The sequence below is a fragment of the Bacillus sp. DE0042 genome, assembly GCF_007680225.1.
Classification (GTDB): Bacteria; Bacillota; Bacilli; order Bacillales; family Bacillaceae_G; genus Bacillus_A; species Bacillus_A wiedmannii.
Genome location: NZ_VEJP01000009.1, coordinates 1 through 57,671 on the forward strand (window position 1 = coordinate 1; position 57,671 = coordinate 57,671).

The following is a 57,671-nucleotide window of genomic DNA, read 5'->3' on the forward strand; positions in this document are numbered from 1 at the left end:
ATAGGTTCGAGGTGGAAGCATGGTGACATGTGGAGCTGACGAATACTAATAGATCGAGGACTTAACCATATAATATGAAGCAAATGTTATCTAGTTTTGAAGGAATATGCCTTCATAGTTTGGTGATGATGGCAGAGAGGTCACACCCGTTCCCATACCGAACACGGAAGTTAAGCTCTCTAGCGCCGATGGTAGTTGGGACCTTGTCCCTGTGAGAGTAGGACGTCGCCAAGCAAAAACCTAAGTCGATTCGACTTAGGTTTTTTTTGTTTATTTTTATGTACCAAATGTCATAATCCATAAATTTAATAACCCTAAAGAAGAAAAAAGAATGAAAATGAAGCAATTTAAAGTAATAGTAATGATTTTTTGTTTTTCAGGTTTTCCGAGTACTCCTAAAGTAATCTCTATGATAGGAAACGTTATTTCTACCACAAGTATATATTTTAAATAATTACAGCAATGACTGCGATAAAAAGGAATAAATACGAAAAAAGTGTAGTTCGTTTTTTCATTATTGTCTTCCTTATAAATAAAATGAATATAAATGATATGCTTTATATTAAAGCATACGGAATAAGTATACAAACTGTTATGTGTACAATAGATCTCTAGAAATATATATTCTAATTTCTTATCCTCCTTGCATATAGTTACAATTATTCTTTTGAATATAACTAAAACACGAACGTTATTGGTGAGTAATAAAAAAACATTCGATTATTTATTGACATTGTTTATGAAATATTGTTAATATAGCCATAGAAACAATAATATATAAGACCTCATATAATCGCGGGGATATGGCCTGCAAGTCTCTACCTAACGACCGTTATTCGTTAGACTATGAGGGAAAGTCACTCGGTATTTTTCTATTCACAAGGGATACGTATGCCTGAGTAGAGCGCTTTCTCTCATAGTAAAAGAGAAACTGTTCTATTTCAGGCTTTTTTTATTTGAATCGGGGGGATTCTAATATGAAATCACTAGTTGGAGTCATAATGGGAAGCACGTCAGACTGGGAAACAATGAAATATGCTTGTGACATTTTAGATGAATTAAATATACCGTATGAGAAAAAAGTTGTATCTGCTCATCGGACTCCGGATTATATGTTTGAATATGCAGAGACGGCTCGTGAACGTGGGTTGAAAGTTATTATTGCTGGAGCTGGTGGAGCAGCGCATTTACCAGGGATGGTTGCAGCGAAGACGAATCTTCCTGTAATCGGAGTTCCAGTTCAATCAAAAGCGTTAAACGGCTTAGATTCATTATTATCCATCGTCCAAATGCCAGGAGGGGTTCCAGTTGCAACTGTTGCAATTGGTAAGGCTGGTTCAACAAATGCTGGTTTACTTGCTGCACAAATACTTGGATCATTCCATGATGATATACATGATGCATTAGAATTGAGAAGAGAAGCAATTAAAAAAGATGTGCGCGAAGGTAGTGAGCTAGTATGACGAGAATCATTTTACCTGGAAAAACAATCGGCATTATTGGAGGCGGCCAGCTAGGAAGAATGATGGCATTGGCAGCTAAGGAGATGGGATATAAAATTGCTGTTTTAGATCCTACAAAAAATTCACCATGTGCACAAGTTGCTGATATTGAAATTGTTGCACCATATGACGATTTAAAAGCAATTCAGCATTTAGCGGAGATTAGTGATGTTGTCACATATGAATTTGAGAATATTGATTATAGATGTTTACAATGGCTTGAAAAACATGCTTACTTACCGCAAGGCAGTCAGTTGTTAAGTAAAACACAAAATCGTTTTACAGAAAAGAATGCGATTGAGAAAGCTGGGCTACCAGTAGCAACGTATAGATTAGTTCAAAATCAAGATCAGCTTACTGAAGCAATCACTGAGTTATCATATCCTTCCGTCTTGAAAACGACGACAGGCGGATATGATGGGAAAGGTCAAGTTGTTTTAAGAAGTGAGGCTGACGTTGATAAAGCACGAGAGCTTGCGAATGCAGCAGAGTGTATTTTAGAGAAATGGGTGCCTTTTGAAAAAGAAGTATCAGTTATTGTGAGTCGTAGTGTAAGTGGTGAAACGAAAGTATTTCCGGTAGCGGAAAATATTCATGTAAATAACATTTTGCATGAATCTATCGTTCCAGCTCGCATTACAGAAGAACTTTCTCAAAAAGCAATTGCTTATGCAAAAGTGCTCGCGGATGAACTAGAACTTGTGGGAACACTAGCGGTAGAGATGTTTGCTACAGCTGATGGTGAGATTTATATTAATGAATTAGCACCAAGACCTCACAATTCAGGACACTATACACAGGATGCATGTGAAACGAGTCAATTCGGTCAACATATTCGAGCAATCTGTAATTTACCTCTTGGAGAAACAAATTTGTTAAAACCAGTTGTCATGGTAAACATTTTAGGCGAACATATAGAAGGGGTCCTAAGACAAGTGAATAGATTAACCGGGTGCTATTTACACTTGTATGGAAAAGAAGAAGCAAAAGCGCAGCGAAAAATGGGGCATGTTAATATTTTAAATGATAATATTGAAGTCGCTCTAGAAAAAGCGAAGAGTTTGCATATTTGGGACCATCAAGAACAACTGTTGGAGGGAAAAAGATGATTAGTCGTTATACACGCCCAGAAATGGGTGCAATTTGGACGGAAGAGAACAAATTTAAAGCGTGGTTAGAAGTTGAGATTTTAGCTTGTGAAGCATGGGCTGAGCTTGGCGATATTCCAAAAGAAGATGTTAAAAAAATTCGTGAGCATGCATCATTTGATATTGATCGTATTTATGAAATTGAAAAAGAGACACGTCATGACGTAGTTGCATTCACTCGTGCTGTATCAGAAACACCAACATTAGGTGAGGAACGTAAATGGGTTCATTACGGTTTAACATCTACAGACGTAGTAGATACAGCGTTATCTTACATCTTAAAACAAGCGAATGAAATCATATTAAAAGACTTAGAAAACTTTGTAAGCATTTTAGCTAACAAAGCGAAAGAGCATAAATACACGATCATGATGGGAAGAACACACGGTGTTCATGCAGAACCAACAACATTTGGTTTAAAAATTGGTCTTTGGTATGAAGAAATGAAACGTAACGTAGAGCGTTTCAAACAAGCTGCTGATACAGTTCGCGTTGGTAAATTATCTGGTGCGGTTGGTACATACGCAAATATCGATCCATTCGTAGAAAAGTATGTTTGTGAAAACTTAGGATTAGAAGCAGCACCGATTTCAACACAAACATTGCAACGTGATCGCCATGCTCATTACATGTCAACACTTGCACTAATCGCAACATCTATCGAAAAGATGGCAGTTGAGATTCGTGGTTTACAAAAGAGTGAAACACGTGAAGTTGAAGAAGCTTTCGCAAAAGGCCAAAAAGGTTCTTCTGCAATGCCACATAAACGTAATCCAATTGGATCAGAAAATATGACTGGTTTAGCTCGTGTTATCCGTGGTTATATGATGACAGCTTATGAGAATGTTCCATTATGGCATGAGCGTGATATTTCTCACTCTTCGGCAGAACGCGTAATTTTACCAGATGCTACAATCGCATTAAATTACATGTTAAATCGCTTTGGTAATATCGTTAAAAACTTAACTGTATACCCAGAGAATATGAAACGCAATATGACAAGAACATACGGCTTAATTTATTCTCAACGTGTAATGCTTACATTAATCGATAAAGGTATGGTACGTGAAGAAGCTTATGATATCGTACAGCCTAAAGCGATGGAAGCTTGGGAAACACAAGTACAATTTAAAGAGCTTGTAGAAGCTGATGAGCGTATTACGAGCAAGTTATCACAAGAAGAAATTAATGAATGCTTCAACTATGAGCATCATATGCAACACGTTGATACAATCTTTGAACGCCTTGGGTTAAACGAAGCGTAAAATTTCATATGGCACAGAATAGAGTCATTCTGTGCCATTCTTTATAAAAACATTATTCACATTTTTCAAACTACAGGGGGCTTGCGAAATGCAAAAGCTAGAATTGCTGTATGAAGGTAAGGCAAAAAGAATTTATCGTACAGAATCAGCAGATATGGTTTGGGTAGAGTACAAAGATAGTGCGACTGCTTTCAATGGGGAGAAAAAAGAGACGATTACAGGAAAAGGTCGTTTGAACAATGAGATTACAACTTTATTGTTCAGAAAGTTACAAGAAGTAGGAATAAAAACACATTTTGTAGAGAAGTTATCTGAAACAGAGCAACTTGTTAAAAAAGTGAGTATTATTCCTCTAGAAGTTGTCACAAGAAATGTAATTGCAGGAAGTCTTTCAAAACGATTAGGAATGGAAGAGGGAACTGTACTTGCAGAACCAATCGTAGAATTTTACTTCAAAGATGATGATTTAGGAGATCCGCTTGTAACGGAAGATCATATTCGTGTATTAAACGTTGCATCACCAGAGCAAGTAAGCGTATTACGAGATATGGCTCTACAAATCAATCAAGTGTTGATTGATCATTTCGCAAGCTGTCGTGTAAGACTAGTAGATTTCAAATTAGAGTTTGGTGTAACAGATGAAGGAGAAATCATTTTAGCAGATGAAATTTCACCAGATACTTGCCGTTTATGGGATGAAACGAGCAATGAAAAATTTGATAAAGACGTATTCCGTCGTGACCTTGGAAATTTAACAGAAGCTTATGAAGAGATTTTAAAACGTTTAGGGGGAATTTCACATGTATAAAGTTAAGGTATATGTAACGTTAAGAGAAAGCGTATTAGATCCACAAGGAACAGCAGTAAAAGGGGCACTTCATAGTCTTTCGTTCACAGAAGTACAAGACGTTCGAATCGGAAAATATATGGAATTAACAATTGATAAATCAGTATCTGACCTTGACGCAAAGGTAAAAGAAATGTGTGAAAAACTATTAACAAACGTTGTAATGGAAGACTTCCGTTATGAAGTTGAGGAGGTTGTCGCACAGTGAAATTTGCAGTCATAGTATTCCCAGGTTCGAACTGTGATGTCGATATGTTCCATGCAATTAAAGATGAGCTTGGTGAAGAAGTAGATTACGTTTGGCACGATAGAGAGAATTTAGATGAATATGATGCAATTTTACTACCTGGTGGATTCTCTTACGGTGACTATTTACGTTGTGGTGCTATTTCTCGCTTCGCGAATGCAATGAAAGCAGTGCAAAAAGCTGCTGAGCAAGGAAAGCCGATTTTAGGTGTATGTAATGGATTCCAGATTCTTGTTGAATCAGGATTACTACCAGGAGCGTTAATGAGAAACGAAAACTTAAAATTTATGTGCCGAACAGTTCAGCTGCGTGTTGAAAACAATGAAACGATGTTTACATCACAATATGAAAAAGATGAAGTAATCAATATTCCAATCGCGCATGGTGAGGGGAATTACTATTGTGATGAAGAGACTCTTAAACAATTAGAAGAGAATAATCAAATCGCATTCCGTTACGTAGAAAATCCGAATGGAAGCGTTTCAGATATTGCTGGTATTGTAAATGAAAAAGGAAATGTACTTGGTATGATGCCACACCCAGAGCGTGCTGTAGATGAATTACTTGGCGGTGCTGAAGGGTTAAAGGTCTTTCAATCTATCTTAAAACAGTGGAGGGAAACATATGTCGTTAATGCTTGAACCAAATCCAACACAAATTAAAGAAGAGCGCATATATGCGGAAATGGGGCTAACAGACGAAGAGTTTGCCATGGTTGAAAAGATTTTAGGCCGTCTGCCAAATTATACAGAAACAGGATTATTCTCTGTTATGTGGTCTGAACATTGCAGTTATAAAAATTCAAAACCAGTACTTCGAAAATTCCCAACAACAGGTGAGCGCGTTCTGCAAGGACCTGGAGAAGGTGCTGGAATTGTAGATATCGGTGGTAATCAAGCGGTTGTATTTAAAATGGAAAGTCATAACCATCCTTCTGCTATTGAACCATATCAAGGAGCAGCAACAGGCGTTGGTGGTATTATCCGTGACGTATTCTCTATGGGAGCACGCCCGGTAGCTCTATTAAATTCACTTCGCTTCGGTGAATTACAGTCACCACGTGTGAAATATTTATTCGAAGAAGTAGTAGCAGGGATTGCAGGATACGGTAACTGTATCGGTATTCCGACTGTTGGCGGCGAAGTACAGTTTGATCCATGTTATGAAGGAAATCCACTTGTAAATGCAATGTGCGTAGGCTTAATTAATCATGAAGATATTAAAAAGGGGCAAGCACACGGCGCTGGAAATACAGTAATGTACGTAGGAGCATCAACTGGTCGTGACGGTATTCACGGTGCAACATTCGCATCTGAAGAGTTATCTGAAAGCTCAGAAGCGAAGCGTCCAGCAGTTCAAGTAGGAGATCCATTTATGGAGAAACTTCTTATTGAAGCTTGCTTAGAACTTATTCAGTCGGATGCACTTGTTGGAATTCAAGATATGGGTGCAGCTGGTTTAACATCATCTTCTGCAGAAATGGCAAGTAAAGCAGGTATGGGTATTGAAATGTACTTAGATGATGTGCCACAGCGCGAAACAGGAATGACACCATATGAAATGATGCTATCTGAATCACAAGAACGTATGCTAATCGTTGTGAAAAAGGGTAGAGAGCAAGAAATAGTAGATTTATTTGAGAAGTATGGTCTTGCAGCCGTTACGATGGGGAAAGTAACGGAAGACAAAATGCTTCGCTTATTCCATAAAGGTGAAAAGGTAGCTGAAGTACCAGCAGATGCTCTTGCAGAAGAAGCACCAATTTATCATAAGCCATCAAAAGAAGCAGCATACTTTGCTGAATTCCAGGCAATGAAAATGGAAACACCAAAAGTAGAAAATTATAAAGAAACGTTATTCGCTCTATTACAACAACCGACGATTGCAAGTAAAGAGTGGGTTTATGATCAATATGATTATCAAGTTCGCACAAGCACAGTTGTTACACCAGGTTCAGATGCAGCAGTTGTACGTGTACGTGGTACAGAAAAAGGATTAGCAATGACGACAGATTGTAACTCTCGCTACATTTATTTAGATCCAGAAGTGGGCGGTAAAATTGCAGTAGCAGAGGCAGCACGTAATATCGTATGTTCTGGGGGAGAGCCACTTGCAATTACAGATTGCTTAAACTTCGGTAATCCAGAAAAACCAGAAATCTTCTGGCAAATTGAGAAATCAGTAGATGGTATGAGTGAAGCTTGTCGCACATTACAAACGCCAGTTATCGGCGGAAACGTATCAATGTATAACGAACGTAGTGGTGAAGCTGTATATCCAACACCGACAGTTGGGATGGTTGGACTTGTACACGATTTAAAACATGTAACAACACAAGAGTTTAAACAAGCTGGCGATTTAGTTTATGTAATTGGAGAGACGAAAGCTGAGTTTGGTGGAAGTGAATTACAGAAAATGATTCACGGCAAAATTTTCGGTCAATCACCAAGCATCGATCTAGATGTAGAATTAAAGCGCCAAAAACAAGTATTAGCAGCAATTCAAGCTGGCCTTGTTCAATCTGCTCATGATGTTGCAGAAGGTGGTTTAGCAGTTGCAATTACTGAGAGTGCAATTGGTGCAAATGGTTTAGGTGCTACTGTGAAACTAGACGGAGAAGCAACAGCGGCATTATTTGCTGAATCACAATCTCGCTTCGTTATAACTGTAAAACGTGAAAATAAAGAAGCGTTCGAGACGGCGGTAGAAGCAATTCAAGTTGGAGAAGTGACAAATACAAATGAAGTAACAATTCATAATGAAGAAAATGAAGTATTACTTACAGCAAATGTAGATGAAATGAGAAAGGCTTGGAAAGGGGCAATCCCATGCTTGCTGAAATAAAGGGGTTAAATGAAGAATGTGGCGTTTTCGGAATTTGGGGGCATGAAAATGCAGCACAAGTTTCGTACTACGGATTGCATAGTTTACAGCACCGTGGACAAGAAGGCGCAGGCATCGTCGTAAATAATGGTGAGAAAATCGTCGGTCACAAGGGGTTAGGTTTAATATCGGAAGTATTTTCAAGAGGTGAACTAGAAGGCTTAAACGGAAAATCAGCAATTGGACACGTACGATATGCGACAGCTGGTGGAAGTGAAGTTGCTAACGTTCAACCATTATTATTCCGTTTTTCTGATCATAGTATGGCGTTAGCTCATAACGGAAATTTAATTAACGCAAAGATGCTTCGTCGTGAATTAGAGGCAGAGGGAAGTATTTTCCAAACAAGTTCAGATACAGAGGTACTTTTACATCTCATTAAACGTAGTACGAAAGATACTTTAATTGAAAGTGTAAAAGAGGCCCTAAATAAAGTGAAAGGTGCGTTTGCATATCTTTTACTAACTGGAAATGAAATGATTGTTGCGCTAGATCCGAATGGATTCCGTCCTCTTTCAATTGGAAAGATGGGAGATGCTTACGTTGTAGCATCAGAAACATGTGCTTTCGATGTAGTAGGTGCAACATACATTCGTGATGTAGAACCAGGTGAATTACTGATCATCAATGATGAAGGAATTCACGTAGATCGTTTTACAAATGAAGTAGATCATGCAATTTGTAGTATGGAGTACATTTACTTTGCACGTCCGGATTCTAATATTGCAGGTATTAACGTCCATGCAGCACGTAAAAACATGGGAAAACGTTTGGCGGCAGAAGCTCCTATTGAAGCTGATGTTGTTACTGGTGTACCAGACTCTAGTATTTCAGCGGCAATTGGTTATGCGGAGGCGACAGGAATTCCGTATGAGTTAGGATTAATTAAAAATCGTTACGTTGGACGTACGTTCATTCAACCTTCTCAAGAACTGCGTGAGCAAGGGGTTAAGATGAAGCTTTCAGCAGTAAGAGGCGTAGTTGAAGGAAAACGAGTTGTGATGATTGATGATTCTATCGTAAGAGGAACGACGAGTAAACGAATTGTTCGTATGCTTCGCGAGGCTGGAGCGACAGAAGTCCATGTAAGAATTGCTTCACCACCTCTTAAGTATCCATGTTTCTATGGCATTGATATTCAAACGAGAAAAGAATTAATCGCAGCAAATAATTCAATAGAAGAAATCCGTCAAATCATCGGAGCAGATTCTTTAACATTTTTAAGTGAAGATGGATTAGTAGATGCAATTGGACGTCCATATGAAGGGAAATACGGCGGTCTATGTATGGCGTACTTCAATGGAGATTATCCAACAGCTCTTTATGATTATGAGCAAGAGCTTTTAGAAAGTATGAAATAAGAAGAAAAAAGCTTCTACTTCTTTTGATGTAGAAGCTAGCTTCTTTCTTAAAACAGCCCGCCCTGAATAGGGAGAAATTAAAAGACGAGGTGTAGATAACGATGGCGAATGCATATAAGCAAGCAGGAGTAGATATTGAAGCTGGATATGAAGCGGTATCTCGCATGAAAAAACACGTACAAACAACAATGAGAAAAGAAGTACTAGGCGGTCTAGGCGGTTTTGGAGGTATGTTTGATTTATCAAAATTTGCATTAGAAGAACCTGTATTAGTATCTGGAACAGATGGCGTGGGGACAAAATTGATGCTCGCTTTTATGGCAGATAAACATGACACAATTGGTATTGATGCAGTAGCAATGTGTGTAAATGATATTGTTGTCCAAGGAGCAGAGCCGCTTTTCTTCCTTGATTATATTGCTTGTGGTAAAGCTGAACCTAGTAAAATTGAAAACATCGTCAAAGGTATATCAGAGGGCTGTCGCCAAGCTGGTTGTGCATTAATTGGTGGAGAAACAGCTGAAATGCCAGGAATGTATTCTACGGAAGAATACGATTTAGCTGGTTTTACAGTTGGAATTGTTGATAAAAAGAAAATTGTAACAGGTGAAAAAATTGAAGCTGGTCAAGTGTTAATTGGCTTAGCATCTAGCGGTATTCATAGTAATGGTTATTCTTTAGTACGAAAAGTATTACTAGAAGATGGAGAACTATCTTTAGCTCGCATTTACGGACGCTTAGAACTACCTCTTGGTGAAGAATTATTAAAACCAACGAAAATTTATGTCAAACCTATTTTAGAACTATTGGAGAAATATGAAGTATACGGTATGGCGCATATTACAGGTGGCGGATTCATTGAAAATATTCCACGTATGTTACCAGAAGGAATCGGTGCAGAAATTGAATTAGGATCTTGGGAAATTCAACCAATCTTCAGTTTACTTCAAGAAGTGGGAAAACTAGAAGAGAAAGAAATGTTCAATATTTTTAACATGGGTATTGGTATGGTAGTAGCAGTGAAGGAAGAAGAGGCAAAAGATATTGTTCGTCTTCTTGAAGAGCAAGGAGAAACAGCTCGTATTATTGGACGTACTGTACAAGGGACTGGCGTTACCTTCAATGGGGGCACAGCACTATGAGTAGATTAGCAGTTTTTGCTTCTGGAAGCGGCTCTAACTTTCAATCTCTCATCAATGCGGTAGAAGAAAAAAGATTAGATGCAGATATTAGTTTATTAGTATGTGATAAACCAGAAGCACGCGCTGTTGGACGGGCACATTATCATCATATTCCATGTTTCGCTTTTTCAGCGAAAGCATATGGATCAAAAGAAGCGTTTGAAAAAGAAATATTAAAGAAGCTAGAAGAGTATGAAATTGATTATGTTATTTTAGCTGGATATATGCGTTTAATTGGGCCGACATTACTAGAAGCTTACGGCGGAAGGATTATTAATATTCATCCATCACTATTACCGAGTTTTCCAGGGAAAGATGCTGTTGGTCAAGCGTTAGAAGCAGGTGTGAAAGTAACTGGAGTAACGATTCATTATGTAGATGCAGGTATGGATACAGGACCAATTATTGCGCAAGAAGCAGTAGTTGTTTCTGAAGGGGATACGAGAGAAAGCTTACAAAAGAAAATTCAACAAGTTGAACATAAATTATACGTAAATACAGTGAATCAAATTGTTCAATCTGTGAAAGAACCAACTGTTAACTAACATACAACCAGGGGTGAAGGATAGATGAAAAAGCGTGCATTAGTAAGCGTTTCAGATAAAACAGGAGTAGTGGAATTTGTTAAAGGTTTACTAGAACAAGGGATCGAAGTTATCTCAACAGGTGGTACGAAAAAATTACTAGAAGAAAACGGCTTACAAGTAATCGGTATTTCTGAAGTAACTGGGTTCCCGGAAATTATGGATGGTCGTGTAAAAACATTACATCCAAATATTCATGGTGGTCTATTAGCAGTTCGCGATAATGAAACGCATGTAGCGCAAATGAATGAGTTAGGTATGCAGCCAATTGATTTTGTTGTTGTTAACTTATACCCATTCAAAGAAACAATCGCTAAGCCTGATGTAACATTTGCTGATGCAATTGAAAATATTGATATCGGTGGTCCAACAATGATTCGCTCTGCTGCGAAAAATCATAAATTTGTATCGGTAATTGTAGATCCAGTAGATTACGATGTTGTATTAGCAGAACTGAAAGAGAACGGTGAAGTAAAAGAAGAAACGAAACGTAAATTAGCAGCGAAAGTATTCCGTCATACAGCGGCATATGATGCGTTAATCTCTAACTACTTAACAGAGCAAATGGGTGAAGAAAGCCCAGAAACATTAACAGTGACATTTGAGAAAAAACAAGATTTACGCTATGGAGAAAATCCACATCAAAAAGCAACATTCTATAAAGCACCATTCGCTGTAACTTCTTCTGTTGCATACGCAGAACAATTACACGGTAAAGAATTATCTTACAACAATATTAACGATGCAGATGCAGCACTTAGTATTGTAAAAGAATTTACAGAGCCAGCAGTAGTAGCAGTAAAACATATGAATCCATGTGGTGTTGGAGTGGGTACTGATATTCATGAAGCATACACACGCGCTTATGAAGCAGATCCAGTATCAATCTTTGGTGGTATTATTGCAGCAAATCGTGAAATTGATAAAGCTACAGCAGAAAAGTTACACGAAATTTTCTTAGAAATCATTATTGCACCTTCTTTCTCAAAAGAAGCTTTAGAAGTATTGCAAAGTAAGAAAAACTTACGTCTACTAACTGTAAATATTGAAAAAGCGACAAGTGCAAGCAAAAAACTAACTTCTGTACAAGGTGGTCTTCTCGTTCAAGAGGAAGATACGTTATCATTAGATGAAAGTACAATTTCAATTCCGACAAAACGTGAACCATCAGAGCAAGAGTGGAAAGATTTAAAACTAGCTTGGAAAGTTGTAAAACATGTGAAATCAAACGCAATTGTTTTAGCGAATGATAACATGACAGTTGGTGTAGGCGCGGGACAGATGAACCGTGTAGGTTCTGCAAAAATCGCAATTACACAAGCTGGCGAAAAAGCACAAGGTAGCGCACTTGCATCTGATGCTTTCTTCCCAATGCCAGATACAGTAGAAGAAGCAGCAAAAGCAGGGATTACAGCAATCATTCAACCAGGCGGATCAATCCGTGACGAAGATTCTATCAAAGTGGCGGATAAGTATGGGATTACGATGGTGTTCACTGGCGTACGTCATTTCAAACACTAGTAGAGGATGTTTAAAAGGTCCGGTCAAGATAACTGTCGCATGTCGTCGTTGCATTGCCAGTGCGGTACTCATGTAGGAAAGCTACATTCCGTGTCCTCCTGTCAAATGTGCCTCGACCTGCTCGGTTCTCTCGATCCTCCCTTTTAAACTTCTATTGATATGGATGTTTAAAAGGTCCGGTCAAGATAACTGTCGCATGTCGTCGTTGCATTGCCAGTGCGGTACTCATGTAGGAAAGCTACATTCCGTGTCCTCCTGTCAAATGTGCCTCGACCTGCTCGGTTCTCTCGATCCTTCCTTTTAAACTTCTATTGATATGGATGTTTAAAAGGTCCGGTCAAGATAACTGTCGCATGTCGTCGTTGCATTGCCAGTGCGGTACTCATGTAGGAAAGCTACATTCCGTGTCCTCCTGTCAAATGCGCCTCGACCTGCTCGGTTCCCTTGATCCTCCTTTTTAAACCTTTATTGATATGAAAACAAACTAGGAGCAGAGCTTCTAGTTTGTACTTATTTAAGTATTGGGGGATGAAATATGAATGTTTTAGTAATTGGCCGCGGTGGGCGTGAGCATGCTTTAGCTTGGAAGTTTGCGCAATCTGAAAAGGTGGAAAATGTATATGTAGCACCGGGTAATGAAGGTATGCGCGATGTTGCAACACCAGTTGATATTGATGAAAATGATTTTGACGCATTAGTTTTATTTGCTAAAGAGAATAAGGTTGAATTAACTTTCGTTGGACCAGAAATTCCGCTTATGAATGGAATTGTTGATCGCTTTAAAGAAGAGGGACTTCGTGTGTTTGGCCCAAATAAAGCGGCTGCTGTTATTGAAGGTAGTAAGGCTTTCACGAAAGAATTGATGAAAAAATATGATATTCCAACTGCAGCATATGAAACTTTTACAGACTATGAAGAAGCAGTACAGTATATTCAAAAAGTTGGTGCGCCAATCGTTATTAAAGCTGACGGCCTAGCTGCTGGTAAAGGTGTAACGGTAGCAATGACGCTTGAAGAGGCATTACAAGCTGTGAAAGAGATGCTACAAGATGTGAAGTTTGGCGAAGCGAGCAAGAAGGTCGTTATTGAAGAGTTTTTAGATGGACAAGAATTTTCATTAATGGCATTTGTAAATGGAACAACTGTGCATCCGATGGTAATTGCGCAAGATCATAAACGAGCTTTTGATGGTGATAAAGGTCCAAATACAGGCGGAATGGGTGCGTATTCTCCAGTACCACAAATTCCAGAATCAGCAGTTCAAGAGGCAATAAAAATGGTATTACATCCAACTGCCAAGGCAATGATTGCAGAAAACCGTTCGTTTACAGGAATTTTATATGCGGGACTTATTTTAACAAATGATGGCCCAAAGGTAATTGAATTTAATGCACGCTTTGGTGATCCTGAAACGGAAGTAGTATTACCTCGCTTAGAAAATGATTTAGTTGATGTATGTAACGCTGTATTAGATGAAAGTGAATTAACGTTACAGTGGTCAGAGGAAGCGGTAATTGGTGTTGTACTTGCTTCAAAAGGATATCCGGAAGCATATAAAAAAGGTGATATTATTAAAGGATTAGATGCACTGAAAGATGTAATTGTTTTCCATTCAGGTACAGCGATGAAGCATGGTGACTTTGTAACAAATGGCGGCCGTGTACTATTTGTCGCTTGTAAGGCGGACAGTTTACAAGCAGCGAAAGATAAGGTGTATAAAGAAATCGGCAAAATTGAGAGTGATGGTCTATTTTACCGAAGTGATATAGGATATCGTGCAATTGGTTATGAGATGACGAGAAGCTAATATGTAAAAATCCCGCTGATTTCTCAGCGGGATTTTTTATGCATCTTTATCTTTTTTCAATTTTCCTTTTTGCTTTGCCATTTCTCGAAGTAAATACTCGATGTGTGCATTGACGCTACGAAACTCATCATTCGCCCATTTTTCGATGACTGCGTGTAATTCAGGATCAATACGTAATGGAAAGCTTTTCTTTTTAGCCATAATGATTTACAACCCTTTAGTATAGGCTTCCTGTATTAATAACTGGTTGCGCACCTTTATCTGAAACGATGGCAACTAATAAGTTGTTCACCATATTTGCTTTACGCTCGTCATCTAATTCAAGTACGCCTTCCTCATCTAACATATGGATTGAATCTTTCGCCATCTTCACAGCACCTTCAACAATCTCTTTTCTAGCAGCTAATACTGCTTTTGCTTGTTGACGTTGTAGCATTGCATGGGCAATTTCTGTTGCGTAAGCTAAATGTGTTAAACGAGTTTCTAATACTTCTACGCCAGCGATTTCAAGGCGCGCTTCTAACTCACGTTTTAATTCTTCAGAGATTTCTTCAGTATTTCCGCGTAACGTGATGCAAGTTTCATCTTGGAAATTGTCATAAGGATATTTTGTTGCGACGTGGCGGATTGCTGTTTCACTTTGAATTTCTACAAATCGATCGTAATGTTCAACACCGAACATTGCTTTTGCAGAATCAACTACTTTATATACGATAACGGCTGCAATTTCAATTGGATTTCCCTCAATATCGTTTACTTTTAACTTCTTACTATTAAAGTTTTCAACACGTAACGATACAGTTTGACGGAATGCGAATGGAATTGTTAAAAATAAACCGTTTTGACGAATTGTTCCTAAATAATTACCGAAAAACGTAATAACTTTTGCTTGGTTTGGTTGAACAATACCAATACCTGTAGCAAGAACGGCGGCTAAAATAATAGTTAATGCCGCTCCTATGAAAATTTCTTGTACAAGGAAAAATACACCGATAGCGGCTAAAATTAAAATCCCGATAATACCGAGAAAACCATTTACATAAAAAACTTGTTTTTCTTTCATATGATCGCCTCCTGATATATAAATGATATCACTTTTATATCATTTTATGCAAGGGCTTTACACTTAATTTTCTGAAATTATTGATTAGGTATCTCTTATGTATATTTTGAGGTTTGAAACAAGAATGTACGTTCTGTTTTATGGTAAAATAAAGAAGACTTAACCGCCCACTGCAGCAGCTAAGTCCCTTTGAGAGCATCTTGCATCGTGACAAATGATTCAAAGCGGTTTTGCCAGGATTATATCTTCAATCGCTGACTCAATCTCTTTGTCAGAAGCGTCAAAACTTCCATTTGACTGTGGTTTGTCGTGATTGGAAGTTTGATTCACTTCTTCTTTAGCATGTCCCTTTTCAGTAAAATTCATGCTAGGCATTTTAAATGCCCCCATATTCATGTATTTTCCGAATTTCCACATTTCAACAACGGGGCAGAAACGAACAATTCCCTCTGCGATTTTCATTGCACCAATCCATAGCAAGACGTTAGACCAAGTGCACCACGGCTTGCGTACAAGTTTAGCACTACTACAGCCGAAGAGGATAAGTCCGAGTGTAATTCGAATTAGGGCATTTATTGTACCGATGTTTTGCTTCATTAGAAAAACACTCCTTTTTATGAAAGTTGAAATAGATAATACTATTTCTCTTATTAGTATCCCGTGTGATTTTGGGGATATGTAATCCAACATTTGACGTTGAAAAAGATGTTGGAATGTGCGTGTGTGTAAGTAGCTTTTTTTGTTATAATGAAAGAATGCACAAAAGGAAATTCAAAATTAAATCCTCTCGTTTGAAAAACTATGGAAGAGGGAATTCCAAACTTAATTCTCCGTTTTAAACAAATATTTAAGATGAAGTTAAAAAAATCCTGATGAAAATAAACTGTTATTTTGACCAGAAATATATAACTAGAGAAAAGAAAGGGTGTTTTCATGTACGATATTTCCGGGTGGAAACATGTATTTAAGCTTGATCCGAATAAGGAGTTAAGTGACGAACATTTAGAAATGATTTGTGAGTCTGGAACAGATGCTGTTATTGTAGGCGGAAGTGATGGAGTGACAATTGATAATGTACTACACATGCTAGTTAGCATTCGTAGATATGCGGTTCCTTGTGTGTTAGAGGTTTCTGATGTGGAAGCAATTACACCAGGATTTGATTTTTATTATATCCCAAGCGTTTTAAATAGCCGAAAAGTAGAATGGGTAACAGGCGTTCATCATGAGGCTTTGAAAGAATTTGGGGATATTATGGATTGGGACGAAATTTTCATGGAAGGGTATTGTGTTTTAAATCCTGAAGCGAAAGTAGCCCAACTTACAGATGCGAAATGTGATGTAACAGAAGATGATGTGATTGCATACGCGCGTTTAGCAGACAAGTTATTGCGCTTACCAATATTTTACTTAGAATATAGCGGTACGTATGGAGACAGTGAACTTGTTAAAAATGTAAAAGCAGAATTAAAACAAGCGAAGTTATATTATGGCGGCGGTATTTCTAATGCTGAACAAGCGAAGGAAATGGCACAATACGCTGATACAGTAGTTGTTGGAAATATTATTTATGATGATATAAAAGCAGCGTTAAAAACAGTTAAAGCAGTAAAAGGAGAGTAGGTGCAGGCGTATATGAGTAAGACAGATAGGTTATTAAATGGTTTAAATCCGCAGCAACAAAAAGCAGTACAAACAACGAACGGACCACTTCTATTAATGGCAGGTGCAGGTAGTGGTAAAACACGTGTGTTAACACATCGTATTGCGTTTTTACTTGGTGAAAAAGGTGTAGCGCCATGGAATGTACTAGCTATTACCTTTACAAATAAAGCGGCTCGTGAAATGCGCGAGCGTATTGATACACTTGTTGGACCAGAGGCAGAAGATATTTGGATTTCTACGTTCCACTCTATGTGTGTACGTATTTTACGACGTGATATCGATCGTATTGGTATTAATCGCAACTTTACAATCTTAGATTCAGGCGATCAATTAACTGTAGTCAAAAAAATTATGAAAGAGCGCAATATTGATCCGAAGAAATTTGAGCCTCGTTCTATTTTAGCTGGTATTAGTAATGCAAAAAATGAATTGTTATCTGCAGATAAATATGCGAAAAAAATTACAATTGCTGATCCATATGAAAAATTAACGAGCGATGTATATACAGAATATCAAAAACGTCTTCTGAAAAATAATTCATTAGACTTTGATGATTTAATTATGACAACGATTCAGCTATTTGAACGTGTTCCAGAAGTACTAGAGTTTTATCAGCGTAAGTTCCAATACATTCACGTGGATGAGTATCAAGATACGAACAAAGCGCAGTACCTTCTTGTAAAACATTTAGCAGCACGTTTTAAAAATTTATGTGTTGTAGGTGACTCAGATCAGTCTATTTACCGCTGGCGCGGGGCTGACATTTCTAACATTTTGTCATTCGAAAAAGACTATGAGAATGCGCAAGTTATTCTGTTAGAACAAAACTATCGTTCGTCACAAAATATTTTAAATGCAGCGAATGCTGTTATTGAAAAAAATTCAAACCGTAAACCGAAAAAATTATGGACAGACAATCAAGTTGGAAGCAAAATCTCATATTACCGTGCTGCGACGGAAAAAGACGAAGCATATTTTGTTGCGAAAAAAATTCGTGACGATATTCAAATGGGAAAACGAAAATATACTGATTTTGCAGTGTTATATCGTACAAATGCGCAGTCTCGTATGGTCGAGGAGATTTTCCTAAAATCTAATATTCCTTACAAAATTGTCGGCGGTACGAAGTTCTACGATCGTAAAGAGATTAAAGACATTTTGGCGTATTTACGTTTAATTGGGAATCCAGATGATGAGATTAGTTTCGCACGTATTATTAACATGCCAAAGCGCGGAATTGGTGCGACTTCTATCGATAAAATTATTAATTACGGTGTACAAAATGGAATTTCATTAACTGCTGTATTCGATGAGATTGAGCATGTTGGTGTAAGTGCAAAAATAACAAAGGCAGTAAAAGAATTCGCAGGTTTATTACACAACTGGGTAAATATGCAAGAGTATTTATCTGTTACAGAGTTGGTAGAAGAAGTTATTGAAAAAACAGGCTATCGCGATATGTTGAAAAACGAGCGTACTTTAGAAGCGGAAGGTCGTCTAGAGAACTTAGATGAGTTTTTATCTGTTACGCAAACATTTGAATCTCAAAGCGAAGATAAGAGCCTCGTTGCATTCTTAACAGACTTAGCGCTTGTTGCTGATATTGATCGTGTCGATGAAGATCCAACTGCTGGTGAGGAAGTTATTTTAATGACGATGCATTCAGCGAAAGGGCTAGAGTTCCCAGTTGTCTTTATTGTTGGGCTAGAGGAAGGAATATTCCCGCATACTCGTTCTCTAATGGAAGAAGATGAAATGCAAGAAGAGCGTCGCCTTGCTTATGTAGGTATTACTCGTGCAGAAGAAGAGTTATATTTATCCAATGCACAAATGCGTACTTTATTTGGTAGAACAAGTATGAATGCCGCATCGCGATTTATTACAGAAATCCCGGCAGAGCTAGTGGAGTCGTTAAATGAAACAGCGCCGAAGCGCGAAACATCGTTTGGTGCAAAAGGAAGAACGGCGAGTAGCAGTAGAACAACAACGACAACTACAACACGTTCTCGTTCAGCTTTCGCGCGTCCTGCAGCTAAGACGACAGGTGGCGAGCAAATCGGCTGGGCAGTAGGCGATAAAGCTTCCCACCAAAAATGGGGAGTCGGTACAGTTGTCAGTGTAAAAGGTGAAGGTGATGCAAAAGAATTAGATATTGCGTTTCCAAGCCCAATTGGTGTTAAACGTTTGTTAGCAAAATTTGCACCTGTGACGAAACAATAGGAAAGGAATGAGGATATGTCAAAAGAGATAGCAAAACAACGTATAGAAGAACTGCGTGATTTGTTAAATACATTTAACTATCAGTATCACGTATTAGACAATCCTTCTGTTTCTGATGCGGAGTATGACCGTAATATGCAGGAGCTTATAAAATTAGAAGCAGAGAATCCAGAGTTTATGAGTGAAGACTCTCCCTCCATTCGCGTTGGGGGAACTGTTCTTGATATATTTGAAAAAGTAACACATAAGTCACCGATGTTAAGTTTAGGAAATGCATTTAACGAAGGAGATTTACGTGATTTCGACCGACGAGTACGCCAAGGAATTGATGATGCGAATGTAAGATATATATGCGAATTAAAAATTGACGGACTTGCTGTTTCACTTCATTATGAAAAAGGACGCTTCATTCAAGGGGCAACACGTGGTGATGGTGTAACAGGTGAAGATATTACCCAAAATTTAAAAACGATTAAAGCGATCCCGCTCCGTCTAAATGAAGAAGTAACATTAGAAGCACGAGGCGAAGCTTATATGCCGAAGCGTTCATTCGTTAAGTTAAATGAAGAAAAAGAACAAAATGGTGAAGATGTATTTGCGAATCCGCGTAATGCGGCAGCAGGTTCAATACGCCAACTTGATCCAAAAATCGCAGCGAAGCGTAACTTATCTATGTTTGTGTACGGTCTTGCGAATGTAGAAGAAAAAACAATTCCATCACATAGTAAATCGCTTGATTTCTTAGGTGAACTTGGATTCAAAACAAATCCAAATCGACGTACATGTGAGACAATTGAAGAAGTTATAGCTTATGTAGAAGAATGGCAAGAAAAACGTCCGCATCTTGATTATGAGATTGATGGAATCGTTATAAAAGTAGATGATGTTGCTCTTCAAGAAAGTTTAGGAACTACAGCAAAGAGTCCAAGATGGGCGATTGCTTATAAATTCCCGGCTGAAGAAGTTGTAACAAGATTAACAGGCATTGAATTAAGTGTTGGTCGCACAGGGGTTGTAACACCGACAGCAGAGCTAGAGCCAGTGCGAGTGGCTGGTACTATCGTTCGTCGTGCTTCTTTACATAACGAAGATTTAATTCGTGAAAAGGACATTCGAATTGGTGACTATGTTGTAGTGAAGAAGGCTGGAGATATTATTCCTGAAGTTGTGAACGTTATTTTCGATAAGCGTACTGGTGAGGAAGAAGAATATCATATGCCAACGCATTGCCCAGCATGTGAGAGTGAACTAGTTCGTTTAGAAGAAGAAGTAGCACTTCGTTGTATAAATCCAACTTGTCCAGCTCAAATTCGAGAAGGATTAATTCATTTCGTTTCAAGAAACGCAATGAATATTGATGGACTTGGAGAACGTGTCATTACACAACTCTTTGATGCGGATTATATTCGTACATTTGCTGATTTATATTCGTTGACGAAAGAGCAATTATTGCAGCTAGAACGATTCGGTGAAAAATCAGCAACGAATTTAGTGCAAGCAATTGAGAATTCTAAAGAAAACTCATTAGAGCGATTATTATTTGGTCTTGGTATTCGCCATGTCGGAGCAAAAGCAGCACGTACATTTGCAGAGCATTTCGAAACGATGGATGCGCTTGTGAAAGCAACGGAAGAAGAACTAAAAGCAATTAATGAGATTGGTGAAAAAATGGCTCAATCCGTCGTGACGTATTTTGATAATGAAGACGTATTAGAGTTATTACAACAATTTAAAGAGTATGGCGTGAATATGGCATACAAAGGTATAAAAATTGCTGATTTACAAAACGTTGAGTCGTACTTCACAGGAAAAACTGTCGTTTTAACAGGTAAATTAGAAGTTATGGGACGTAGTGAAGCGAAGAAGAAGATTGAGGCATTAGGTGGAAAAGTAACAGGAAGTGTTAGTAAAAGTACGGATTTAGTTGTTGCAGGAGAAGCGGCAGGTTCGAAATTAGCACAAGCGGAGAAGCATAATGTTGAGGTTTGGAATGAAGAGAGGTTCTTACAAGAGCTAAATAAGTAAGAGGTGCAAACTTACCATGAAAAAAATAGCATTAGCGGTATTAAGCCTTGGTCTACTTGTAAGTGGGTGTAGTGCAGGTGCCGACAAAGATGACAAAGTGGTTGAGAAATCGGGGAAAGCAAAAGGACAAGCAATCGTTCCGAAGTACTCTATTTCGGATGAATATTATAAGACGACTATTCCATTTGAAGCAGGAGCAGCACGTGGTTTAGTTGTACAAGGAGTAAGTAATCGTCTTGATATAGATGAATTTGAAACAGGATTAATGCGTATTGCAAAAGAATCCTTTAGTACGAAAGATCATTTCTTTAAAGGTGGAAGTGCTCTAGATACTCAAAATTTACAGATGCTTGTTAAAAGAAAGCGTACAGATGCTGAACAAAAGGAACTAGAGGACAAATTAAAAAAAGATGCAGTTAAATTTCCAAACATTGGTTTAAACCCAGCGTTAAGTGGAGGATCTGAATCATTAGAGGCAAAAAATAAAAAAAATCCAATATATATTTCAAATATTTTAGAGCATGATTATTATGTGAAAAAAGGCGGAACAGATGAACTCCAAGGCATTGTAGTTGGTTTAGCAATGAATTCGGTTCATTATTACGAGGAAGAGCATGGTTATCCGCGTGAAGCTAAAATCGAGCAAGAAAAAATGTTAGCTGAAGGGAAAAAAATGGCGCAAGAAGTCTTGAAATTTATGCATGAAAAAAAACCTGACACAAAAAATGTTCCGATAACATTTGCAATTTATCGTCAGGCTCCAAAGGCTTCACTCGTGCCAGGTAACTTTGTTTCTTATGTGAATGTTGAAAAAGGCAGTGAAACGGTTGAGGATTGGAAACAAATTAATGAGAAATATTATTTGTTCCCATCTGAACAAGCGAAAACAGATAATAAACGTGAAGACCTTGCGAGAGTATCGAACTTTAAAGCAAAACTAAGCGATTATTTCCAAGGCGACTATACAGCTGTTATCGGTACTGGTATGTATAGAGACGATGAATTAAGAGAAATAAAGCTTGATATTCCTGTCCAGTTTAATGGGAAAGCAGAAATAATTGGTTTTACACAATATGTAGCCGGGCTTGTTATGGAATACTTCCCGAATTATATGAAAGTACAAGTAACGATTAAATCTGTAGAACGCCCAGAAGCGATTATTATACGTGAAGCGAAGCAAGATGAACCATTTGTGAAAATTTTAGATTAAATAGAAAGGCTGTTCCTTTTATGGAACGGCTTTTTTTCTTGGGGAATTTTGTTATAATTTAAAATGTTATAAATAATGGGGCTAAGGGGTAAGGCACATGGACGAATTAAGTTTTCAAGTCATTATTTTATTAATTGCATTCGGCTTTTTAGCAGCTTTTATTGATTCAGTTGTTGGTGGTGGTGGATTAATTTCGCTTCCGGCACTTATGTTTGTTGGTTTACCACCAGCTTCGGCAATTGCAACAAATAAATTAGCGGCAACGATGGGGACGTTTACGAGTGCAATTTATTTTATTCGATCAGGAAAGGTCGATTTTAAAATTGTAGGAAAGTTAATCCCGTTAACTGTTATAGGAGCGGTCGCAGGTGCTTTAGTAGTAAAGTTTATTCCGCCGGATATTTTACGTCCGTTAGTGCTTGTGATGTTGGTGTTTATTGCCATTTATATTATTGCGAAAAAGGATTGGGGAAGTGTATCCACCTATAAGAAGATGACGAAAAGAAAAACATTAATATTTTTCTTTGTTATTTTAATGATAGGGTTTTACGATGGATTTTTTGGCCCAGGGACAGGATCTTTTTTAATTTTTGCATTTTTATTAATTGGTTTGGATTTTATTCAAGCGGCAGCATCTGGAAAACTTTTGAACTTTGTTAGTAATATCGTATCTTTAATTACTTTTTTATTTTTAGACGTAATTCATTTTGAATACGGTATTATTATGGGATTATCAATGATCTTAGGTGCTTATTTTGGATCAAAGTTTGCAGTTCAAAAAGGTGTTGGATATGTTAGGACTTTATTTTTATTAGTAACTATTTTATTAATCGGAAAAAATGTTTTGGAATATACTCATATTTTGTAGAGTTATACTTTTGTATAACTCTATTTTTTTATTATATTTTAAAAATTTATTAATTTTTAAAATATAAGTCTAGGAATATTTGAATAAATCTAAATTATCGTGTAGAATAATGTTGTAAAATGTAAACGTTTTTCTAAGGGGAGGCTAAAAAAATGGTAGTAGCATACAAACATGAGCCATTTACAGATTTTTCAGTGGAGGCTAACAAATTAGCGTTTGAAGAAGGTTTAAAGAAAGTAGAATCTTATCTTGGACAAGACTATCCATTAATTATTGGGGGAGAAAAAATCACTACAGAAGACAAAATTGTTTCTGTAAACCCTGCAAATAAAGAGGAACTTGTTGGTCGCGTTTCAAAAGCAAGCCGTGAGTTAGCTGAAAAAGCAATGCAAGTAGCGGATGAAACATTCCAAACTTGGAGAAAATCAAAGCCAGAAATGCGTGCAGACATTTTATTCCGTGCTGCAGCAATCGTTCGTCGCAGAAAACATGAATTCTCTGCTATTCTTGTAAAAGAAGCAGGTAAACCATGGAATGAGGCAGATGCTGATACAGCAGAAGCAATCGACTTTATGGAATATTATGGTCGTCAAATGTTAAAATTAAAAGACGGTATTCCAGTAGAAAGCCGTCCAATTGAATATAATCGTTTCTCTTACATTCCATTAGGAGTAGGTGTTATCATTTCTCCTTGGAACTTCCCATTCGCAATTATGGCAGGTATGACAACAGCTGCTTTAGTTTCTGGTAACACAGTATTACTAAAACCAGCTAGTACAACTCCTGTAGTAGCAGCGAAATTCATGGAAGTATTAGAAGAAGCTGGCTTACCGGCTGGCGTAGTAAACTTCGTTCCAGGTAATGGTTCTGAAGTTGGTGACTACTTAGTAGATCACCCTCGTACACGTTTCGTGAGCTTCACTGGATCTCGTGATGTAGGTATCCGTATTTATGAGCGCGCAGCGAAAGTAAACCCAGGCCAAATTTGGTTAAAACGCGTTATCGCTGAAATGGGTGGTAAAGATACAATCGTTGTTGATAAAGAAGCAGATCTTGAATTAGCAGCTAAATCTATCGTTGCATCAGCATTCGGATTCTCAGGACAAAAATGTTCTGCATGTTCTCGTGCAGTAATCCATGAAGATGTATACGATCACGTATTAAATCGTGCTGTTGAATTAACGAAAGAATTAACAGTTGCTAACCCAGCTGTATTAGGTACAAACATGGGTCCTGTTAATGACCAAGCTGCATTCGATAAAGTAATGAGCTATGTTGCAATTGGTAAAGAAGAAGGTAGAATCTTAACAGGTGGCGAAGGAGACGATTCTAAAGGCTGGTTCATCCAACCAACAATCGTTGCTGACGTTGCAGAAGATGCTCGCTTAATGAAAGAAGAAATCTTCGGACCAGTAGTAGCATTCTGTAAAGCAAAAGACTTTGATCATGCACTTGCAATTGCAAACAATACAGAATACGGTTTAACAGGTGCTGTTGTTACTAACAACCGTGACCATATTGAAAAAGCACGTGAAGAATTCCACGTGGGTAACTTATACTTCAACCGTGGATGTACTGGTGCAATCGTAGGTTACCAACCATTCGGTGGCTTTAACATGTCTGGTACAGACTCTAAAGCTGGTGGCCCTGACTACTTAGCACTTCACATGCAAGCAAAAACTACTTCTGAAACTTTATAAGAAATAGTAGAAGAGATCTTCGCAGTCTGCGAAGATCTCTTTTTTTTTTTTTTTTGAAAAAGTTTCTATATTTGGATCAAGATAGATATGAGTAGAAAAACTAATAAAGTAATAAGGTTTACTTCAGTAAATAAGGTATACTATATTTGTTGAATAGATTCTCTTTAAAGACAAGAAAAGTAGGTGAACAAAGTGGGAAAATATCAATTGGATTACAAAAGTCAGGTAGCCGTGGCAAAGTTTCATGAAAAACAGACGCCTGCCAAATTTGATAAAAAGCAGCAAATTGAAAAATTGCGTGCGGAGTATTTGAAAAAGAAGCAAAAATAAACAGATAAATAATATGTTACGTTTTTGATAGGAGAAACCAGTTCTAAGTACCATATATTACTATTCGGTACTTAGAACTAGCTAAACCCTATTAATATCGGGATAAACATGTAAATAGAAACAAAACAACGAGAAAAGTTGACTTATTAGTCATATTTTTTAGTATTCATTTTAAGAATTTCCTGTATAATACAATTTGAAAGAAAATCTATGGTTTGACAAGAAACACTCTTTTCGGTTTTGCTCACTGAAGGGAGTGTTTTTTTGTAGCCAAAAACTCCTCTGTACTCATTACAGTTGCATATACTCCATTTAAACTAGCCAAAATTGTGTTATGAATATAAACGGCCGGTATAGTAGCATTCTTAAAAGAAAGATCTTTTGTAGCACAAGCATCATGTATAACGGTACATGGAAAGCCGAAATCAAAAGCAGCCCTTACGGTAGCATCAATACACATATGAGTCATCATCCCGCATATGATGACGTGCTCAATGTCTAAACGTTGTAATTGTTCTAGAAGATCAGTTTCGCGAAAACTATTTGGATAATGTTTGAGTATAACGGTTTCTTCTCTAAGTGGACGTACGCTTTCATGAATATGTACACCTTCTGTATTGGGTAGGAAAAAAGTAGCGTCATCTTTTATTGCTACATGTTGGATATGAAAAATAGGTTCGTTTTTCGTTCTAAAGAGTTGTAGCAGCTGACTAGCATATTGGCTTGCTTCTACTGGATTACGCAATTCCATCTTTCCATGTGGAAAATAATCATTTTGAATATCAACGAGTAAAAGAGCTGTTTTCATATATTTATCTTCCTCCGATTTCATATTCAAATAATGGTATTCAATTTATAGAAAGGATTCTCCTTTTAAAAAATATGAAGGAGGAGAATTTAACATAACTTTAAAAATCATTATTGTATGTGGTTTTTTATTTGAAAATTTTAATAGAGGGATAATTAATATTTTTCTAAAAAATGTATTGACTCTTATTATTCTGAGTTCTATAATGAGAATTAATTAAACGACAATTAAATCGATACATTCTTATCCAGAGAGGTGGAGGGACTGGCCCTACGATACCTCAGCAACGGGTTTTTTAATACCGTGCTAACTCCAGCAAGCCTATGAAAGGCTTGGAAGATGAGAAGATGTGAACGAGTACATATAAGTGCTCTCCTTCTTATCTTTACGGTTGATAAGAAGGAGAGCACTTTTTATTTTACCTCGAAAGCTCTACTTCAAGTTTTTACAGCATATAGGAGGGAAGAAAATGATTTCTTTTAACAATGTAAGTAAAGTATATGAATCAGGTGGGCAATCTGTTCATGCGGTGGAGGATGTAACGTTATCAGTTGAGAAGGGCGAAATTTTCGGTATCATCGGTTTTAGTGGCGCTGGAAAGAGTACGTTATTACGCCTAGTAAATATGTTAGAGAAACCAACGGCAGGAACGATTTCAATAGATGATAAAGATATTACATCACTATCGACGAAAGAATTACGAAAGCTAAGACAAAGAATCGGGATGATTTTTCAAAGTTTTAATTTATTTAATTCAAGAACAGTGTTTGGGAATATTGCATACCCATTAAAGTTAGCGAAAGTACCAAAGAATGAGATAAAAGAAAGAGTAAATGAACTGCTGAAGTTTGTAGGATTAGAAGATAAAGCAAACTATTATCCAGAGCAACTATCAGGTGGTCAAAAGCAACGTGTTGGCATTGCTAGAGCACTTGCAACATCGCCAGACATTCTTATATGTGATGAGGCAACATCAGCTTTAGATCCAGAAACAACGACAGAGATTCTGAACTTATTAAAGAAAGTAAATCGAGAATACAATGTAACGATTCTACTCATTACACATGAAATGCATGTTGTGAAAGAAATTTGTCACCGTGTAGCTGTAATGGAGAAGGGAAAGGTTATTGAAGAAGGAAAACTGTTTGACGTTTTCACACAACCAAAAACAAAGACAACTCAAAACTTTGTACGCTCCATTATTAATGATCATTTACCGGAAAGTGTTCTAGGGAAAATTCAAAATGGTGGACAAATTTATCGCTTAACATTTACTGGTGAAGAGACAGGGCAGCCGGTACTATCATATATCGCGAAAAACTATAACGTCGATGTAAACGTACTGTACGGAAATATTATTGAACTTCAAAATGTGCTATTTGGAAATCTACTTGTAGAACTGCAAGGTGAGCAGAAAGAAATTCAAAAAGCATTACAACATCTACGACTACAAGTGCAGCTGAAGGAGGTAGAAGCTCATGCGAGTTGATTGGAGTATATTTTGGCCCCGCATAGTAGATGCGACGGGGGATACCCTCTTAATGGTAATTGTAACCCTTATATTTGCTACAATTCTTGGTATACCTCTAGGTTTACTATTATATGTAACGAGAAAAGGGAACTTTTTAGAAAATAAATGGGTCTTTTCTATTCTTAATATCATTATTAACACAATTCGTCCGGTTCCATTCATTATCTTCTTAGTAGCTTTAAGCCCACTAACAAGAAGTGTTATCGGAACGACGATTGGAACAGCAGCAGCAATCTTTCCGATGACGTTAGTTGCATCAATCGGTATTGCTAGAATGGTTGAAACAAACCTTGTTTCAGTTCCAAAGGGAGTCATTGAAGCAGCTCAAGCGATGGGGGCTTCACCAATTAGAATTGTTTTTGAAATCCTTGTGCCAGAAGCGTTAGCGCCATTGATTTTAGGTGTTACGTTTATGACAGTTGGTTTAATTGAATTTTCTGCAGTTGCTGGGCTTGTCGGTGGTGGCGGTCTTGGTGACTTAGCGATGACATATGGTTATCAACGTTTTGATACATCAGTTATGTTCGTAACGGTCGTTTTACTTATTATTCTTGTACAGGTAGCTCAAAATTTAGGAAACTACTTTGCGAAAGTCTTTTTACGCAGAACATAAAAAGGAAGAGGGGAAAAGAAAATGAAGAAAATTTTAGCATTTGCATTATCAGCGATTGTAGGAATTTCAGCGTTAAGCGGCTGCTCAAGTGGAGACACGGGGGCAGGAGCAAAAGAGAAAGTAGTTCGCGTTGGCGTAACCGGAACAGATGGAGACGCTTGGGAAATTTTAAAGAAAAAAGCTGAAAAAGAGGGAATTAAAATTAAACTGGTTGAGTTCTCTGATTACACAACGCCAAATAAAGCGTTAGCTGATGGAGATATTGAACTAAACTCATTCCAGCACGTTGCTTTCTTAGAGCAATTTAAAAAAGAGCATAAGTTAGATATTACAGCTGTTGGTACAACGCAAATTGCACCAATGGGCTTATACTCTGAAAAATATAAGAAGGCAAATGAAATTCCAGATGGTTCAGAAATTGCGATTCCAAATGATCCAACGAACCAAGCTCGTGCATTAAAACTTCTTGATGCAGCTGGATTATTAAAGCTTAAGAAAGACTTTGGCTTATTCGGAGATCCAAGCGGCATTGCTGAAAATCCGAAGAAGTTAAAAATTACACCGGTTATCGCACAGCAAACACCTCGTGTATTAAAAGATGTTGCAGCTTCAGTTATTAATAACGGTGTTGCTGGTCAAGCTGGATTAGATCCAGCGAAGGATCCAATTTTCTTAGAAGATCCAAAGAATGAAAATGCGAAGCCATATATTAATATTTTCGCAGCTCGTACAAAAGATAAAGATGATCCAACACTGAAAAAAGTAATTGAACTATATCATTCAAAAGAAGTAACAGATGCAATTAAGAAAGAAACAAATGATGGTTCCATTTCAGTAGATCTTTCACTTGAGGAGCTTGAAAAAATCGTAAAATAATTATCGGGTTTAACGATTAACAGTAGGAACCCCTCCGCTGTTAGCTCGTTCAACATATAATCTACTTAACAAACAAAACCCTAATTCTGTACCTTCCAATTCTGTATAACGTAGAATCCAATGTTTGTTAAGTAGAGTGATGGACCAGGAGTTTTCCTGGTCTTTTTTTATTACTGAAAGTAGCTAGCGAGTAATAAGATAATCCAAATTATAATGGGGTAAGAAAATAAGCTGAAAATAAGTGTAATTACGAATTGCTTTTTATGAATTAAGTATTTTTGGGATAAAAAAAAGAAAATAGAAAAAATAGCAATGAAAACAGCTGATATTACGCCAGGATTATAGGAACGATAAATAAAAAACAAAATAATATGTTGAACAGAGTTGAAGAAGATAGCCCCTTGTATAAAAATAATCCAGTATATAGAAGACAAGAAGTTCAGTTGATATAGAAAGACGATAAGTAAAACAAAGAGAGTTAATACAGAAATCGCAATGAAAAATTGTTGACTAGTTATAAAAGTAATCGAAAATTGATTAGCAAGATATCGTGGCATCTGGAAAGATTCTTCAAGGTTATGAATGAAAAATAAAAAGGGAATTAGCCAGATTGTAAGAGTAGTAAAGTGTCTTGCAGAAGAAGTTTTTATCAATTTACATCAGCTCCAATAAAGGGATAGAAAGCCTATAGGAAAAGGCCTTCTATAAGGATATGATTATTCAATTACAATACTTTTTAAATTACTCTCAGGTTGTGGTTGTTCGGCAACATAAGAAGATAGCTCCTCTTGCAAAATATTTAGTATTTGCTTAGCTGATTGCTGGATTGGGGGAGGTAACTCTTCTAATATATTCATACCGACTTTTATTTTTGTACGAATTACCTTCCGTAGTAGTTCCTCACGCATGCACTACACCTCCAAATCGAATGTTTAGTACATCATCTTCGAATTTTGCTCCTTGAATAGAAAGGTGTGTTAATGTTTTTGGTAATGTGATGTTCCGTTTCACAGAACCAGCACGAATGATAAGCTCATCACCTTTTTGATTTAATGCAAGTTCACTTTTGTTAGAGAAGGGAATGGAAAGTACAAAAATATATTCATCGCCATCTTTTTTTACATATTGAGTGCGACCGTTAAATTTCACTTCCGTAGGAGAAGAATCTGATTTAAATAAAGCGTCTCCTACACGCTCTAACATGGACAAACCGACAACTTCTTGTTCAAACATAGGAGCTTCGTAAATAGGAAGCGGCTGAAAACTATCTTGAATTAATGTTTTATATTTTTTTTGAGTATCTTTCCATGCTTGAAAATAAGGATCGATGACAGTATTAGGGATGACGCGGTTAATCATAATGGCATCTACGTTATAATCGTATAAATTTAAATACGTAAAGCTACGCTGAGCTTCTTTAATGACCATTTTTTCGGGATTTACAACGATGCGGATACTTGTTATTTCTCGATTTGATAAAATATCTCTCATTTCTCCGAGCTGTTCAAGTGTATTCGTTAATTCGTCCATAATATCATCGGTTGGAAGGGGGACACCAAGAAGTGGTTGAGCTACAGGACGAACAACTTTTAAAACTTTTCTTTTAATAGGAAAGAGTTTTTCCATCCACCAGCCGAGCATGTCTGGAAAACTGAGCATTGCTAATGTTTCTCCTGTTGGAGCGCAATCAATGATGATAACATCATATGTGTTTTGTTTATAATAATCGAGTACGCGAAGTAAGCTAATTAAATCTTCCATACCAGGAAACATTGTTAATTCTTCTGTTGTAATATCATCAGCTGCTTTGGAAGTGAAGAGTAGTGTAATATATTTCTGTAATTTCCCCCAGCCTTTTTCCATCTCATAAATCGTATTAATTTCTTGTGCCCACAAATTTTCACGAATTTCTAATGGCTCAGAAGATAGCTTTATACCAAATGAATCTCCTAAACTATGAGCAGGATCTGTACTCATTACTAATGTTTTTAATCCTTGTTTTGCGCTTTGAAGTGCTGTTGCTGCTGAAATGCTAGTTTTTCCTACGCCGCCTTTACCTGTATACAAAATAATTCTCATTATTCTATCCCCTTTGTTTCGAGTGTCGAATATTACGAGTGCCGAAATAAAATATTGAATAAAAACCCAACTAGGGTTTTATTCAATCGGAATGTTTTTCATTTTAGGTGTAGAAACCTTTTCTTCTGTTTTTTGCTGTGACGTAGCGATGTGATTCATGATCTTTTGGAAGATTTGTAGTAAGAATGCTTTTTCTTCTTCTGATAATGCTTCTGTCACTAGGTTAAAGTAATGGGCTGCATTTTGTTTTACTTCTTGGACGAGCATTACGCCGTTTTCTGTTAAACGAATTAATACAATGCGTCGGTCGTTTTCATCACGGTACCTTTCAATATATCCCTTTTTTACGAGGCGATTTACAACACCTGTCGTTGTACTCATCGGTATATCAAGAAGGTCAGCAATTTTTGTCATTGTAATATCTGTATTTCGCTCCATCCAAAGTAAACAAAATACTTCTGTTTTAGAAAGTGTTAAATCTAGGCTTACCCATTCTTCAGGATAAAAAAGTTTCTTGGCGTTATCTAGCAGTAAGTCTAAAAAATGTTCATATTGCAACAATTATTTCCACTCCCGTATATTTCGAGGTTCGTAATATTTGTTTTTATTTTATGCAGAATTGAAATAAATGTCAATAATTTTAACTGTTTTTTCAGATTAGACAGAAAACTAACTTTAAAATAGTATTCTTTTATGATGGATGTATAAATATAAAACTAGAACTTACATAAAAATCCATCATGGTAAATATACTTATCTATAATGGATGTATAGCTAACGAGGGGGAGAACGATGAGAAGACGTAATACGCAAGCGTTCACGTTTTTAGCATGGACTTCATTTGTTTGTGCACTTTCAGGTATGCTAATTGGGATTTATACGTTAGATGAAACGCTTAGTGTAAAAGGATATTATTTAATTGGAACATTATTTTTGACGATGTCTTGTTTTGTATTACAAAAAACAATTCGTGATAATGAAGAAGATAACGAGAGATTTCCGAAAAATAAACCGTTAGATAAAGAGTAAATCGTAAAGAAAGGCGTTTGCCTTTCTTTTTTTATGTAAAAATGCAGTAAGTGCCGTGTGTTGACTTGCTTGAAGTACTGAAAATTTGGTATCATCAATAGTATTGTAGATTGAACGATATATTATGGAGGTGGCCTAGCCGTGTCAAGAATTTCCGTTGAGAATGTAAAGCACGTAGCACATTTAGCACGTCTTGCAATTACTGATCAAGAAGCTGAAAAATTTCAAAAACAACTAGATGCAATTGTTACATTTGCAGAACAGTTAAATGAATTAGATACAACTGATGTAAAACCAACAACTCATGTATTAACTATGAAAAATGTTATGCGTGAAGATGTACCAGAAAAAGGTTTACCAGTCGAAGAAGTATTAAAAAATGCACCGGATCACAAAGATAATCAAATCCGTGTTCCAGCAGTATTAGAATAGAGGAGGGGAATTTCGATGTCATTATTTGATCATTCCGTATCAGAGTTACATAAGAAGTTAAACAACAAAGAAATTTCCGTTACGGATTTAGTAGAAGAATCTTACAAACGTATTGCGGATGTTGAAGATAACGTAAAAGCTTTTCTTACATTAGATGAAGAAAACGCACGCGCGAAAGCGAAAGAATTAGACGCGAAAATTGGTGCTGAAGATAATGGTTTATTATTCGGTATGCCAATTGGTGTAAAAGATAACATTGTAACTAACGGTCTTCGTACAACTTGTGCGAGCAAAATGTTAGCAAACTTTGATCCAATTTATGATGCAACAGTTGTGCAAAAGCTAAAAGCTGCTGACACAGTTACAATCGGTAAGTTAAATATGGACGAGTTCGCAATGGGTTCTTCAAATGAAAACTCAGGTTTCTACGCTACGAAAAATCCATGGAACTTAGATTACGTTCCAGGCGGATCTAGTGGTGGTTCTGCAGCAGCTGTAGCAGCAGGAGAAGTATTATTCTCTCTAGGTTCTGATACGGGTGGTTCTATCCGTCAGCCAGCTGCATATTGCGGCGTTGTAGGTTTAAAACCAACTTACGGACGCGTATCTCGTTACGGATTAGTAGCATTCGCATCTTCACTTGACCAAATCGGACCGATTACACGTACAGTAGAAGATAATGCATACTTATTACAAGCTATTTCAGGTATTGACCGTATGGATGCAACTTCTGCTAACGTTGAAGTAGGAAACTATTTAGCTGGTTTAACAGGCGACGTTAAAGGTTTACGCATTGCTGTACCGAAAGAATACTTAGGAGAAGGTGTTGGCGAAGAAGCTCGTGAGTCAGTACTAGCTGCTTTAAAAGTATTAGAAGGTATGGGCGCAACTTGGGAGGAAGTATCTCTTCCACACTCTAAATACGCTCTAGCAACGTATTACTTATTATCTTCTTCTGAAGCATCTGCTAACCTTTCACGCTTTGATGGCGTACGTTACGGTGTTCGTTCTGATAATGTAAATAATTTATTAGACCTTTACAAAAACACACGTAGCGAAGGTTTTGGTGATGAAGTAAAACGTCGTATTATGCTTGGTACATTTGCACTTAGCTCTGGTTACTATGATGCATACTACAAGAAAGCACAACAGGTACGTACATTAATTAAAAACGACTTTGAAAATGTATTTGCTAACTACGATGTTATTATTGGACCAACAACGCCAACTCCGGCATTTAAAGTGGGCGAAAAAGTTGATGATCCAATGACAATGTATGCAAATGACATTTTAACAATCCCAGTAAACTTAGCGGGTGTTCCAGCGATTTCTGTTCCATGTGGATTCGGTGCTAACAACATGCCACTTGGTCTACAAATCATTGGTAAACACTTCGATGAAGCGACAATTTACCGCGTTGCACATGCGTTTGAGCAAGCAACAGACTATCATACAAAAAAAGCAAGTCTGTAAGGAGGCGAGCATAGATGAATTTAGAAACAATTATTGGTTTAGAGGTTCACGTTGAGTTAAAAACAAATTCGAAAATTTTCTCTGCGAGTCCAACAGAATTCGGAGCGGAGCCAAATACACAAACAAGTGTAATTGACTTAGGATACCCAGGGGTACTTCCTACTTTAAATAAAGAAGCAGTTAACTTTGCAATGAAAGCTGCAATGGCATTAAACTGTGAAATCGCAACGGAAACGAAGTTCGACCGTAAAAACTATTTCTACCCAGATAATCCGAAAGCTTACCAAATTTCTCAATTCGATAAGCCAATTGGTGAAAATGGTTGGATTGAAATTGAAGTAGACGGTAAAAAGAAACGTATCGGTATTACACGTCTTCATTTAGAAGAAGATGCTGGTAAATCAACGCATACAGCTGATGGTTCATTAGTAGACTATAACCGTCAAGGTATGCCTTTAATCGAGATCGTATCTGAGCCAGATATGCGTACGCCAGAAGAAGCATATGCATACTTAGAGAAGTTAAAATCAATCATTCAATACACTGGCGTATCTGATTGTAAGATGGAAGAAGGTTCTCTACGTTGTGATGCGAACATTTCTCTTCGTCCAGTTGGACAAGAGAAGTTCGGTACAAAAGCGGAACTGAAAAACTTAAACTCATTCACTTACGTACAAAAAGGTCTTGAGCACGAGCAAGTGCGTCAAGAGAAAGAATTGTTATCTGGTGGTATCATCCAACAAGAAACACGTCGTTATGATGAAGCAACGAAGAAAACAATCTTAATGCGTGTGAAAGAGGGATCTGACGATTACCGTTACTTCCCAGAGCCAGACTTAGTTGAACTTTACATCGATGATGAGTGGAAAGAAGAAATTCGTGCTTCGATTCCAGAACTTCCAGATGCACGTAAAGCTCGCTACGTTGCAGAAATTGGCTTACCAGCTTATGATGCACACGTATTAACATTAACGAAAGAGATGTCTGATTTCTTTGAAGCAGCAATTGAAGATGGAGCAGATGCGAAACTAACATCAAACTGGTTAATGGGTGAAGTGCTTGCATACTTAAACAAACAACAAAAAGAATTAAAAGACGTTGCATTAACGCCTGCTGGTTTATCTAAAATGGTTCAATTAATTGAAAAAGGTACAATTTCTTCTAAAATCGCGAAGAAAGTATTTAACGAATTAATTGAAAAAGGTGGAGACCCAGAGGAAATCGTTAAAGCAAAAGGTCTTGTTCAAATTTCTGACGAGGATACACTTCGTAAAGTTGTAACAGAAATTCTTGATAATAATGAGCAATCTATCGAAGACTTTAAAAACGGTAAAGACCGTGCAATTGGCTTCTTAGTTGGTCAAATTATGAAAGCTACAAAAGGACAAGCAAATCCGCCGCTTGTTAACAAAATCTTACTTGAAGAGATTAATAAGCGATAATAATAGTAACTTGTAAAGATTAAGCAGAAAAACACCCGTACATGGGTGTTTTTCTAGGTTAATCAAACGTTTGTTTAAATGAGAGAAGATCGTTTAAACAAACGTTTGATTAACTGTCAAAAGTGGAAAAATGTTTGTATAGCAACTATGGTATGATAGTTGCAAAAAGGTGGGAATAATGATAAATCTAGACATAGAGGTTTTTTTTATCTCATGAAATAATAGATAATTATTATTCGTTACATGTAAATTGTTGTGAGGAAATAGATGGACATAAATTTTTGTAAAATAAAACAAAACCATTGAAATGAATATTTACTTTTGATGGACTACACGAATCGGGTTCTTACTGCCTGTTTGAGCGAGATAAAAGAAGGATAGGAAGATGAGAGGAGGTAGGCATGGGAATACTGAATAGAAGTTCGGTATGTTCTTTTTCAATATATAAAGAAATTTCCTGTGCTAATAAATGATGAAGCGAGCAAGAATTATTTATAATCCTACTTCTGGGCGCGAGCTATTTAAGAAGAGCTTACCGGAAGTATTACAAAAATTAGAACAAGCTGGATATGAAGCGTCTTGTCATGCGACAACTGGTCCTGGAGATGCGACTGTGGCAGCGAGGCAAGCTGCGGATCGTAAGTTTGATGTTGTTATCGCAGCTGGTGGTGATGGTACATTAAATGAAGTGGTGAACGGTTTAGTAGGACATGAACATCGTCCAAAGTTTGGAATTATTCCAGTTGGAACGACAAATGATTTTGCGCGTGCGATCGGTGTACCTCGTGCTATTGAAGAGGCTGCGGATATTATTTGTGAAGGGAAAACAGTTCCGTTAGATCTTGGTAGAGCGAATGATACATATTTCATTAATATCGCAGGTGGCGGCCGTATTACAGAATTAACATATGAAGTGCCAAGCAAGCTAAAAACGGTATTAGGCCAACTTGCTTATTATTTAAAAGGAATCGAAATGCTACCATCATTACATCCAACATATGTTGAAATCGAGTATGATGGAAAGTTGCTACAAGAAGAAATTACGATGTTTTTAATTACGAATACTCGTTCAGTTGGTGGATTCGAAAAAGTAGCACCATATGCATCGATTAATGATGGCTTATTTGATTTATTAGTACTGAAAAAAGGTTCTATCGCTGACTTAATTAAAGCAGCAACACAAGCGCAGCGTGGTGAACATATTAACAATCCAAAAGTGCTATACACGCAAGCAAACCGAATTAAAGTGCATTCACCAGATAAACTAATGATTAATTTAGATGGTGAATACGGTGGAGATGCACCGATGGAATTCGAAAATATATATCATTGTCTTGAACTATTTGTTCCTGAACAACAAGAGGATGCCCTGTAAAGGCATCCTTTTTATTATATAGAGGAATTGTAAATTGGAAGTTAGTTTGATTTTTATGGTATTTTTACAATTCGTTTATTTTATATCCATACTTTATTGATACACTGGAGGAGATAAGAAACGAGAGGTAGGGTGCTATGGAGAAGGTAAAAGCAATATTATTTGATAAAGACGGGACATTAATGGATTTTCATTCAATTTGGATAAAAGTAGCTGAAGAGCTTGTCGCTGAATGTATAAAATTATATCAACTCCCACAGTCAATGCAGCAGGCTTTATTAAAAGAAATCGGTGTGGATGGGGCATTTGTTCATCCTCGTAGCGCAATAGCTGCTGGAACGAGCCTTGATGTTGCAAAGGGGCTTTGTAAGTATATTACGTCATCTAAGGAAGAGGAGATGCATGAGTGGGTAAGTGAAAAGTTATTTTCTCTTATGTATGAGCATCGTTCCTATATGAAAATGACGGCGGATTTACCGAGAATTTTACAAGGTTTAAAGGATAGAGGATTTATTTTAGGTGTTGTTACAGCTGATGATTTTGCACCGACAGAATTGTTTTTAAAACAGTATCAATTAGAGTCTTTTTTTGATTATGTTGTAGCTTCAGATACGTTTCCGGCACAAAAACCAGATAAAAGAATTGTAGAGTCTTTTTGTGAGAAGTTTCATTTAGAAGCATGTGAAGTAGCCATCGTTGGAGATACACCGACTGATTTATATTTAGCGAGAAATGGCGGCGATTGCTATGCCATTGGAGTACTGTCTGGCACAGGAGATCGTCAAACTTTAGAACCACTTGCGGATTTAGTAGTACAATCTGTAGGGGAGTTTATTTCTCATTCGGGTGAGTTGATTTGGGAACAAGGAAAGTCTAATGTGTAAGAAAAATAAGTCTATAAGGACTCTTAATGAGTCTTTATAGACTTATTTTTTATGTCGACATAGAAGGTATGCAGGATGAATGCTGGGAAAGAACGTTGGCATACATTTTGCAATGAAAAGAGAAAACAATGTAAAGAAAAGGATGGGGTACGTAATGAACACAAAAAAATTTGCTAAAGTAAATGAACAAATTCCTGGACCGAAAGCAGCGTCTTTATTAGAACGCCGCCAAAATATAGTACCAAAAGGAGTAAGTAACGGCATCCCAACGTTTGTACAATCTGCAAATGGTTCTCTTGTAACAGATGTTGATGGCAATCAGTACATTGATTTCGCGGGAGCAATCGGAACAATTAACGTAGGACATTGTCATCCAGCTGTTAAAGAAGCGCTCCATAAACAAGTAGATCAATACATTCATACTGGATTTAATGTCATGATGTATGAGCCATATATTGAATTAGCAGAAAAACTTGCGGCATTAGCACCAGGAAGTTTTGATAAGCAAGTACTATTTTTAAATAGTGGTGCAGAAGCGGTTGAAAACGCAGTGAAAATTGCTCGTAAATATACAAAAAGACCTGGTATTATTGCATTTTCTAAAGGATTCCATGGGCGTACATTAATGACAATGACGATGACAAGTAAAGTAAAGCCATATAAATTTGGATTTGGCCCATTCGCTCCAGAAGTATATAAAGCGCCGTTTCCGTACGAATATCGCCGTCCAGAAGGATTAACGGAAGAGCAGTACGATGACTTTATTATTGAAGAGTTTAAGAATTTCTTCATATCAGAGGTAGCACCAGAAACAATTGCAGCCGTTGTAATGGAACCTGTTCAAGGGGAAGGCGGATTTATCGTTCCGAGTAAGAAGTTTGTGCAAGAAGTACGCAATATTTGTTCAGAACACGGCATCTTATTTGTAGCTGATGAAATTCAAACAGGATTTAGCCGTACAGGAAAATACTTTGCCATTGATCATTATGATGTCGTTCCAGATTTAATTACGGTATCTAAATCATTAGGCGCTGGTGTACCAATTAGTGGCGTTATTGGGCGCAAGGAAATTATGAATGAGTCTGCGCCAGGAGAGCTTGGTGGAACGTATGCAGGAAGCCCACTAGGATGTGCAGCAGCATTAGCAGTGCTTGATGTAATAGAAAAAGAGAATTTAAATGATAGAGCGATAGAATTGGGGAAATTTGTAATGAATCGATTCGAAGAGATGAAAAATAAATATAATTGCATCGGTGATGTGCGTGGTTTAGGAGCAATGTGTGCATTCGAGCTTGTTCAAGATCGGAAGACGAAAGCACCTGATAAAACGTTAACAGCTAATTTGTGCGCAGAGGCAAATAAACGCGGATTACTCCTACTATCAGCAGGGACATACGGTAATGTTATTCGTGTGTTAATGCCATTAGTTATTACAGATGAGCAACTTGAAGAAGGATTAACAATAATTGAAGAATCATTGCAAGTCTGTTATGAGAAAGCAAATACTGCTCGTGTTTAAAAGCTAAATAATAAATCGCAAACATTCTAGCTGACTCTATATAAAATGCAGAAAATTCACTTTATAATAAAGGTAGTGAAGTGAATCGATGTATTGGAAGTTAGGGGTGGCTAGGATGGTTGGAGAAAAGGAACGAGTGTTAATGGATTTACAAGATGTATTTGAATATGCGTTTGACGAAATTTTTGTGACTGACGAAAAGGGAATCGTTGTGCGTGTAAATAGTACATGTGAAAGGCACTATCAACTAGCTGCTAAAGAGTTAGTAGGTAAGCATGTGAAAGAATTGCAGAAGGATGGTATCTTTTATCCATCAGCAACGTTAGAAGTAATTGAAAAAAAGAGACCGATTGAACTCGTTCAAACGACAAAATCAGGAGAGTATTTACATGTTCGTACAAGGCCTGTTTTTGATAATGAGGGAAATTTAAGAAGGGTAATTAGTTATTCCCGTGATCTTACAGAACTCTACCAATTACGTCAAAAGGTAGAGGAAATGGATAATCAGTTAAAAACATATAAAAAAGAATTAAGAGAAACATATGAACATGAAGGACTTATTTTTAAAAGTATCGCTATGCAAAAAATAGTCGAGACAATCAAGAAAGTATCTGTGGTAGATAGTACAGTTCTCGTTTTAGGTGAGACAGGAGTAGGGAAGAGTCGATTAGTACGTCATTTACATGAAGTGAGTAACAGGAAGAATGAAAGTTTCTATGAAATTAATTGTGCGGCATTGCCAACGAATTTAATTGAATCAGAGCTTTTTGGATACTCAGGTGGATCTTTTACAGGTGCGAATCGTGAAGGGAAAAAGGGACTATTAGAATCAGCTCATAAAGGAACTCTTTTCTTAGATGAAATTGGCGAAATGCCGCTTGAAATTCAAGCGAAACTTTTGCAAGTGTTGCAAGAAAAAACGTTTCGTCCTATTGGCGGAAGAGAATTAAAAAAGGTGGACGTTAGAATTGTAGCGGCTACAAATAGAGATTTAAATATGATGGTGAAACAAGGAACATTCCGGAAAGATTTATATTATCGTCTGAATGTCATTCCAATTGTAATTCCACCACTCAGGGAAAGAACCGAAGACATTTTGCCACTCATTTATCATTATTTACAGCACTTTAACGAAAAATATGGCCGGAATGTAAAATTAGCGCCTAGCACATTGCAAATGTTTGTTGGTTACCCATGGGAAGGAAATAATAGAGAGATTGAAAATGTGATTGAGCGAATTGTTATAACTGCTGATGATATCGTTACGATAGAAGATTTGCCAATAGCAATGCAAGAATCAACGGTTGAACAGTCCGGCCAAAGTCTCTATAAAATGTTAGAAGAAGTAGAACGGAATATTATTTTGAAAGCATATAAAACATATGGATCGAGTTATAAAGTAGCGGAGTTTTTAAAAATAAGTCAATCTGCTGCCACTAGGAAGATAAAGAAACTTATAGAGGAGGAAGAACACATTGGATAAAAAAGCGACGTTTGTAAATGTAGAGAAAAAGGCGATGTATATAAATGGTGAGTGGATTACATTGCAAGAACAAATCGAAGTAAATAATCCAGCAACGAAAGAAATATTTGCGACGGTACCAAAGGGCGGGGTAACAGAGGCAAAGCAAGCTGTTGATGCTGCTCATGAAGCTTTTAAATCATGGTCTAAGTTAACAGCAGCAGACCGTGCAGTGAAGTTAAAAAAATGGTTCACACTTATCGATGAAAATAAAGAAGAGATTGCAGCGATTATGACGAGAGAACAAGGAAAGCCGTTTGCAGAAGCACTTGGTGAAGTGAATTATGCCAATAGCTTTGTTGAATGGTATGCAGAAGAAGGTAAACGCGTATATGGCGAAATGATTCCTGCTTCTCATCCGAATAAACGTATTTTAGTTATGAAACAACCGGTTGGAGTTATGGCCGCTATTACACCTTGGAACTTCCCGGCTGCTATGATTACGAGAAAGGTAGCCCCGGCGCTTGCAGCGGGATGTACGGCAGTTGTAAAACCGGCAAGCCAAACGCCGTTAACTGCTTTGAAATTAGCTGAATTAGCCCATGAAGCGGACATTCCAAAAGGCGTAATAAATATTGTAACAGGCAGTGCGAAAGCAATTGCTGATACGTGGATGGAAGATGGACGTGTTCGAAAAGTTTCCTTTACAGGATCAACTGAGATTGGGAAAGAATTAATGGCTAGTGCTGCACAAACGATGAAAAAGGTTTCACTTGAGTTAGGTGGTCACGCGCCGTTTATTGTTATGAATGATGCGGACTTAGATAAAGCGGTAGAGGCGGTAATCGGTTCGAAATTCCGTAACGCAGGACAAACGTGTATATGTACAAACCGAGTATTTGTTCAGGAAGAAGTGTATGAAGTATTTGCAGAGAAGTTTCAAAAGGCAGTAGGGCAGTTAAAAGTAGGAGACGGTTTCGGTGATGGAACGACTGTAGGACCACTTATTGACGAGAATGCAGTTTCGAAAGTACAGGAACATATTGAAGATGCTATTCAAAAGGGTGGAAAAGTTTTATTTGGTGGCCAAAAGGTTGCAGAGCTAGATGGACACTTTATGCAACCAACTGTAATTGGATTGGCGAACGATACGATGCTTTGTATGAATGAAGAAACATTCGGTCCAGTTGCACCAGTTGCGAAATTTAAAACGGTTGAAGAAGTAATCGAACGTGCAAATAATACACCATATGGCTTAGCTGCTTATATTTTCACAAAAGATATTAGTCAAGCATTCCAAGTTAGCGAGGCATTAGAGTACGGTATTATCGGATTAAATGATGGACTTCCATCAGTTGCACAAGCACCGTTTGGTGGCTTTAAAGAAAGTGGTATTGGCCGTGAAGGAGGGCATTTCGGTATCGAGGAATATTTAGAAATTAAATATATTTCATTAGGACTATAAGTAGTATACTAGAATCTCTATAAGGTAACAGAGAAGGAGATTCTAGTATGGTATATTGGTTATTATTACTTGTTACAATTATTTTTGAAGTAGCTGGAACAATTGCGATGAAACTATCAAATGGTTTAACAAAGCTTGTTCCAAGTGTACTTATTTTCGTATTTTATGGAATTTGTTTCAGCGTATTTGCTATTGTTGTCAAAAAAATTCATTTAAGTATTGCTTATGCGATTTGGTCTGGTGTAGGAACATTACTTATTACAATTATTAGCGTGTATTTCTTCAAAGAGCACATTAACTTATTCCAAGCATTTTGTATTCTTTTTATTGTTTTAGGAGTAATTGGGCTTAAGGTTTCATCGGCATCATAAAAGGCTATCTTCCGGTGCGGAAGATAGCCTTTTGTTTTTATTAAAATGCCCAGTTACCTTTACGGAAGATTGGTTCATGTCTTCCATCATCTGTAATACCATCGATATCAAGCTCAGCTGATCCAATCATGAAGTCGTTGTGTGTAATACTATTGTTTGCTCCGTTTTCGGCAAGTTCTTCTTTAGACATTGTTTTTCCGCCAACTAAGTTGAAAGCATAAGCACTTCCGATTGCAAGGTGGCAAGATGCGTTTTCGTCAAATAGTGTATTGTAGAATAAAATATTTGTATTTGAAATTGGTGAATCATGAGGTACTAAAGCAACCTCGCCTAAGAAGTGAGAGCCTTCATCTGTTTCTACTAAATGTTTTAAAGCCTCTTCACCAGTTTCAGCTTTATAGTCTACGATACGCCCGTTTTCAAATGTTAACGTGAAGTTATCGATAATGTTACCTGCAAATGCTAACGGTTTTGTGCTAGATACTTGGCCGTTTACACCTGTTTTAAGTGGCATTGTAAATACTTCTTCAGTTGGAATGTTCGCCATAAATGGTACGTTCTTTTCATTTAAGCTACCAGCACCAGCCCATACATGCTTTTCTGGAAGTTCAATCGTTAAATCTGTTCCAGGAGCTGTATAGTGAAGGGCTTTATAATGCTTTTCGTTTAAGTAATCAACTTTTGTATGTAACGTTTCATCGTGTTCTTTCCATGCTTCCACAGGATTTTCTAAATCCGCACGAGTAGCTTTGAAAATAGCATCCCATAGTTTTGCTTCTTGTTCTTCTGGTGCAACGTCAGGGAATACTTTCGCAGCCCATTCTTTCGTAGGAACAGAAATGACACACCAGCTTACTTTATCAGCTTGTACGTAATCACGGTATACTTTCATTGCTTCACCAGCTACTTTATGAGCTGTTGCGATACGCGTTGATTCTACACCTTTTAATAAATCAGGGTTTTCTGCATAAATAGACATAAATGCAGCACCTTCTTTTGCTAATTCTTCACGAGCGTGTGCTTTCCAAGATGGGAACTCAGCGAATGCTTCTTCAGGAGCTAGATCGAACTTTAAGCGTGTTAACGTCTCATCATTCCAGTCCACATATACGTGTTTTGCACCAGATTTATATGCTTTTTCTGTAACGAGGCGTACAAATTGTACAGCTTCAAGAGGTGCACTAATTGATAATGTTTGTCCTGGTTGAATATTAACACCAACATTGACTGCAAGGGCAGCATATTTCTCTAACGTTTGTTCAAATGACATATGTATAATCTCCTTTAATTTGAAAGATTTCTTACTATATATAATACAAGAAAATTCAAAAAATATATATAAATATAGCGTGAAAAGAGAGCTCAAAATATATTGAGCTCTCATCGTTATTTAATCGAAGAAGCAAATTGTTCTACAGTCGTCGAATTGTGTATGCGAACACGCTTCATTTTTAGTAATTCATCGGGTTCACCTTTCGTAATGAACTTTCCGGGTTTTGTTGTCGTCGCAAATTGATAATATTTCTTCGTTTCTGCAACAACTTTATCATCCACATGACCGAATGGATAAGCAACTGCAATAACAGGCTTACCTGTTATTTTCTCTAGCTTTTCCTTTGATTCTTTTAATTCTTCTTCATAGTTTGTAATTTTCGGCAAGTCTGCATGTGTTGCAGTATGAGATTGCATAGAGAAAATGCCGGAATCAACCATTTCTTTTATATCAGATGTAGAAAGTGATCCTTCTACATCAACGTTATCAACAATCATATATTCTGTTGCTGTAGGTTTAAACGTATCGTCTTTTAGTTTTTGTAAAACATGAAATGCATTCATATTATTTTTCATACCGTCATCAAATGTAACAAAGATAGGTTTATTTACTTTATTAATATTGCCCCAACGTTCAAAAGTTAGTAATGTATAGCCGTTGTCCTTTAAATATTTCATTTGGGCTTCAAAATTAGCAGGTGATACAAATAAGTCTTTAATGCCTTGTCCATGATAATCATCGATTGCATGGTACATAAGAACGGGAACCTTTTGCTCGAAAGTAATAGTAGATTTTGTGAGTGGAATGTTTTTCCCATCTTCTTTCATTCCTATTGCTTCAATTTGAAACTCACCGCGTTTTCCTTCAAATTCTTTTATGTCAAAAGGAAGTGTAAATTGTTTCTCCTTTTCTTTAGAAGAAAAAGATTTAGCACTTTCCTTCCCATCAGCTGTGCGCCAAATTTTATATTGTACCTCACTTAAAGTATCCTTTATATCTGTCATATGAATAGTAGTGTTTGTAGATTCGTGTGTAATCGGATGATAAGAAATTTTACCTTGTTCTTGCACAGTCTCTTCTTGTTTCTTAACTTCTTGAACCTTTTTCTCTTTTTTAGGCTCTTGACTTACATCGCTAGTATTACAACCTGCTAGAATGGCAGACGTACATAAAGCGATTGCTGCGTATTTTCTCATAAAATCACCTTCTATTGTGTATTCTGTTGCATACGTATTTAAAATCCCCACCGCTGTAAGAGAGGTGGGGACATACCCTTGTTCATCATATTATTTTAGTAACGAGATAGGTTAGTGACTTTTAATAGAGCTATTTCTATCATCTTTTAGTAAAGTTTACTTTATCCCGCTATTTGTGGGCAGTAAGACCCCACCTCAGAATTCAGCAAAAGCAAAGAGGTTAGGTGGGGGATCAACTGCCCGTAAAAGCCCGATTGGTGAGGGCTAATAATCAGTGGGGTGAACAAAACCCCCCACTGATTAAAGTTTCACTTTATAAGAGATATGAATTTTTCCATTGATGTATTAGGCCCTACAAAGTGGCGTTTAATTAAGTATTGTTCGTTTGGCATCCCTTTTGTAATGTGATTACCGTGATCAGTAGTTACTGCGAACTCATAATGTTTTTTTGTTTCTTGAACAGCTGGGTCATTATAAGAACCTACTGGATAGGCGAGAGCAATGACTTTTTTACCAGTAAGGGCTTCGATTTTTTCTTTCGAACTACGTAATTCCTCATCATAATTACTTGAATGAGCCATCATCGTATGATTAGCAGTATGCGATTGAATAGAAAAAATGCCTGAATCCATCATTTGTTTTATCTCATCTGTTGATAGACGATTTGGTTTGTCTATCTCATTTGCAGTAAGAAATTCAGTAGCCGTAGGTTGGAATCTATCATCCTTTAATTTTTGTAAAATATGAAGAGCATTCATATTATTTTTTCGACCATCATCCATCGTTACAAAAACAGGTTTATTTACACGATTTATATCATTCCAACGTTCAAACGTAAGCATCGTATAACCGTTATCTTTCAAATATTGCATATGCTTTTCGAATTGCTCAGGTGGTACGTATAAGCCGTAATCCCCATCACTTGGTCCAGGGTATTTTTCAATCGCATGGTACATTAATACGGGTACATGTTGCTGGAATGTAATTTTAGATGTTACTAGATTTGTTTCAGTATGATCTTCTTTGATTCCTACTGTTTCAATTTGAAATTCGCCACGTTTTAAATGAAATGATTTTAAATGTAGTGGGAGGGCAAAGTCACGTTCTTTTTCTTGTGAAGTAAAAGTTTGTTTGCTTTCAGGACCATCAGCAGTACGCCAAATATTGTAACGTACTTGTGTGAATGAATCTCTTAAATCCTTTGTATAAAGCGTGGTGTTTTGTGCGTTATATTCATACGGATCCCATGTAATAATCCCTTGTGTTAAAGGCAGTTCAACCGCTTTCGCTTTTTTTTGTTCAACTGTTTGTTTCGCCGTTGCTTCTTTTATTTGTGTACCACTAGTGCCACTAGTGGTACAACCTACGAGAATAGCAGAAGAAAGTAAAGCGATATATGTATATTTTTTCATTCTATCATCCTTCTATTGTGTTTTAATTATCATCACTTATGTCTTGAAATTATCATTCGTATAAGTGACACTAACTCAAATTTTCGATTTTAAAAATTTGAATTATACCCTTGTACATCATATCACTATAGAATATAGAGGGGAATACATTTTTGGAATAATTCGGAAAAAACCTTATATTTTTCTGATGGAGTTTACATAAAAATACATAAAGAAGAAAGTAAAAAAACTCCACCTAAATTTCCTTTTGAAAAAGGAGAAGTAAGGTGGAGTTTTTTATTATATAAACAATCCAGCGATTGTTGCAGATAAGATAGAAGCAAGTGTTGATGCAAATAACATTTTCCAACCGAATCTAGATACGACACTTCCCTGTTTTTCAGAAAGAGCACGGATTGTCCCAACGATCGCACCAATTTGGCTAATACTTGCGAAGCTAATTAAGAATACTGTAACGATTCCAACTGTGCGTGGAGATAATGTTGATGCAACACCTTTTAAATCAAGGATTGCTACAAACTCGTTTAATACAATCTTCGTACCCATAATTCCACCAGCTGGGATAATATCTTGAGTTGGAATACCCATTAAGAATGCGAATGGAGCAAGTATATAACCGAAGATTTGTTGTAAAGTAACAGCATATCCCATTGCACCTGAAGCTGCGCTAATTACGTAGTTTACAACTTCCATCACACCGATGAAGGCAATCATTAATGCGGCAACGATACCAGCTACTTTTAAACCATCAAGCGCACCGTTAATCATTGCGCCGATAAAGCTGTCTCCGAATAAAGTTCTATCAAATTTTTGAATCACTTCATCTTCTTTTTTCGTATCAACTGGTGTTAATAGCGAACAAACGATTAAGCTTGAGAATAAGTTTAGTGGAAGAGCTGCTAGTACATATTTCGCATCTAACATCATTACGTATGATGCTGTAACAGAAGCAGAAACGGAACTCATTGCAGAACAACAAATAATAAACATACGGTTTTTATTAAAATGCTGTAAATCGTTTTTAATAACGATTAACGCTTCACTTGAACCGAAGAATACAGAGTTTACTGCGTGGAATGACTCGACGCGTGGTAAACCAGTAATTTTTGAAATTGCACCGCCGACAACGCGAACGATGAATGGTAAAACACCTAAATAACTAAAGATAGAAAGTAGTGCTGAGAAAAATACGATAATTAATAATACATTTAAGAAAAAGACAAAATCTCTTTGAATTCCATTAAAGAGAAAATCGACACCTGTCGTACCAAGTTTAATTAGTTTGTTGAAAACTTTACTAATGAAGATGATAATTTGTTGACCAATTTTTGTGCCAAACATAAACCAACCGATTAAAATTTGGAAACCAATCATAATAGCAATTGCACGGAAGTTGATTTTACTTCTATTGTTTGACAAAGCAAAGCATAAACCTAAAACGACAAGAATACCGATAATGCTCATTACATATTGCATGTAGTTGCCCCTTTCAGAAGTTCGTATAAAGTTTGTACATAAAACGCTCGTTATATTACTAAAAATAAAACAAAGAGGTTTTATGTCATACGTAAGATGTCTGACCTTTTAGAAAAATAAAAATAAAAAAAGACCCATATGGATTCACTTTCATCTATGAGAGAAAGCTAATCAATATGAGTCCTTTTTTGCACATAGGCTAATATTCATTAGTTTTCCCCATAGTCCAGCAATTTAAGGTTGCCGGGTAGAAACTCTCGATCCATATTATCGAATATATATGAGGTAACATCGTCCGTATTAAATTAGTAGTAGCGTAACATTAACAGAGAACTATCGTCAATAGCTTTTTTTCTTCCGATAGAAATAGACCATATAAGTATGATAAAATGTAACGCAGTGTTATGAAAAAGAGAGGTCGGAAAATGAGTACAAAAATGACGCCACCAGTTGAAAAAAATGATTTTATAGATGTAGTATTTGAAGATTTAACCCATGATGGTGCCGGTGTTGCGAAAGTAAAGGGCTATCCTATTTTCGTTAAAAACGGATTACCAGGTGAAGAAGCACAAATTAAAATTATTAAAGTGAAGAAAAACTTCGCATTCGGTCGTTTAATGAAGCTTCATACAGAGAGCCCATATCGTAAAGATGCAGAATGCCCAGTGTACAATCAGTGCGGCGGTTGTCAGCTTCAGCACTTAACATATGAAGGACAATTACAAGCGAAAGAAAAACAAGTACGTGACGTTATGCAGCGCATTGGCGGATTAAGCGATGTTCCTGTGCACCCTGTACTTGGTATGAAGAACCCATGGGTATACCGTAACAAAGCACAAGTACCAATTGGAGAACGTGAAGGTGGACTTGTCGCTGGTTTCTATCGTCAAGGAACACATGACATTATTAATATGGAATCATGTTTAATTCAGGCAGAAGAAAACGATACATTAATCCAGGAAGTAAAACGTATTTGTGAAAAACACGGTATTTCGGCATACAACGAAGAGCGTAACAAAGGAACACTTCGCCACGTAATGGCTCGTTACGGACAAGTAACAGGGGAAATCATGCTTGTCTTCATTACTCGTACAGCAGAATTACCAAACAAAAAAGCAATCATTGAAGAAATTGCAGCGAAATTCCCAGAAGTAAAATCGATTGTTCAAAACGTAAACACGAAACGTACAAACGTAATCTTTGGAGACACAACGACAGTACTGTACGGATCAGAATACATTTATGACTTTATCGGTGACATTAAATTTGCAATTTCAGCACGTTCATTCTATCAAGTAAACCCAGAACAAACGAAAGTGTTATACGATAAAACGTTAGAATATGCAAAACTAGATGGCAACGAAACAGTAATTGATGCCTATTGCGGAATTGGATCAATTTCCTTATTCCTAGCGCAAAAAGCGAAAAAAGTGTACGGCGTTGAAATCGTCCCAGAAGCAATCGAAGACGCAAACCGAAACGCAGCACTAAACAACATGACAAACGCTGAGTTTGGCGTAGGAGAAGCAGAAGTAGTTATTCCAAAATGGTACAAAGAAGGCATAATCGCCGACACAATGGTCGTAGATCCACCGCGTAAAGGTTGTGATGATGCACTACTAAACACAATCATCGACATGAAACCAAAACGCGTCGTATACGTATCATGTAACCCAGCAACATTAGCACGTGACTTAAAAGTACTAGAAGAAGGCGGATATAAAACGCAGGAAGTACAACCTGTTGATATGTTCCCGCATACGACTCATGTGGAGTGTGTGGCTTGGCTTAAGTTGGTATAATAGGAAAGCAGTTGATATAGGAAAATCTATACCATCTGCTTTTTGGTTTATTGAGAGTTTGAAATTGTATTCATAGTGAGAGGATTTGAATTTGAAATGATAGATAATTTTTGGCGTGATTTACCACGACCATTTTTCGTACTTGCACCAATGGAAGATGTAACGGACGTTGTTTTCCGTCACGTAGTAAGTGAAGCTGGTAGCCCGGACGTATTCTTCACAGAGTTCACAAACTCGGATAGCTATTGTCATCCAGAAGGTATGAAAAGTGTACGTGGCCGTTTAATTTTTACAGAAGATGAACAACCAATCGTGGCGCATATTTGGGGAGATAATCCTGAATATTTCCGTCAAATGAGTATTGGTATGGCAGAGTTAGGATTTAAAGGTATTGATATTAACATGGGTTGCCCTGTACCGAACGTAGCATCAAGAGGAAAAGGTAGTGGTCTTATTCTACGTCCAGACGTTGCGGCAGAACTTATTCAAGCAGCAAAAGCGGGCGGACTACCTGTCAGCGTAAAAACACGACTGGGCTTTAAAGAGTTAAGCGAATGGAAAGATTGGTTAACGCATATTTTCAAACAAGATATTGCAAACCTTTCTATTCACTTACGTACAAGAGAAGAAATGAGCCAAGTAGATGCGCATTGGGAACTAATTCCGGAAATTAAAAAATTACGTGATCGCATTGCACCAAATACGCTAATAACAATCAACGGAGACATTCCTGACCGTAAAACTGGACTGGAACTTGCTGAAAAATACGGTATTGATGGCGTAATGATCGGACGAGGTATCTTTAAAAATCCGTTTGCTTTCGAAAAAGAGCCAAGAGAGCATAGCAGTAAAGAACACTTAGATCTTTTAAGACTACAACTTGATCTTCAAGATCAATATGCAGAAGTACTGCCACGCTCCATCACAGGGCTTCATCGCTTCTTCAAAATTTATGTAAAAGGCTTCCCTGGAGCTGCTGAATTGAGAAATCAATTGATGAGCACGAAATCAACGAATGAAGTACGCGCATTACTTGATAAGTTTGAGGCGAGTGTTAATGTGGTAGAAGGTAGTGAAACAGTGTAACTTTTGAAAGTTACACTGTTTCACTTTAATTAAGGTGAACTGTACCACAAATAAAAAGTAAAACTTAAGTAAATATAATCAATATATTTCACCTGAATTTTACGTAACATTCACGTTGGAGTCGCCCACTAAATTAGAGTTGCATAAAAAGAAATGGACTAACCTATATCAGATTAGTCCATTTTTAAGTGTGTTAATTAATAGTAAATCCCCATCCTTTTTTGCTTTATTAATATCATCCTTAAATGAAGGAGCTATCCCACTACCAACTAAAATACCTTTTACAGTATTTGATTAAAGGCGTTTCTATCGATAGGATCTTTCTTAATTTCTAATACAATAAATTCGTTATTAGAAATATCTCTTAATAATAAATAAAATCACCCCCATAAGCATTAATCCACCTAAGACTACAAAACCTCCCATTAAAATGTTAAAGTAGTAACTTGACGACATTAATTTATACATGCTAAAAGCATTACTATAATCAACATTTCAGGAGGCAAAATAATGGCAATGAGCAACAACGATATATTAAAAAGAGTAAGGTACGCTTTAGATATAAGAGATATAGATATGGTAGAAATCTTTAAACTTGGTGGTATGGAAGTAACGAAAGAAGACGTAGTTGATATGCTTACAAAAATAAAGAGAGCACCTCAGCATGAATCTGAAAATGATGATGTAATCGAAGATGAGTACGTAAAAACATGCGATATGATGATGTTAGAGGCATTTTTCAATGGATTTATTACTTTAAAAAGAGGGAAGCAAGATTCGAAACCAGGACAACCGGCACCTGTACAAAGCAAAGAGAGTGCGAATAACCTTCTGCTAAAGAAAATGAAAATCGCACTATCTTTAACGAGTGAGGATGTACTTGATATATTAGATAGCGTAGGCGTTATAGTAACAAAGGGAGAACTAGGCGCCCTATTAAGAAAAAAAGGCCATAAAAATTACAAAGAGTGCGGCGATAGATATGCAAGGAATTTCATTAAGGGATTAGGTGTAAAGTATAGAGGGTAATGAGTCCGATGAATTGGTAAATGATATAATAGGTAGAGTAGGGCTTTTGTGTCCTATTCTTTTTTATTTGTAAAATAATACACTAGGTGATGAAATGGTACATACATATTTAGGTGAGACAATTAATTTTCATATAACTTATAAAAAGAAAAAGTCGGTGCGTCTTTTTGTAGATTCGTACGGAAATGTGGAAGTGCAGGCTCCAAAGGGAACACCTGTTGAATACTTAGTCCAGTTGCTAGAGGAGAAGTGGGATTGGATTCAGAAAACACGTAAGGAAATGCAAGAGCGAGCGCTTGGACCACAGGAAAAGGATTATGATCAAGGAGAGGGATTTCTGTATTTAGGAAGTACGTATCCGATACAGATTTCTCAAGATACAAGTATTACGCAAGACAATGCAGTGTTTGAAGGGAATAAGCTACATATTTATGTGAAAGAGCTTAAGGATGAGAAAATACAACAAGCGTTAAAACGATTTTACTATAAGCAGTGTAAGTCATTAGTAGAGAAGAGTATTAAAGTGCATCAAAGTAACTTCAAAACAAAACCGCGTTCTATTCGTATTACAGATAGTAGTCGTACGTGGGGAACTTGTGATTCAAATCTACAACTAACATTCAATTGGAAGCTAGCGATGGCACCACAGCAAGTAATTGATTACGTAGTTGTTCATGAAATGTGCCATATGGTTCATTTAAATCATGATCGATCTTTTTGGCGTCTTGCCGGGAAAATAATGCCCGATTATAAGGAAATGGAGAATTGGTTAGCGTTATCTAGTTGGAAGATGACGGTTTAGTAGGAGTTCCCAACCCGAGGTATTGTGTAAATGAATATTATTATTTGAATCATATAGAGTTATTAATTTTCAGTGCATTGTGATATTATCAAGAATATAAATGGATTAAAATGGAATATTATTGTGGGGGGAGTGAGAAAGTGCAAACAAATAATGTGAAATCAGTCCTTGAAGCGTGGCGTTTGATAGAGTCATTAAATCCAAGTGAAGTTCCTGGTAAGGAAGAAAGAATAAAAAAGAGTTATTTTAAAGATAATCAAGATAGAAATAGAACACAGTTAATACAACTTGAGGAATATCCTTGGGAAGAAAATCAATTGAAAGATGATGAGAATTATAAAGTGCAATATCAGTACTATATGTCTTGTTTTGAACATTATAAACTAGTTGATTTTATAAGGGGAATTTTAAAAAATAGTGACGAGGTTATTAATAAAGATTATAAAACATTATTTGGCTTTTCTTTTTCTGTAGATGATGAAGGGAACTATATTACAGGTTCAATATTTGTTCCTTTGCTTATGTATGTAATGAAAAGGATGATACAGAATACGGAAAATTATTATAGTAATCTTCTTGTTCAATTTGAAGGTCAATTAAAGTTGTTTGAGGAAGAGATAAAAAATACTTTTATTAATGGAGTAACAAGCGAGGCCTTAATCAAAGTTCAGCAAATTTACCAACGTTATTTTTATCAAGTAGAAGATAGTAATATAAATTATTTGGAATTGAAAGTAGTTAAAGCGGATAAGAAGGTTCCTATTCAAAACTTTAATAGTTTTTATTTAAGAGATTTGGTTAATATACTGGAAAAAGGGGAAAATGAAGCGCTTCGTCAGTTTATTGAGGGAGTGAATACTGAACAACGTATAGATATAAATGAGAATCGGGAATATATCGAAACGATTTTACAACCTAGCCGTATACCCGATGGACGTTGGCCATCACCTGTAGAACATAGATTATCATTGATGCAGCAAGTAGCTGTTAACCAGATTTTAAATAGTAATCAACAAATTAGTTCTGTTAATGGGCCACCTGGAACAGGTAAAACTACATTGTTAAAAGATATTTTTGCAAATATTGTAGTTGAAAGGGCAAAGGAAATAATAAAGTTTAAAGATCCTACCCAAGCATTTCAAAAAGAGAAAACAATTAAAGTAGACGATTATCATTATCCAATATACATATTGGCTCCTAATTTAAGAAAATATTCAATGGTAGTTGCATCAAGTAATAACGGGGCTGTTGAAAATATTTCAAAGGATTTACCAAAAGAAAAAGAAGTAATACGTACGTCTAATGAAAAGGAGCCGAATCATTATGATGCTTTGTATGCTGAAGAGGCAAGCGAACTAGAAATGTATTCATCGGTAGCGCAAGATCTTTTAGGAGATGAGATAAAAACATGGGGCCTATTTTCAGGGGTTCTTGGGAAGTCAGAAAATATTTATAACTTTGGTCAAGCCTTGTATAAATCAAAGGAGAATGGTAAAGGATTTATACAGCAACTAGAAGAAGAGAGCAAAATAATAACATTAGAAAACTGGGAAAATGCGGTTGAAGATTTTCAAAATGTTTTTGAATCGATACTTAAGAAAAAAGAAGAACTTCAAAAATTCTCTAATAATTATAAGGTGAATTTATCTTTGAATGACTCATTAGAAAAAAATAAAGAACAAATCCTTATATTTGAAGAAGAGAAAACAAAGATAGATGACAGAAGCGAGTATTTAGAAGTGCAAAGAAAGCTGACAGAGCAACAAATTCAAATGGTACCTAAGCTATCTTTTTTTAAAAGGCTCTTGGGCAAGAAAAATGTTAAAAAACTGGAGTTAGAAAAGGAATTAAATGATATTATTTGTGAATTAAAGGGAAAACAGGAAGAAGCTTATTTAAAAGGGGAACAAATAAAAGATAATAAGAAGATAATAGAGAAAATAAAGGTAGAGAATTCTATTTTTATAGAGCAACAAAATTATTATAAAGAACAGGGTGTAGTACTACCGAGTGAAGAGTATTGGTCAAATTCAAAAGACGCATATGAATATCGTCAACTAAATACAATTTGGCTTACCGATGAATTGAACTTTGAAAGAGGCTTGCTGTTTTTAAAGGCTATGAAAATTCATAAGTTACTACTGGCGTTCAATTTTAAAGCGATTAAATCCACTATACGTTTACTTAATAATCGCACAAAGTTAGATTTGAATGATGCGGAGAATAGAAGGTATTTAAAAAATATTTGGGAAACAATTCATTTAATTACACCTTTAATTAGTACGACTTTTGCAAGTTTTAGTTCTATGTATAAAGGTATAGGAAAGGATAGCATTAATTATTTATTTATAGATGAAGCAGGACAGGCAAGTCCGCAACAGGCAGCTGGTGCTATATGGAGAGCAAAGAATGTAATAGTAGTTGGGGACCCTATTCAAATTGAGCCAGTTGTCACAATCGACCAAACAATTTTAGGGGATATTAGAAAATATTTTAGTATAGATAATAAATATATTGATATGGGAAGTTCTGTTCAAACATTGGCAGATTTAGCAAATCCATATGGTACATTTAATAATTCTGGACAATGGATTGGAACACCATTATGGGTTCATAGAAGGTGTTTAGATCCAATGTTTACAATAGCTAATGAAATAGCTTACGAAAATAAAATGGTATTAGCTCAAAAAGAGCGAGGAAAGAGTGTGTGGTTTGACTGTAAAGGTTTGACCACAGATCGCCAATTTGTAGAGCAACAAGGAAAATTAGTAATAGAGCATATTGTGCGCCTATGGACAAATATTTCAAAACCGCCAAATGTATATATAATTTCTCCTTTTACTGCAGTAAAGGATAGTATGAAACAAGAGTTGGAAAGTAAATTGAAGGATATGAACATCTCTCGTACGTTAATTAAAAATTTCTTGAAAAATTCTATAGGTACTGTTCATACATTTCAAGGAAAGGAAGCAGATGTTGTTTATTTTATAACTGGCACAGATATGAATAGCGATAGTGCGGCTAATTGGTCATGTTCGAAGCCTAATTTGTTAAATGTTGCAGTTACAAGAGCCAAAAAGGAATTTTATGTGGTAGGTGATTATAAACGATTTTCTCAGAAACCGTATTATAAATCTATAGTAGATAATATAGATAATGTTCAGAAGGAAAATATCCATTCAATGAATAAGTAAAATTATTTATAGGTTATGGGTACATTAAAACAAATGACCAATGAGAAGTAAGATGCATTGGTCATTTGTTTTTTTTATAATAGGTGATTATTTGGAGAATTTAACGAAAAAAGTATTATTTAGTTTTACCATCTCATACCCACGATACCCCTCCGAAAGTAAAGCCTGCTGTCCAACAGCGTCACTCATCGGAACACTCTTAACATCCGTCCAATTTCTTTCCTTACCTCCACGCAATTCCTTCACAAAAACATACCGCATACTCCCGCCATATTTCTCCTTCAATGCAACAATCTCCATTCCTTGCGCAAACTTATCTTTTAAACTTGGAATGTTAAAAGGAGCAACGGTGCAGCAAACGTAATCGTATTTGCTATCTTCGTTTTGTAATTCGTCCATGATGACTGTCGCTAATATTTTTTGCATCCCATTTCCTCGGCTGTTCGGGTGAACATTTGAGATTTCTTGATAAATGACGCGATGTAGTTCGCTTTCTGGTATGCCAATATCAAGTCCTAAATGTTCATCGTCAATAGGAGGGACGAGTAGGGCACGAAATGCGATGAGTTCGTTTTCGATAAAAGCACCGATCATCATGCCGTTTCCTTCTAGAATGTATTGAAATTCTTCTAGCGAGAGTGGTTGTAAGCGACTTTTATCCTCTAGCGCCTCAACTACGACGTTTTGTAATGATAAGATTTGTTCGATGTTCTCTAGTGATAGTAATGTAACGTGAAATGACGCGTTATTTTGTTTTAATGATCCTTTGTATAGAACTGTCATGTGTTAGTCCTCCTTTAGCGTACAACGTCTTGAAAGACGGTTAGTTCTTGTAATGTATCTTCATTTATTTCAATGCCGAGTCCTGGCTTTTCGTTTAGGCGAATAAATGGTACGTCGTAATGTAGGTTTCCGATGTCTTTCGTGAACTTTAATGGACCTGTAAGTTCAACGCTCGTAATGATTTTTTTCGAGAAAGCGACATGGAATCCTGCGGAAGAGGCAACGGATGATTCGACCATGGATCCAACTTGGCATTCAATGCTGACCATTTCTGCTTGATGAGCGAGTTTTACAGCGGGATATATGCCGCCGCATTTCATTAGTTTTATATTTACTTTATCAGCCGCGTCTAATTTAATGATTTGGCGCATTTCACGAGAACCTTTTAATCCTTCATCAATCATAAGCGGAAGGTCTGTTTTAGAACGAATGTGAGCCATTGCGTCAATATCGTCTGCGACAACAGGCTGTTCAATCCAGTCGATGTTTAAATGACCTAATGAACGAAGTGCTGTTAATGTGTTGGCGCTATTTTTCCATCCTTGGTTTACATCAACGCGAATCGCAATATCATTTCCTACACGTTCACGTACCGCTTCAATTCTTTTTACATCTTCTTTTACATTCGTACCGACTTTCATTTTGAAAGATTGGTAACCTTTTTGAATCATGGAAGCAGCTTCTTCAGCCATGTCTTCAGGTTCGGCGATACTTAAGACGTGAGTGACAGGGAAGTCTTCATGGTAGCGTCCGCCAATTAATTGATATACAGGTTGATTTAGTTTTTTGCCCATTATATCAAAACAAGCAATATCAATCGCGGCCTTCGCAG

General features: G+C 36.8%; 51 protein-coding genes, 1 rRNA gene and 3 riboswitches (1 of these 55 running past the window's edge). Of the genes, 38 read left to right on the forward strand and 14 right to left on the reverse strand.

Annotated elements, in window-relative coordinates; all coding sequences use genetic code 11:
* Positions 1 to 118: 118 nt before the first annotated feature.
* From rrf to purD, 13 genes are all read left to right on the forward strand, one after another.
* Positions 119 to 234, forward strand: a 5S ribosomal RNA gene (gene rrf / locus FS802_RS25780).
* A 531-nt stretch (positions 235 to 765) separates the two neighbouring features.
* A riboswitch (purine riboswitch) is annotated at positions 766 to 867 on the forward strand.
* 110 nt (positions 868 to 977) lie between these two features.
* A complete protein-coding gene (purE, locus tag FS802_RS25785) occupies positions 978 to 1,463 on the forward strand; it encodes a 5-(carboxyamino)imidazole ribonucleotide mutase (RefSeq protein WP_000839368.1) in 486 nt (161 codons plus the stop codon).
* Positions 1,460 to 2,611 carry a 5-(carboxyamino)imidazole ribonucleotide synthase gene (gene purK, locus FS802_RS25790; protein WP_000196791.1) on the forward strand — a complete coding sequence of 384 codons (1,152 nt, stop codon included), beginning with the start codon at positions 1,460 to 1,462 and terminating at the stop codon, positions 2,609 to 2,611. The genes purE and purK overlap by 4 nt, the downstream gene beginning before the upstream one ends.
* A complete protein-coding gene (gene purB / locus FS802_RS25795; protein WP_000625685.1) occupies positions 2,608 to 3,915 on the forward strand; it encodes an adenylosuccinate lyase in 1,308 nt (435 codons plus the stop codon). Before purK ends, purB begins: the two co-directional genes overlap by 4 nt.
* An 88-nt stretch (positions 3,916 to 4,003) precedes the next feature.
* Positions 4,004 to 4,723, forward strand: a complete 720-nt coding sequence (gene purC, locus FS802_RS25800; protein WP_001170543.1) for a phosphoribosylaminoimidazolesuccinocarboxamide synthase — start codon at positions 4,004 to 4,006, stop codon at positions 4,721 to 4,723.
* Positions 4,716 to 4,970 (forward strand): phosphoribosylformylglycinamidine synthase subunit PurS, encoded by a 255-nt coding sequence (purS, locus tag FS802_RS25805; protein WP_000278821.1) that lies wholly within the window; start codon positions 4,716 to 4,718, stop codon positions 4,968 to 4,970. The genes purC and purS overlap by 8 nt, the downstream gene beginning before the upstream one ends.
* A complete protein-coding gene (purQ, locus tag FS802_RS25810; protein WP_000666772.1) occupies positions 4,967 to 5,650 on the forward strand; it encodes a phosphoribosylformylglycinamidine synthase subunit PurQ in 684 nt (227 codons plus the stop codon). Before purS ends, purQ begins: the two co-directional genes overlap by 4 nt.
* The gene (purL, locus tag FS802_RS25815; protein ID WP_000055592.1) at positions 5,634 to 7,853 is read left to right on the forward strand and encodes a phosphoribosylformylglycinamidine synthase II; all 2,220 of its coding nucleotides are present in this window, start codon (positions 5,634 to 5,636) and stop codon (positions 7,851 to 7,853) included. Before purQ ends, purL begins: the two co-directional genes overlap by 17 nt.
* The gene (gene purF / locus FS802_RS25820) at positions 7,838 to 9,253 is read left to right on the forward strand and encodes an amidophosphoribosyltransferase (protein ID WP_000879036.1); all 1,416 of its coding nucleotides are present in this window, start codon (positions 7,838 to 7,840) and stop codon (positions 9,251 to 9,253) included. The genes purL and purF overlap by 16 nt, the downstream gene beginning before the upstream one ends.
* Positions 9,254 to 9,354: 101 nt before the next feature.
* Complete coding sequence (gene purM / locus FS802_RS25825; RefSeq protein ID WP_144525583.1) at positions 9,355 to 10,395, forward strand: phosphoribosylformylglycinamidine cyclo-ligase; 1,041 nt, start codon at positions 9,355 to 9,357, stop codon at positions 10,393 to 10,395.
* A complete protein-coding gene (gene purN, locus FS802_RS25830; RefSeq protein ID WP_000088565.1) occupies positions 10,392 to 10,979 on the forward strand; it encodes a phosphoribosylglycinamide formyltransferase in 588 nt (195 codons plus the stop codon). The genes purM and purN overlap by 4 nt, the downstream gene beginning before the upstream one ends.
* A gap of 24 nt (positions 10,980 to 11,003) precedes the next feature.
* Positions 11,004 to 12,539 carry a bifunctional phosphoribosylaminoimidazolecarboxamide formyltransferase/IMP cyclohydrolase gene (gene purH / locus FS802_RS25835; protein ID WP_000745429.1) on the forward strand — a complete coding sequence of 512 codons (1,536 nt, stop codon included), beginning with the start codon at positions 11,004 to 11,006 and terminating at the stop codon, positions 12,537 to 12,539.
* A gap of 535 nt (positions 12,540 to 13,074) precedes the next feature.
* Positions 13,075 to 14,346 (forward strand): phosphoribosylamine--glycine ligase, encoded by a 1,272-nt coding sequence (gene purD / locus FS802_RS25840; RefSeq protein WP_001101984.1) that lies wholly within the window; start codon positions 13,075 to 13,077, stop codon positions 14,344 to 14,346.
* Between the two features lie 36 nt (positions 14,347 to 14,382).
* Here the strand turns inward: purD and FS802_RS25845 are convergent, their stop codons facing one another.
* The 3 genes from FS802_RS25845 to FS802_RS25855 all read right to left on the reverse strand — a co-directional run bounded on the left by FS802_RS25845 (position 14,383) and on the right by FS802_RS25855 (position 16,006).
* On the reverse strand, positions 14,383 to 14,547 hold the full coding sequence (locus FS802_RS25845) for a type II toxin-antitoxin system antitoxin (RefSeq protein WP_001085171.1): 165 nt from the start codon (positions 14,545 to 14,547) through the stop codon (positions 14,383 to 14,385).
* Between the two features lie 16 nt (positions 14,548 to 14,563).
* A complete protein-coding gene (locus tag FS802_RS25850; RefSeq protein WP_000660682.1) occupies positions 14,564 to 15,409 on the reverse strand; it encodes an SPFH domain-containing protein in 846 nt (281 codons plus the stop codon).
* A gap of 219 nt (positions 15,410 to 15,628) precedes the next feature.
* Positions 15,629 to 16,006, reverse strand: coding sequence for a YgaP family membrane protein (locus FS802_RS25855; RefSeq protein ID WP_000812332.1), 378 nt, complete (start codon positions 16,004 to 16,006; stop codon positions 15,629 to 15,631).
* A 336-nt stretch (positions 16,007 to 16,342) separates the two neighbouring features.
* Here FS802_RS25855 and pcrB point away from each other — a divergent pair, with 336 nt between their 5' ends.
* The 7 genes from pcrB (at position 16,343) to FS802_RS31270 (ending at position 25,427) form a co-directional block, all read left to right on the forward strand.
* The gene (gene pcrB / locus FS802_RS25860) at positions 16,343 to 17,032 is read left to right on the forward strand and encodes a heptaprenylglyceryl phosphate synthase (protein ID WP_000272087.1); all 690 of its coding nucleotides are present in this window, start codon (positions 16,343 to 16,345) and stop codon (positions 17,030 to 17,032) included.
* Positions 17,033 to 17,044: 12 nt separating this feature from the next.
* On the forward strand, positions 17,045 to 19,294 hold the full coding sequence (gene pcrA, locus FS802_RS25865) for a DNA helicase PcrA (RefSeq protein WP_002203765.1): 2,250 nt from the start codon (positions 17,045 to 17,047) through the stop codon (positions 19,292 to 19,294).
* A gap of 15 nt (positions 19,295 to 19,309) precedes the next feature.
* Positions 19,310 to 21,319, forward strand: coding sequence for an NAD-dependent DNA ligase LigA (ligA, locus tag FS802_RS25870; RefSeq protein WP_000031463.1), 2,010 nt, complete (start codon positions 19,310 to 19,312; stop codon positions 21,317 to 21,319).
* A gap of 16 nt (positions 21,320 to 21,335) precedes the next feature.
* The gene (locus tag FS802_RS25875) at positions 21,336 to 22,529 is read left to right on the forward strand and encodes a CamS family sex pheromone protein (RefSeq protein ID WP_000717023.1); all 1,194 of its coding nucleotides are present in this window, start codon (positions 21,336 to 21,338) and stop codon (positions 22,527 to 22,529) included.
* 97 nt (positions 22,530 to 22,626) lie between these two features.
* Positions 22,627 to 23,397, forward strand: a complete 771-nt coding sequence (locus tag FS802_RS25880; RefSeq protein ID WP_000343967.1) for a TSUP family transporter — start codon at positions 22,627 to 22,629, stop codon at positions 23,395 to 23,397.
* A gap of 152 nt (positions 23,398 to 23,549) precedes the next feature.
* Positions 23,550 to 25,097: an L-glutamate gamma-semialdehyde dehydrogenase gene (gene pruA / locus FS802_RS25885; RefSeq protein WP_000259557.1), complete on the forward strand. Its 1,548-nt coding sequence runs from the start codon at positions 23,550 to 23,552 to the stop codon at positions 25,095 to 25,097.
* A 192-nt stretch (positions 25,098 to 25,289) separates the two neighbouring features.
* Positions 25,290 to 25,427: a hypothetical protein gene (locus tag FS802_RS31270; protein ID WP_000521651.1), complete on the forward strand. Its 138-nt coding sequence runs from the start codon at positions 25,290 to 25,292 to the stop codon at positions 25,425 to 25,427.
* A 244-nt stretch (positions 25,428 to 25,671) separates the two neighbouring features.
* Here the strand turns inward: FS802_RS31270 and FS802_RS25890 are convergent, their stop codons facing one another.
* A complete protein-coding gene (locus tag FS802_RS25890) occupies positions 25,672 to 26,235 on the reverse strand; it encodes a cysteine hydrolase family protein (protein ID WP_002096904.1) in 564 nt (187 codons plus the stop codon).
* A 240-nt stretch (positions 26,236 to 26,475) separates the two neighbouring features.
* Positions 26,476 to 26,581, forward strand: a riboswitch (SAM riboswitch).
* 123 nt (positions 26,582 to 26,704) lie between these two features.
* On the opposite strand from FS802_RS25890, the gene FS802_RS25895 reads away from it, so the two are divergent.
* Genes FS802_RS25895 through FS802_RS25905 form a run of 3 tightly spaced genes read left to right on the forward strand, consistent with a single transcriptional unit; the run spans position 26,705 to position 29,255 of the window.
* Positions 26,705 to 27,724 carry a methionine ABC transporter ATP-binding protein gene (locus FS802_RS25895; RefSeq protein WP_000622977.1) on the forward strand — a complete coding sequence of 340 codons (1,020 nt, stop codon included), beginning with the start codon at positions 26,705 to 26,707 and terminating at the stop codon, positions 27,722 to 27,724.
* A complete protein-coding gene (locus FS802_RS25900) occupies positions 27,714 to 28,379 on the forward strand; it encodes a methionine ABC transporter permease (RefSeq protein WP_001261882.1) in 666 nt (221 codons plus the stop codon). The genes FS802_RS25895 and FS802_RS25900 overlap by 11 nt, the downstream gene beginning before the upstream one ends.
* A 21-nt stretch (positions 28,380 to 28,400) precedes the next feature.
* Positions 28,401 to 29,255, forward strand: coding sequence for a MetQ/NlpA family ABC transporter substrate-binding protein (locus tag FS802_RS25905; protein WP_000721587.1), 855 nt, complete (start codon positions 28,401 to 28,403; stop codon positions 29,253 to 29,255).
* 170 nt (positions 29,256 to 29,425) lie between these two features.
* On the opposite strand, the gene FS802_RS25910 is transcribed toward FS802_RS25905, so the two are convergent.
* From FS802_RS25910 to FS802_RS25925, 4 genes are all read right to left on the reverse strand, one after another.
* Positions 29,426 to 29,908: an HXXEE domain-containing protein gene (locus FS802_RS25910; RefSeq protein ID WP_002096901.1), complete on the reverse strand. Its 483-nt coding sequence runs from the start codon at positions 29,906 to 29,908 to the stop codon at positions 29,426 to 29,428.
* Positions 29,909 to 29,971: 63 nt separating this feature from the next.
* Positions 29,972 to 30,163 carry a DUF3926 domain-containing protein gene (locus FS802_RS25915; protein ID WP_001206441.1) on the reverse strand — a complete coding sequence of 64 codons (192 nt, stop codon included), beginning with the start codon at positions 30,161 to 30,163 and terminating at the stop codon, positions 29,972 to 29,974.
* Positions 30,156 to 31,337 (reverse strand): ArsA family ATPase, encoded by a 1,182-nt coding sequence (locus FS802_RS25920; RefSeq protein ID WP_078183498.1) that lies wholly within the window; start codon positions 31,335 to 31,337, stop codon positions 30,156 to 30,158. The genes FS802_RS25915 and FS802_RS25920 overlap by 8 nt, the downstream gene beginning before the upstream one ends.
* A 75-nt stretch (positions 31,338 to 31,412) precedes the next feature.
* Positions 31,413 to 31,895, reverse strand: coding sequence for a MarR family winged helix-turn-helix transcriptional regulator (locus tag FS802_RS25925; RefSeq protein WP_000942477.1), 483 nt, complete (start codon positions 31,893 to 31,895; stop codon positions 31,413 to 31,415).
* A 231-nt stretch (positions 31,896 to 32,126) separates the two neighbouring features.
* Between FS802_RS25925 and FS802_RS25930 the strand changes: the two genes are divergently transcribed.
* The 10 genes from FS802_RS25930 (at position 32,127) to FS802_RS25975 (ending at position 42,786) form a co-directional block, all read left to right on the forward strand.
* Positions 32,127 to 32,363: a YiaA/YiaB family inner membrane protein gene (locus FS802_RS25930; protein ID WP_001254393.1), complete on the forward strand. Its 237-nt coding sequence runs from the start codon at positions 32,127 to 32,129 to the stop codon at positions 32,361 to 32,363.
* A 141-nt stretch (positions 32,364 to 32,504) separates the two neighbouring features.
* A complete protein-coding gene (gene gatC / locus FS802_RS25935; RefSeq protein WP_000086999.1) occupies positions 32,505 to 32,795 on the forward strand; it encodes an Asp-tRNA(Asn)/Glu-tRNA(Gln) amidotransferase subunit GatC in 291 nt (96 codons plus the stop codon).
* 15 nt (positions 32,796 to 32,810) lie between these two features.
* Entirely contained in the window at positions 32,811 to 34,268 is a 1,458-nt protein-coding gene (gene gatA / locus FS802_RS25940) for an Asp-tRNA(Asn)/Glu-tRNA(Gln) amidotransferase subunit GatA (RefSeq protein WP_000051449.1), read from the forward strand.
* 14 nt (positions 34,269 to 34,282) lie between these two features.
* Positions 34,283 to 35,710, forward strand: a complete 1,428-nt coding sequence (gene gatB, locus FS802_RS25945; RefSeq protein WP_098653525.1) for an Asp-tRNA(Asn)/Glu-tRNA(Gln) amidotransferase subunit GatB — start codon at positions 34,283 to 34,285, stop codon at positions 35,708 to 35,710.
* A 469-nt stretch (positions 35,711 to 36,179) separates the two neighbouring features.
* Positions 36,180 to 37,085, forward strand: coding sequence for a diacylglycerol kinase (locus FS802_RS25950; RefSeq protein WP_000977669.1), 906 nt, complete (start codon positions 36,180 to 36,182; stop codon positions 37,083 to 37,085).
* A gap of 137 nt (positions 37,086 to 37,222) precedes the next feature.
* Positions 37,223 to 37,969: an HAD family hydrolase gene (locus FS802_RS25955; RefSeq protein ID WP_000416640.1), complete on the forward strand. Its 747-nt coding sequence runs from the start codon at positions 37,223 to 37,225 to the stop codon at positions 37,967 to 37,969.
* A gap of 154 nt (positions 37,970 to 38,123) precedes the next feature.
* Complete coding sequence (gene gabT / locus FS802_RS25960) at positions 38,124 to 39,488, forward strand: 4-aminobutyrate--2-oxoglutarate transaminase (protein WP_176547017.1); 1,365 nt, start codon at positions 38,124 to 38,126, stop codon at positions 39,486 to 39,488.
* Between the two features lie 115 nt (positions 39,489 to 39,603).
* Entirely contained in the window at positions 39,604 to 40,971 is a 1,368-nt protein-coding gene (locus FS802_RS25965; RefSeq protein WP_000232671.1) for a sigma-54 interaction domain-containing protein, read from the forward strand.
* A complete protein-coding gene (gabD, locus tag FS802_RS25970; protein WP_088106795.1) occupies positions 40,964 to 42,415 on the forward strand; it encodes an NADP-dependent succinate-semialdehyde dehydrogenase in 1,452 nt (483 codons plus the stop codon). Before FS802_RS25965 ends, gabD begins: the two co-directional genes overlap by 8 nt.
* Before the next feature lie 47 nt (positions 42,416 to 42,462).
* Complete coding sequence (locus tag FS802_RS25975) at positions 42,463 to 42,786, forward strand: DMT family transporter (RefSeq protein ID WP_000263259.1); 324 nt, start codon at positions 42,463 to 42,465, stop codon at positions 42,784 to 42,786.
* A gap of 40 nt (positions 42,787 to 42,826) precedes the next feature.
* On the opposite strand, the gene FS802_RS25980 is transcribed toward FS802_RS25975, so the two are convergent.
* From FS802_RS25980 to FS802_RS25995, 4 genes are all read right to left on the reverse strand, one after another.
* Entirely contained in the window at positions 42,827 to 44,056 is a 1,230-nt protein-coding gene (locus tag FS802_RS25980) for an aminopeptidase (RefSeq protein WP_000007363.1), read from the reverse strand.
* A gap of 116 nt (positions 44,057 to 44,172) precedes the next feature.
* On the reverse strand, positions 44,173 to 45,255 hold the full coding sequence (locus FS802_RS25985) for a polysaccharide deacetylase family protein (protein WP_098653528.1): 1,083 nt from the start codon (positions 45,253 to 45,255) through the stop codon (positions 44,173 to 44,175).
* Between the two features lie 308 nt (positions 45,256 to 45,563).
* On the reverse strand, positions 45,564 to 46,667 hold the full coding sequence (locus FS802_RS25990) for a polysaccharide deacetylase family protein (protein WP_000761003.1): 1,104 nt from the start codon (positions 46,665 to 46,667) through the stop codon (positions 45,564 to 45,566).
* Between the two features lie 279 nt (positions 46,668 to 46,946).
* Positions 46,947 to 48,143, reverse strand: coding sequence for a NupC/NupG family nucleoside CNT transporter (locus tag FS802_RS25995; protein WP_001200511.1), 1,197 nt, complete (start codon positions 48,141 to 48,143; stop codon positions 46,947 to 46,949).
* A 202-nt stretch (positions 48,144 to 48,345) separates the two neighbouring features.
* Positions 48,346 to 48,447: riboswitch (purine riboswitch) on the reverse strand.
* 121 nt (positions 48,448 to 48,568) lie between these two features.
* Here FS802_RS25995 and rlmD point away from each other — a divergent pair.
* The 5 genes from rlmD to FS802_RS26025 all read left to right on the forward strand — a co-directional run bounded on the left by rlmD (position 48,569) and on the right by FS802_RS26025 (position 56,056).
* The gene (rlmD, locus tag FS802_RS26000; RefSeq protein ID WP_016133496.1) at positions 48,569 to 49,945 is read left to right on the forward strand and encodes a 23S rRNA (uracil(1939)-C(5))-methyltransferase RlmD; all 1,377 of its coding nucleotides are present in this window, start codon (positions 48,569 to 48,571) and stop codon (positions 49,943 to 49,945) included.
* Positions 49,946 to 50,041: 96 nt separating this feature from the next.
* Positions 50,042 to 51,031 carry a tRNA dihydrouridine synthase gene (locus FS802_RS26005; protein WP_000566699.1) on the forward strand — a complete coding sequence of 330 codons (990 nt, stop codon included), beginning with the start codon at positions 50,042 to 50,044 and terminating at the stop codon, positions 51,029 to 51,031.
* A gap of 510 nt (positions 51,032 to 51,541) precedes the next feature.
* Complete coding sequence (locus FS802_RS26015) at positions 51,542 to 52,060, forward strand: YehS family protein (RefSeq protein ID WP_098653529.1); 519 nt, start codon at positions 51,542 to 51,544, stop codon at positions 52,058 to 52,060.
* 94 nt (positions 52,061 to 52,154) lie between these two features.
* On the forward strand, positions 52,155 to 52,862 hold the full coding sequence (locus tag FS802_RS26020) for a M48 family metallopeptidase (RefSeq protein ID WP_098653530.1): 708 nt from the start codon (positions 52,155 to 52,157) through the stop codon (positions 52,860 to 52,862).
* Between the two features lie 140 nt (positions 52,863 to 53,002).
* Complete coding sequence (locus FS802_RS26025; RefSeq protein WP_098653531.1) at positions 53,003 to 56,056, forward strand: DEAD/DEAH box helicase; 3,054 nt, start codon at positions 53,003 to 53,005, stop codon at positions 56,054 to 56,056.
* 87 nt (positions 56,057 to 56,143) lie between these two features.
* On the opposite strand, the gene FS802_RS26030 is transcribed toward FS802_RS26025, so the two are convergent.
* Both FS802_RS26030 and FS802_RS26035 read right to left on the reverse strand, forming a co-directional pair.
* On the reverse strand, positions 56,144 to 56,839 hold the full coding sequence (locus FS802_RS26030) for an N-acetyltransferase (RefSeq protein WP_098653532.1): 696 nt from the start codon (positions 56,837 to 56,839) through the stop codon (positions 56,144 to 56,146).
* A gap of 14 nt (positions 56,840 to 56,853) precedes the next feature.
* Positions 56,854 to 57,671, reverse strand: the 3' portion of a protein-coding gene (locus tag FS802_RS26035) for a mandelate racemase/muconate lactonizing enzyme family protein (RefSeq protein ID WP_098653533.1). 292 nt of this gene lie beyond the right edge of the window; the window shows 818 of its 1,110 coding nt (coding positions 293-1,110); the start codon falls outside the window, past its right edge — the gene reads right to left on this strand; the stop codon is at positions 56,854 to 56,856.

Excerpts from the sequence above, each read along its gene's own strand:
- rlmD (WP_016133496.1), top strand. The coding sequence starts at position 48,569 with ATGAGTACAAAAATGACGCCACCAGTTGAAAAAAATGATTTTATAGAT.
- FS802_RS25965 (WP_000232671.1), top strand. The coding sequence starts at position 39,604 with ATGGTTGGAGAAAAGGAACGAGTGTTAATGGATTTACAAGATGTATTT.
- FS802_RS26015 (WP_098653529.1), top strand. The coding sequence starts at position 51,542 with ATGGCAATGAGCAACAACGATATATTAAAAAGAGTAAGGTACGCTTTA.
- gabT (WP_176547017.1), top strand. The coding sequence starts at position 38,124 with ATGAACACAAAAAAATTTGCTAAAGTAAATGAACAAATTCCTGGACCG.
- FS802_RS25990 (WP_000761003.1), bottom strand. The coding sequence starts at position 46,667 with ATGAAAAAATATACATATATCGCTTTACTTTCTTCTGCTATTCTCGTA.
- pruA (WP_000259557.1), top strand. The coding sequence starts at position 23,550 with ATGGTAGTAGCATACAAACATGAGCCATTTACAGATTTTTCAGTGGAG.
- FS802_RS25900 (WP_001261882.1), top strand. The coding sequence starts at position 27,714 with ATGCGAGTTGATTGGAGTATATTTTGGCCCCGCATAGTAGATGCGACG.
- FS802_RS25850 (WP_000660682.1), bottom strand. The coding sequence starts at position 15,409 with ATGAAAGAAAAACAAGTTTTTTATGTAAATGGTTTTCTCGGTATTATC.
- purK (WP_000196791.1), top strand. The coding sequence starts at position 1,460 with ATGACGAGAATCATTTTACCTGGAAAAACAATCGGCATTATTGGAGGC.
- FS802_RS25855 (WP_000812332.1), bottom strand. The coding sequence starts at position 16,006 with ATGAAGCAAAACATCGGTACAATAAATGCCCTAATTCGAATTACACTC.
- pcrA (WP_002203765.1), top strand. The coding sequence starts at position 17,045 with ATGAGTAAGACAGATAGGTTATTAAATGGTTTAAATCCGCAGCAACAA.
- purS (WP_000278821.1), top strand. The coding sequence starts at position 4,716 with ATGTATAAAGTTAAGGTATATGTAACGTTAAGAGAAAGCGTATTAGAT.
- purC (WP_001170543.1), top strand. The coding sequence starts at position 4,004 with ATGCAAAAGCTAGAATTGCTGTATGAAGGTAAGGCAAAAAGAATTTAT.
- purD (WP_001101984.1), top strand. The coding sequence starts at position 13,075 with ATGAATGTTTTAGTAATTGGCCGCGGTGGGCGTGAGCATGCTTTAGCT.
- purL (WP_000055592.1), top strand. The coding sequence starts at position 5,634 with ATGTCGTTAATGCTTGAACCAAATCCAACACAAATTAAAGAAGAGCGC.
- FS802_RS25985 (WP_098653528.1), bottom strand. The coding sequence starts at position 45,255 with ATGAGAAAATACGCAGCAATCGCTTTATGTACGTCTGCCATTCTAGCA.
- gatA (WP_000051449.1), top strand. The coding sequence starts at position 32,811 with ATGTCATTATTTGATCATTCCGTATCAGAGTTACATAAGAAGTTAAAC.
- FS802_RS26020 (WP_098653530.1), top strand. The coding sequence starts at position 52,155 with ATGGTACATACATATTTAGGTGAGACAATTAATTTTCATATAACTTAT.
- purE (WP_000839368.1), top strand. The coding sequence starts at position 978 with ATGAAATCACTAGTTGGAGTCATAATGGGAAGCACGTCAGACTGGGAA.
- purB (WP_000625685.1), top strand. The coding sequence starts at position 2,608 with ATGATTAGTCGTTATACACGCCCAGAAATGGGTGCAATTTGGACGGAA.
- FS802_RS25845 (WP_001085171.1), bottom strand. The coding sequence starts at position 14,547 with ATGGCTAAAAAGAAAAGCTTTCCATTACGTATTGATCCTGAATTACAC.
- FS802_RS25875 (WP_000717023.1), top strand. The coding sequence starts at position 21,336 with ATGAAAAAAATAGCATTAGCGGTATTAAGCCTTGGTCTACTTGTAAGT.
- FS802_RS26005 (WP_000566699.1), top strand. The coding sequence starts at position 50,042 with ATGATAGATAATTTTTGGCGTGATTTACCACGACCATTTTTCGTACTT.
- purF (WP_000879036.1), top strand. The coding sequence starts at position 7,838 with ATGCTTGCTGAAATAAAGGGGTTAAATGAAGAATGTGGCGTTTTCGGA.
- FS802_RS25905 (WP_000721587.1), top strand. The coding sequence starts at position 28,401 with ATGAAGAAAATTTTAGCATTTGCATTATCAGCGATTGTAGGAATTTCA.
- FS802_RS25975 (WP_000263259.1), top strand. The coding sequence starts at position 42,463 with ATGGTATATTGGTTATTATTACTTGTTACAATTATTTTTGAAGTAGCT.
- pcrB (WP_000272087.1), top strand. The coding sequence starts at position 16,343 with ATGTACGATATTTCCGGGTGGAAACATGTATTTAAGCTTGATCCGAAT.
- FS802_RS25995 (WP_001200511.1), bottom strand. The coding sequence starts at position 48,143 with ATGCAATATGTAATGAGCATTATCGGTATTCTTGTCGTTTTAGGTTTA.
- FS802_RS25980 (WP_000007363.1), bottom strand. The coding sequence starts at position 44,056 with ATGTCATTTGAACAAACGTTAGAGAAATATGCTGCCCTTGCAGTCAAT.
- purH (WP_000745429.1), top strand. The coding sequence starts at position 11,004 with ATGAAAAAGCGTGCATTAGTAAGCGTTTCAGATAAAACAGGAGTAGTG.
- FS802_RS25915 (WP_001206441.1), bottom strand. The coding sequence starts at position 30,163 with ATGCGTGAGGAACTACTACGGAAGGTAATTCGTACAAAAATAAAAGTC.
- FS802_RS25895 (WP_000622977.1), top strand. The coding sequence starts at position 26,705 with ATGATTTCTTTTAACAATGTAAGTAAAGTATATGAATCAGGTGGGCAA.
- FS802_RS25890 (WP_002096904.1), bottom strand. The coding sequence starts at position 26,235 with ATGAAAACAGCTCTTTTACTCGTTGATATTCAAAATGATTATTTTCCA.
- FS802_RS26030 (WP_098653532.1), bottom strand. The coding sequence starts at position 56,839 with ATGACAGTTCTATACAAAGGATCATTAAAACAAAATAACGCGTCATTT.
- FS802_RS25930 (WP_001254393.1), top strand. The coding sequence starts at position 32,127 with ATGAGAAGACGTAATACGCAAGCGTTCACGTTTTTAGCATGGACTTCA.
- purM (WP_144525583.1), top strand. The coding sequence starts at position 9,355 with ATGGCGAATGCATATAAGCAAGCAGGAGTAGATATTGAAGCTGGATAT.
- gatB (WP_098653525.1), top strand. The coding sequence starts at position 34,283 with ATGAATTTAGAAACAATTATTGGTTTAGAGGTTCACGTTGAGTTAAAA.
- FS802_RS25950 (WP_000977669.1), top strand. The coding sequence starts at position 36,180 with ATGATGAAGCGAGCAAGAATTATTTATAATCCTACTTCTGGGCGCGAG.
- ligA (WP_000031463.1), top strand. The coding sequence starts at position 19,310 with ATGTCAAAAGAGATAGCAAAACAACGTATAGAAGAACTGCGTGATTTG.
- purN (WP_000088565.1), top strand. The coding sequence starts at position 10,392 with ATGAGTAGATTAGCAGTTTTTGCTTCTGGAAGCGGCTCTAACTTTCAA.
- FS802_RS25880 (WP_000343967.1), top strand. The coding sequence starts at position 22,627 with ATGGACGAATTAAGTTTTCAAGTCATTATTTTATTAATTGCATTCGGC.
- FS802_RS25955 (WP_000416640.1), top strand. The coding sequence starts at position 37,223 with ATGGAGAAGGTAAAAGCAATATTATTTGATAAAGACGGGACATTAATG.